General features: G+C 74.6%; 47 protein-coding genes and 5 tRNA genes (1 of these 52 running past the window's edge). 35 read left to right on the top strand and 17 right to left on the bottom strand.

The genetic code is table 11. From position 1 onward, the window contains the following. The 3 genes from treY to ACYVQV_RS04835 all read right to left on the bottom strand — a co-directional run. Nucleotides 1–2,146, bottom strand: partial view of a malto-oligosyltrehalose synthase gene (gene treY, locus ACYVQV_RS04845; RefSeq protein ID WP_461022131.1) — the 5' portion only. The gene continues 371 nt to the left of window position 1, outside the view; only the first 2,146 of its 2,517 coding nucleotides appear in the window; it begins with the start codon at nucleotides 2,144–2,146; its stop codon lies off the left edge, out of view. Continuing rightward, on the bottom strand, nucleotides 2,143–4,263 hold the full coding sequence (gene glgX, locus ACYVQV_RS04840) for a glycogen debranching protein GlgX (protein ID WP_461022130.1): 2,121 nt from the start codon (nucleotides 4,261–4,263) through the stop codon (nucleotides 2,143–2,145). The genes treY and glgX overlap by 4 nt, the downstream gene beginning before the upstream one ends. A 169-nt stretch (nucleotides 4,264–4,432) precedes the next feature. Beyond that, a complete protein-coding gene (locus ACYVQV_RS04835) occupies nucleotides 4,433–6,091 on the bottom strand; it encodes an acyl-CoA dehydrogenase family protein (protein WP_461022129.1) in 1,659 nt (552 codons plus the stop codon). Between the two features lie 141 nt (nucleotides 6,092–6,232). On the opposite strand from ACYVQV_RS04835, the gene ACYVQV_RS04830 reads away from it, so the two are divergent. From ACYVQV_RS04830 to ACYVQV_RS04820, 3 genes are all read left to right on the top strand, one after another. Continuing rightward, nucleotides 6,233–7,429 carry a YihY/virulence factor BrkB family protein gene (locus tag ACYVQV_RS04830; protein ID WP_461022128.1) on the top strand — a complete coding sequence of 399 codons (1,197 nt, stop codon included), beginning with the start codon at nucleotides 6,233–6,235 and terminating at the stop codon, nucleotides 7,427–7,429. A 295-nt stretch (nucleotides 7,430–7,724) separates the two neighbouring features. Next, complete coding sequence (rsgA, locus tag ACYVQV_RS04825) at nucleotides 7,725–8,828, top strand: ribosome small subunit-dependent GTPase A (protein ID WP_461022127.1); 1,104 nt, start codon at nucleotides 7,725–7,727, stop codon at nucleotides 8,826–8,828. A gap of 44 nt (nucleotides 8,829–8,872) precedes the next feature. Beyond that, on the top strand, nucleotides 8,873–10,132 hold the full coding sequence (locus ACYVQV_RS04820) for an amidohydrolase (RefSeq protein WP_461022126.1): 1,260 nt from the start codon (nucleotides 8,873–8,875) through the stop codon (nucleotides 10,130–10,132). A 46-nt stretch (nucleotides 10,133–10,178) separates the two neighbouring features. On the opposite strand, the gene ACYVQV_RS04815 is transcribed toward ACYVQV_RS04820, so the two are convergent. From ACYVQV_RS04815 to ACYVQV_RS04805, 3 genes are all read right to left on the bottom strand, one after another. Then, nucleotides 10,179–10,253: transfer RNA gene (locus ACYVQV_RS04815), tRNA-Val, on the bottom strand. Between the two features lie 24 nt (nucleotides 10,254–10,277). Then, nucleotides 10,278–10,348 (bottom strand) — tRNA-Cys (locus tag ACYVQV_RS04810). A 31-nt stretch (nucleotides 10,349–10,379) separates the two neighbouring features. Continuing rightward, nucleotides 10,380–10,452, bottom strand: a tRNA-Gly gene (locus ACYVQV_RS04805). A 107-nt stretch (nucleotides 10,453–10,559) separates the two neighbouring features. Between ACYVQV_RS04805 and ACYVQV_RS04800 the strand changes: the two genes are divergently transcribed. Both ACYVQV_RS04800 and ACYVQV_RS04795 read left to right on the top strand, forming a co-directional pair. Continuing rightward, nucleotides 10,560–11,597 (top strand): chorismate-binding protein, encoded by a 1,038-nt coding sequence (locus tag ACYVQV_RS04800; protein WP_461022125.1) that lies wholly within the window; start codon nucleotides 10,560–10,562, stop codon nucleotides 11,595–11,597. Continuing rightward, entirely contained in the window at nucleotides 11,594–12,463 is an 870-nt protein-coding gene (locus ACYVQV_RS04795; RefSeq protein WP_461022124.1) for an aminotransferase class IV, read from the top strand. The genes ACYVQV_RS04800 and ACYVQV_RS04795 overlap by 4 nt, the downstream gene beginning before the upstream one ends. Before the next feature lie 54 nt (nucleotides 12,464–12,517). On the opposite strand, the gene ACYVQV_RS04790 is transcribed toward ACYVQV_RS04795, so the two are convergent. After that, complete coding sequence (locus ACYVQV_RS04790) at nucleotides 12,518–12,934, bottom strand: SsgA family sporulation/cell division regulator (protein WP_461022123.1); 417 nt, start codon at nucleotides 12,932–12,934, stop codon at nucleotides 12,518–12,520. Between the two features lie 296 nt (nucleotides 12,935–13,230). Between ACYVQV_RS04790 and ACYVQV_RS04785 the strand changes: the two genes are divergently transcribed. The 5 genes from ACYVQV_RS04785 (at nucleotide 13,231) to ACYVQV_RS04765 (ending at nucleotide 17,318) form a co-directional block, all read left to right on the top strand. Next, the gene (locus tag ACYVQV_RS04785; RefSeq protein WP_461022122.1) at nucleotides 13,231–13,713 is read left to right on the top strand and encodes a PGPGW domain-containing protein; all 483 of its coding nucleotides are present in this window, start codon (nucleotides 13,231–13,233) and stop codon (nucleotides 13,711–13,713) included. Nucleotides 13,714–13,797: 84 nt separating this feature from the next. Continuing rightward, nucleotides 13,798–13,869: transfer RNA gene (locus ACYVQV_RS04780), tRNA-Val, on the top strand. A 104-nt stretch (nucleotides 13,870–13,973) separates the two neighbouring features. Then, nucleotides 13,974–14,567 carry an MOSC N-terminal beta barrel domain-containing protein gene (locus tag ACYVQV_RS04775; protein ID WP_461022121.1) on the top strand — a complete coding sequence of 198 codons (594 nt, stop codon included), beginning with the start codon at nucleotides 13,974–13,976 and terminating at the stop codon, nucleotides 14,565–14,567. Nucleotides 14,568–14,664: 97 nt separating this feature from the next. Beyond that, nucleotides 14,665–16,716 (top strand): threonine--tRNA ligase, encoded by a 2,052-nt coding sequence (gene thrS, locus ACYVQV_RS04770; RefSeq protein WP_461022120.1) that lies wholly within the window; start codon nucleotides 14,665–14,667, stop codon nucleotides 16,714–16,716. Nucleotides 16,717–16,844: 128 nt separating this feature from the next. Then, a complete protein-coding gene (locus ACYVQV_RS04765; RefSeq protein ID WP_461022232.1) occupies nucleotides 16,845–17,318 on the top strand; it encodes an HIT family protein in 474 nt (157 codons plus the stop codon). Nucleotides 17,319–17,327: 9 nt separating this feature from the next. On the opposite strand, the gene ACYVQV_RS04760 is transcribed toward ACYVQV_RS04765, so the two are convergent. Further along, complete coding sequence (locus tag ACYVQV_RS04760; protein ID WP_461022119.1) at nucleotides 17,328–19,505, bottom strand: elongation factor G-like protein EF-G2; 2,178 nt, start codon at nucleotides 19,503–19,505, stop codon at nucleotides 17,328–17,330. 207 nt (nucleotides 19,506–19,712) lie between these two features. Between ACYVQV_RS04760 and pgsA the strand changes: the two genes are divergently transcribed. The 19 genes from pgsA (at nucleotide 19,713) to ACYVQV_RS04665 (ending at nucleotide 39,186) form a co-directional block, all read left to right on the top strand. Further along, entirely contained in the window at nucleotides 19,713–20,363 is a 651-nt protein-coding gene (gene pgsA, locus ACYVQV_RS04755; RefSeq protein WP_461022118.1) for a phosphatidylinositol phosphate synthase, read from the top strand. Nucleotides 20,364–20,372: 9 nt separating this feature from the next. Further along, the gene (locus ACYVQV_RS04750; protein ID WP_461022117.1) at nucleotides 20,373–21,380 is read left to right on the top strand and encodes a phosphatidylinositol mannoside acyltransferase; all 1,008 of its coding nucleotides are present in this window, start codon (nucleotides 20,373–20,375) and stop codon (nucleotides 21,378–21,380) included. Continuing rightward, nucleotides 21,377–22,537 (top strand): glycosyltransferase family 4 protein, encoded by a 1,161-nt coding sequence (locus ACYVQV_RS04745; protein ID WP_461022116.1) that lies wholly within the window; start codon nucleotides 21,377–21,379, stop codon nucleotides 22,535–22,537. The genes ACYVQV_RS04750 and ACYVQV_RS04745 overlap by 4 nt, the downstream gene beginning before the upstream one ends. Before the next feature lie 2 nt (nucleotides 22,538–22,539). Continuing rightward, complete coding sequence (locus ACYVQV_RS04740) at nucleotides 22,540–23,196, top strand: hypothetical protein (RefSeq protein WP_461022115.1); 657 nt, start codon at nucleotides 22,540–22,542, stop codon at nucleotides 23,194–23,196. Nucleotides 23,197–23,336: 140 nt separating this feature from the next. Beyond that, entirely contained in the window at nucleotides 23,337–24,275 is a 939-nt protein-coding gene (gene pdxS, locus ACYVQV_RS04735) for a pyridoxal 5'-phosphate synthase lyase subunit PdxS (RefSeq protein ID WP_461022114.1), read from the top strand. A 216-nt stretch (nucleotides 24,276–24,491) separates the two neighbouring features. Continuing rightward, nucleotides 24,492–25,178, top strand: a complete 687-nt coding sequence (locus ACYVQV_RS04730) for a hypothetical protein (protein WP_461022113.1) — start codon at nucleotides 24,492–24,494, stop codon at nucleotides 25,176–25,178. Nucleotides 25,179–25,183: 5 nt separating this feature from the next. Then, nucleotides 25,184–25,510, top strand: a complete 327-nt coding sequence (locus tag ACYVQV_RS04725) for a transcriptional regulator (RefSeq protein ID WP_461022231.1) — start codon at nucleotides 25,184–25,186, stop codon at nucleotides 25,508–25,510. Further along, nucleotides 25,503–26,516, top strand: a complete 1,014-nt coding sequence (locus ACYVQV_RS04720) for an ABC transporter ATP-binding protein (RefSeq protein WP_461022112.1) — start codon at nucleotides 25,503–25,505, stop codon at nucleotides 26,514–26,516. Before ACYVQV_RS04725 ends, ACYVQV_RS04720 begins: the two co-directional genes overlap by 8 nt. Further along, nucleotides 26,513–27,322 carry an ABC transporter permease gene (locus ACYVQV_RS04715; RefSeq protein WP_461022111.1) on the top strand — a complete coding sequence of 270 codons (810 nt, stop codon included), beginning with the start codon at nucleotides 26,513–26,515 and terminating at the stop codon, nucleotides 27,320–27,322. The genes ACYVQV_RS04720 and ACYVQV_RS04715 overlap by 4 nt, the downstream gene beginning before the upstream one ends. A 25-nt stretch (nucleotides 27,323–27,347) precedes the next feature. After that, a complete protein-coding gene (gene pdxT, locus ACYVQV_RS04710) occupies nucleotides 27,348–27,953 on the top strand; it encodes a pyridoxal 5'-phosphate synthase glutaminase subunit PdxT (RefSeq protein WP_461022110.1) in 606 nt (201 codons plus the stop codon). A gap of 93 nt (nucleotides 27,954–28,046) precedes the next feature. After that, nucleotides 28,047–28,796 carry a YebC/PmpR family DNA-binding transcriptional regulator gene (locus ACYVQV_RS04705; RefSeq protein WP_461022109.1) on the top strand — a complete coding sequence of 250 codons (750 nt, stop codon included), beginning with the start codon at nucleotides 28,047–28,049 and terminating at the stop codon, nucleotides 28,794–28,796. 103 nt (nucleotides 28,797–28,899) lie between these two features. Beyond that, the gene (gene ruvC, locus ACYVQV_RS04700; RefSeq protein ID WP_461022108.1) at nucleotides 28,900–29,589 is read left to right on the top strand and encodes a crossover junction endodeoxyribonuclease RuvC; all 690 of its coding nucleotides are present in this window, start codon (nucleotides 28,900–28,902) and stop codon (nucleotides 29,587–29,589) included. 111 nt (nucleotides 29,590–29,700) lie between these two features. Next, nucleotides 29,701–30,312 carry a Holliday junction branch migration protein RuvA gene (gene ruvA, locus ACYVQV_RS04695; protein WP_461022107.1) on the top strand — a complete coding sequence of 204 codons (612 nt, stop codon included), beginning with the start codon at nucleotides 29,701–29,703 and terminating at the stop codon, nucleotides 30,310–30,312. A 166-nt stretch (nucleotides 30,313–30,478) separates the two neighbouring features. Further along, a complete protein-coding gene (gene ruvB, locus ACYVQV_RS04690) occupies nucleotides 30,479–31,528 on the top strand; it encodes a Holliday junction branch migration DNA helicase RuvB (RefSeq protein ID WP_461022230.1) in 1,050 nt (349 codons plus the stop codon). A 202-nt stretch (nucleotides 31,529–31,730) separates the two neighbouring features. Beyond that, complete coding sequence (yajC, locus tag ACYVQV_RS04685; protein WP_461022106.1) at nucleotides 31,731–32,123, top strand: preprotein translocase subunit YajC; 393 nt, start codon at nucleotides 31,731–31,733, stop codon at nucleotides 32,121–32,123. 63 nt (nucleotides 32,124–32,186) lie between these two features. Then, the gene (gene secD / locus ACYVQV_RS04680) at nucleotides 32,187–34,217 is read left to right on the top strand and encodes a protein translocase subunit SecD (protein WP_461022105.1); all 2,031 of its coding nucleotides are present in this window, start codon (nucleotides 32,187–32,189) and stop codon (nucleotides 34,215–34,217) included. 3 nt (nucleotides 34,218–34,220) lie between these two features. Then, on the top strand, nucleotides 34,221–35,390 hold the full coding sequence (secF, locus tag ACYVQV_RS04675) for a protein translocase subunit SecF (protein WP_461022104.1): 1,170 nt from the start codon (nucleotides 34,221–34,223) through the stop codon (nucleotides 35,388–35,390). Continuing rightward, on the top strand, nucleotides 35,387–35,938 hold the full coding sequence (locus tag ACYVQV_RS04670) for an adenine phosphoribosyltransferase (protein ID WP_461022103.1): 552 nt from the start codon (nucleotides 35,387–35,389) through the stop codon (nucleotides 35,936–35,938). The genes secF and ACYVQV_RS04670 overlap by 4 nt, the downstream gene beginning before the upstream one ends. A 989-nt stretch (nucleotides 35,939–36,927) precedes the next feature. After that, complete coding sequence (locus ACYVQV_RS04665) at nucleotides 36,928–39,186, top strand: RelA/SpoT family protein (protein WP_461022229.1); 2,259 nt, start codon at nucleotides 36,928–36,930, stop codon at nucleotides 39,184–39,186. Here the strand turns inward: ACYVQV_RS04665 and ACYVQV_RS04660 are convergent. The 3 genes from ACYVQV_RS04660 to ACYVQV_RS04650 form a co-directional block, all read right to left on the bottom strand. Beyond that, a complete protein-coding gene (locus ACYVQV_RS04660) occupies nucleotides 39,138–39,875 on the bottom strand; it encodes a hypothetical protein (RefSeq protein ID WP_461022102.1) in 738 nt (245 codons plus the stop codon). The two genes, ACYVQV_RS04665 and ACYVQV_RS04660, sit on opposite strands and share 49 nt — an antisense overlap. A gap of 82 nt (nucleotides 39,876–39,957) precedes the next feature. Beyond that, complete coding sequence (locus ACYVQV_RS04655) at nucleotides 39,958–41,517, bottom strand: DUF349 domain-containing protein (protein ID WP_461022101.1); 1,560 nt, start codon at nucleotides 41,515–41,517, stop codon at nucleotides 39,958–39,960. After that, on the bottom strand, nucleotides 41,514–42,302 hold the full coding sequence (locus ACYVQV_RS04650) for a peptidylprolyl isomerase (RefSeq protein WP_461022100.1): 789 nt from the start codon (nucleotides 42,300–42,302) through the stop codon (nucleotides 41,514–41,516). The genes ACYVQV_RS04655 and ACYVQV_RS04650 overlap by 4 nt, the downstream gene beginning before the upstream one ends. Before the next feature lie 163 nt (nucleotides 42,303–42,465). Between ACYVQV_RS04650 and ACYVQV_RS04645 the strand changes: the two genes are divergently transcribed. Both ACYVQV_RS04645 and hisS read left to right on the top strand, forming a co-directional pair. Continuing rightward, the gene (locus ACYVQV_RS04645) at nucleotides 42,466–43,176 is read left to right on the top strand and encodes an MBL fold metallo-hydrolase (RefSeq protein ID WP_461022099.1); all 711 of its coding nucleotides are present in this window, start codon (nucleotides 42,466–42,468) and stop codon (nucleotides 43,174–43,176) included. After that, the gene (gene hisS, locus ACYVQV_RS04640) at nucleotides 43,176–44,525 is read left to right on the top strand and encodes a histidine--tRNA ligase (protein WP_461022098.1); all 1,350 of its coding nucleotides are present in this window, start codon (nucleotides 43,176–43,178) and stop codon (nucleotides 44,523–44,525) included. The genes ACYVQV_RS04645 and hisS overlap by 1 nt, the downstream gene beginning before the upstream one ends. Nucleotides 44,526–44,532: 7 nt before the next feature. On the opposite strand, the gene ACYVQV_RS04635 is transcribed toward hisS, so the two are convergent. Next, nucleotides 44,533–45,126, bottom strand: coding sequence for a DinB family protein (locus tag ACYVQV_RS04635; protein WP_461022097.1), 594 nt, complete (start codon nucleotides 45,124–45,126; stop codon nucleotides 44,533–44,535). 162 nt (nucleotides 45,127–45,288) lie between these two features. On the opposite strand from ACYVQV_RS04635, the gene aspS reads away from it, so the two are divergent. The 4 genes from aspS to selB all read left to right on the top strand — a co-directional run bounded on the left by aspS (nucleotide 45,289) and on the right by selB (nucleotide 49,799). Further along, nucleotides 45,289–47,097 (top strand): aspartate--tRNA ligase, encoded by a 1,809-nt coding sequence (gene aspS / locus ACYVQV_RS04630; RefSeq protein WP_461022096.1) that lies wholly within the window; start codon nucleotides 45,289–45,291, stop codon nucleotides 47,095–47,097. A 2-nt stretch (nucleotides 47,098–47,099) separates the two neighbouring features. After that, the gene (locus tag ACYVQV_RS04625; protein ID WP_461022095.1) at nucleotides 47,100–47,609 is read left to right on the top strand and encodes a GNAT family N-acetyltransferase; all 510 of its coding nucleotides are present in this window, start codon (nucleotides 47,100–47,102) and stop codon (nucleotides 47,607–47,609) included. A 250-nt stretch (nucleotides 47,610–47,859) separates the two neighbouring features. Next, nucleotides 47,860–47,956: transfer RNA gene (locus tag ACYVQV_RS04620), tRNA-Sec, on the top strand. Nucleotides 47,957–47,969: 13 nt separating this feature from the next. Further along, nucleotides 47,970–49,799, top strand: a complete 1,830-nt coding sequence (gene selB, locus ACYVQV_RS04615; protein WP_461022094.1) for a selenocysteine-specific translation elongation factor — start codon at nucleotides 47,970–47,972, stop codon at nucleotides 49,797–49,799. On the opposite strand, the gene ACYVQV_RS04610 is transcribed toward selB, so the two are convergent. From ACYVQV_RS04610 to selD, 5 genes are all read right to left on the bottom strand, one after another. Then, complete coding sequence (locus ACYVQV_RS04610; RefSeq protein WP_461022228.1) at nucleotides 49,750–50,970, bottom strand: L-lactate MFS transporter; 1,221 nt, start codon at nucleotides 50,968–50,970, stop codon at nucleotides 49,750–49,752. The genes selB and ACYVQV_RS04610 overlap by 50 nt on opposite strands. Before the next feature lie 122 nt (nucleotides 50,971–51,092). Beyond that, nucleotides 51,093–52,037: an NrfD/PsrC family molybdoenzyme membrane anchor subunit gene (gene nrfD / locus ACYVQV_RS04605; RefSeq protein ID WP_461022093.1), complete on the bottom strand. Its 945-nt coding sequence runs from the start codon at nucleotides 52,035–52,037 to the stop codon at nucleotides 51,093–51,095. 98 nt (nucleotides 52,038–52,135) lie between these two features. Then, nucleotides 52,136–53,107, bottom strand: a complete 972-nt coding sequence (locus tag ACYVQV_RS04600; protein ID WP_461022092.1) for a 4Fe-4S dicluster domain-containing protein — start codon at nucleotides 53,105–53,107, stop codon at nucleotides 52,136–52,138. Next, the gene (fdh, locus tag ACYVQV_RS04595) at nucleotides 53,104–56,505 is read right to left on the bottom strand and encodes a formate dehydrogenase (RefSeq protein ID WP_461022091.1); all 3,402 of its coding nucleotides are present in this window, start codon (nucleotides 56,503–56,505) and stop codon (nucleotides 53,104–53,106) included. Before fdh ends, ACYVQV_RS04600 begins: the two co-directional genes overlap by 4 nt. Before the next feature lie 73 nt (nucleotides 56,506–56,578). Beyond that, nucleotides 56,579–57,577 (bottom strand): selenide, water dikinase SelD, encoded by a 999-nt coding sequence (selD, locus tag ACYVQV_RS04590; protein WP_461022090.1) that lies wholly within the window; start codon nucleotides 57,575–57,577, stop codon nucleotides 56,579–56,581. Nucleotides 57,578–57,671 lie beyond the last annotated feature (94 nt).

The raw sequence follows: 57,671 nt of genomic DNA, 5'->3' as shown, positions 1-57,671 counted from the left end.
GCCGGTCGAGGCGCGCGGCCCGCAGCGCGTAGTCGACCGGGCGACGGTTGTCGGGGTCCACGAGGGTGGTCTCGACGAGCTCGGTGCCCTGGTACACGTCCGGGACGCCCGGCATCGTCAGCTGGACGAGCTTCTGGCCCAGCAGCGCCACGCGCGTCGGCTCGCGGAAGCGGCGCACCAGCTCCTCGACGGACGCGAGCAGGTCGTCGTCGTCGAGGACACCCCGGGCGAAGCGCGCGACGGCCTGCTCGTAGTCGGCGTCCGGGGACGTCCACGTCGTGTGGGACTTCGCCTCGCGGGTGGCCTTCTCCAGGTACGCCAGCAGCCGGTCCACGGCCAGCGGGCCGTCCGGCGTCCAGGTCGCGACGAGCGTCTGCCAGACGAGGTACTCGGTGCTGCCGTCCAGCAGGGGGGAGCGGTGCTCCGCGGCGCGCTCCCTCCAGTCGCGGACGGCCTCGGCCCACACCGACGGCACCTCGGACAGCACGGCCAGGGCGGCGCGGGTGTCCTCGGAGCGCTTCGTGTCGTGGGTGGACAGCGTCGTCATGGTGGTGGGCCAGTCGCGGACCAACCCGGCGGAGAACGCGTGGAACTCCTCGGCGGAGATGCCGAACCGCGTCGGGTCGCCGCCCACCTCGTTGAGGGAGGCGAGCCGGAACCAGCGGTAGAACGCCGTGTCCTCCACGCCCTTGGCCATCACCGGCCCGCATGTCTGCTGGAAGCGGACGACGAGCTCGGCGCGGGCGCGCTCGTCGATGCGTCCCGCGCTGCCGGCCTCCCGCCCCAGCAGCAGGTCCCGGACCAGGTCGAGGGTCTCGTGCCGCTCCTCCTCGAGCCTCCCGCGGGCCACGCCCACCGCGGCGTCGAGCGCGGACACCGCCTCGGAGGGCGGCGTCTCGCCGGGCACCACGTACGCGCGGTACCGGTCGAACGCCACGAGCAGCTCGACGACGACGTCGTGCAGCGCCCGCCGGGTGTGGTCGCGCAGGCGGACGTCCTGGTGGCAGATCTGGACGAGCAGGTCGACCAGGCGGGCCACCTCGGCGTACAGGCCGTGCTCGACGGTCTCGCGCTTGGCCTGCTCGACGACGGCGTGGAAGTCCGGTCCCTGTCCCGTCACCTCGGTGAGCAGGGCAGACAGCTCGCCGCCCCCGGAGGGGTCGAGGAACAACCCACCCACCCGCAGCAGGGCGTCGTAGCCGGTGGTGCCCGCGCACGGCCAGTCCGAGGGCAGGGTCTCGTGACCCTCGAGGATCTTCTCGACGACGACCCAGGAGCCGTCGGTCGCGTCGGCCAGCCGCCGCAGGTAGCCCCGCGGGTCCGCGAGGCCGTCGGGGTGGTCGATCCGCAGGCCGTCCAGGCGCCGCTGCGCGACGAGCTCGAGCAGCAGCCGGTGGGTCGCGTCGAAGACGTCGGGGTCCTCCACGCGGACCGCGGCCAGGGTGTCGACGTCGAAGAAGCGCCGGTAGTTCAGCTCCTCGTCGGCGACGCGCCAGTGCGCCAGCCGGTACCACTGCCGGTCGACGAGCTCGGCCAGGGGGAGGGACTCGGTGCCCGGGCGGACCGGGAAGACGTGCTCGAAGTACCGCAGCAGCGGCTCGTCACCACCGGTGTCCAGCGCGAGCTCGCCGTCGCCGAGCACCTGCCCGATCCGGCGCCCGAGCACCGGCATCAGCAGGGCGTGGTCGTCGGTGTCCCAGTCGACGTCGAACCAGTGGGCGAACGGGGAGCGGGGGCCGTCGCGCAGCACGGACCACAGGGCCGCGTTCAGGTGGGCGGGCGTCGGCACCGCCATGTGGTTCGGCACCACGTCGGCGACCGCGCCCATGCCGACGTCGTGCAGGGTCGCGACCAGCGCCTCGAAGGCCTCGCGGCCCCCGGCGTCCTCGGACAGCCGGGAGTGGTCGACGACGTCGTAGCCGTGCGTCGAGCCCGGGGTGGGCTGCAGCACCGGCGACAGGTAGACGTGGCTGACCCCCAGCGCGTGCAGGTAGCCGACCTGCTCCGCGGCGTCCCCGAAGCCGAACTCGGGCCGGATCTGCAACCGGTAGGTGGACACCGGGACCGGCCGGCCGGGCGCGGGACGCCGCGCCCCGCCCGCACGGGCCGTGCCCGAGGTCGCCGGGCCGGTGGTCCGGTCGGTCACAGGGTGTCCGTGACGGGCCGGGTGAGCAGCACGACGCTGCGCGGCTGGGCGCACAGCGCCGTGGCGGCCCCGAGCATCGTGCCCTCCTCGAGCTGGCCGGCGGTGTCGACCACGACCTCCCACTCGGCGCCGTAGTCCGGCGTCGGCAGGGTGAAGTCGAGCCGTTCGTGGTGGGCGTTGAACATGATGAGGAACGAGGCGTCGACGACCCGCTCGCCGCGCGGGTCCGGTTCGGGGATGGCCTCGCCGTTGAGGAAGACGGTCAGGGACCGCGCGTAGCCGTTGCTCCAGTCCTCGTCCGCCATGTGCTCACCGGACGGCGTCAGCCAGGCGATGTCACCCAGCTCGCTCTCGCCGCCGTGCCCGGCGTCACCGCGGAAGAACCGGCGGCGGCGGAAGACCGGGTGGTCCCGGCGCAGCTGCACGAGCCGCCGGGTGAACTCCAGCAGCTCCGTCTGCTCCGGCGTCAGGTCCCAGTCGACCCAGGCGATCTCGTTGTCCTGGCAGTAGACGTTGTTGTTGCCGCCCTGGCTGCGGCCCAGCTCGTCACCGTGGGCGATCATCGGCACGCCCTGCGAGAGCAGCAGGGTGGTGAGGAAGTTGCGCTGCTGGCGCGCCCGCAGCGCCAGGACCTCCGCGTCGTCCGTCTCGCCCTCGGCGCCGCAGTTCCAGGAGCGGTTGTGGCTCTCGCCGTCGTTGCCGCCCTCGCCGTTCGCCTCGTTGTGCTTCTCGTTGTAGGACACCAGGTCGCGCAGCGTGAACCCGTCGTGCGCGGTGATGAAGTTGATGCTGGCGATGGGCCGGCGGCCGTCGTCCTGGTACAGGTCGGACGAGCCGGTGATGCGGGAGGCGAACTCGCCGAGCGTCGCCGCCTCACCGCGCCAGAAGTCGCGCACGGTGTCGCGGTACTTGCCGTTCCACTCCGTCCACAGCGGCGGGAACCCGCCGACCTGGTAGCCGCCGTCGCCGAGGTCCCACGGCTCCGCGATGAGCTTGGTCTGGCTGACGACGGGGTCCTGCTGGACGAGGTCGAAGAACGCGCTGAGCCGGTCGACCTCGTGGAACTGCCGGGCCAGTGTCGCCGCGAGGTCGAAGCGGAACCCGTCGACGTGCATCTCCAGGACCCAGTAGCGCAGCGAGTCCATGATCAGCTGCAGGACGTGCGGGTTGCGCATGAGCAGGCTGTTGCCCGTGCCGGTGGTGTCGTAGTAGTGCTCCGGTGCGTCGTCGACGAGCCGGTAGTACGCCGCGTTGTCGATGCCGCGGAAGCACAGGGTGGGGCCCTTCTCGTTGCCCTCGGCCGTGTGGTTGTAGACGACGTCGAGGATGACCTCGATACCCGCCTCGTGCAGGGCCTTGACCATCGCCTTGAACTCCTGCACCTGCTGCCCGCGCGAGCCGGTCGAGGAGTACGCGTTGTGCGGCGCGAAGAAGCCGATGGTGTTGTAGCCCCAGTAGTTCGTCAGCCCCTTCTCGGTGAGGTGGGTGTCCTGGACGAACTGGTGCACCGGCATGAGCTCCAGGGCGGTGACGCCCAGCGACACGAGGTGCTCGACCATCGCGGGGTGGCCGATGCCCGCGTAGGTGCCGCGGATCTCCTCCGGCAGCGACGGGTGGGTCTGGGTGAGGCCCTTGACGTGGGCCTCGTAGATCACCGACTCGTGGTACTCGTGGCCGGGGTAGCGGTCGTTGCCCCAGTCGAAGAAGGGGTTCACCACCACCGACAGCATCGTGTGGCCGAGGCTGTCCGCGTCGTTGCGCCGGGTGGGCGCCTTGAACCGGTACGAGAACAGCGACTCGTCCCCGTCGACCTGGCCGTCGATCGCCTTCGCGTACGGGTCGAGGAGCAGCTTGCTGGGGTTGCACCGGTGGCCCGAGGACGGGGCGTACGGCCCGTGCACCCGGTACCCGTAGCGCTGCCCCGGCTGCACGCCGGGCAGGTAGGCGTGCCAGACGAAGCCGTCGACCTCGGTGAGCTCGACCCGCTGCTCCCCGCCGTCGTCGTCGATCAGGCAGAGCTCCACGCGGTCGGCGACGCCGGAGAAGAGCGCGAAGTTCGTGCCCGTCCCGTCGAACGTGGCGCCGAGCGGGTAGGGGCGTCCTGGCCAGGTCTGCATGTGTCTCTCTCGTCCGGTGGGTAGTGCGGCGGGCCGCTCATCATGGCGGAGGGGTGGCGCCGTCGGCACCCGGTGCTGACGGTACGCGCAGCCGGTGACCCCTGCCCGCCGCGCGGCCGTCGGCGGGACGGGGTGCGCGGACGCGGCCCCGGTGGGAGGACGGCGCGCTTCAGTCGCCGACGCTGCGCTCCACCACGCGGCCCGCCGCCTCGGGGGAGATCTCCATCGTGCCGAACGTCATCCCGCCGCCGCCGCGCACGCGGGTGGCGACGAAGGCGTCCGAGACCTCGGCGGGGGAGTACCGCACCAGCAGGGAGGCCTGCAGGAGGACCGCAGCGCGCTCGACGAGCCACCGGGCGCTCGGGGCCAGCGCGTCGGCGTTCTCCGCCGCCTCGCCGGCGGCGGCCCGCAGCGTCCGGGTGAACGACGTGATCTCGCCGTCGAGGCGACGGTGCGCCCCGCGGGCGAGCTCGACCTCGGCGAGCAGGGCGTCGACGGCCTCGGGGGCGGTGCGCAGCGCCCGGACGACGTCGAGCGCGTTGACGTTGCCCGACCCCTCCCAGATCGAGTTCAGCGGGGACTCCCGGTACAGCCGCGCCACGCCGTTCTCCTCGACGTACCCGTTGCCGCCGAGGCACTCGAGGGCCTCCGCGACGGCCGCCGGCGTGCGCTTGCAGACCCAGTACTTGCCGACCGCGACCGCCAGGCGCAGCAGGTCGCGCTCCTCGGAGTCCTGGGCGGCCGCCAGCCTCATCGCCAGCACCGTGGCGGCCTCGGACTCCACCGCGAGGTCCGCCAGCACCACGCGCATCAGCGGGGCGTCGACCAGGAGGGTGCCGAACGCCCGGCGGTGCCGGGCGTGGTGGACCGCGGCGCGCAGCGCGGCGCGGGTGGTGGCGGCCGACCCGACCACGCAGTCGAGCCGGGTGGCCGCGACCATCGACAGGATGGTGCGGACGCCCTGGCCCTCCTCGCCCAGCCGCACCGCCCAGGTGCCGTCCAGCTCCACCTCGGAGGAGGCGTTCGACCGGTTGCCCAGCTTGTCCTTGAGGCGCTGCAGGCGCCAGGTGTTGCGCGTGCCGTCCTCGAGCCCCCTCGGGACGACGAAGCAGGTGAGCCCGGCGGGCGCCTGGGCCAGGACGAGGAAGAGGTCGCTCATGGGCGCCGAGCAGAACCACTTGTGGCCGGTCAGCCGGTAGGTCTGGCCGCCCTCGACCGGGCCGCCCGCCTCGGGGACGGCGCGGGTGGTGTTGGCCCGCACGTCCGACCCGCCCTGCTTCTCCGTCATCCCCATCCCGGCCAGCACGCCGGCCTTGGTGCCGGGGCGGCGCAGGCCGACCTCGTAGTCGGTGCTGGTCAGCCGCGGCTGCCACACCGCGGCGAGGTCGGGGTCGGTGCGCAGCGCCGGGACCGCCGCGTAGGTCATGGACAGCGGGCAGCCGTGGCCCGCGTCGTTCTGGGTCCACAGGTAGAAGCCGGCGGCCCGGGCCGCGTGGGCGCCGCTGCCGGGTGCCTGCGCCCACGGCGTCCCGCCCAGCCCGTGCTCGACGCCCGTGCGCAGCAGCTGGTGCCAGGCCGGGTGGTACTCGACCTCGTCCACCCGCTCGCCGCGCGGGTCGTGCGTGCGCAGCACCGGGGGGTGGGCCTCGGCCTGCTGACCCCACGAGCGGGCCTTCGTGCCTCCCGCCAGCACGGACAGCTCGGCCAGCGCGGACCGGTGGCCCTGCGCGTACCGGTCGACGGCCTCCGAGAGGGCCGCGTCCTGGGCCAGGAGGTCGACGTCGCCGAGAGCGGGCACCTGGTTGGTGACCTCGTGGGTGTCGAGCATGTCCACACCGTAACGGGCCGCGGGTGGGCCGGGCCCTCGCCGACAGCCGCCCGTGGCCGGCCGCCACCGGAGCGTGACCGGCGACACCGGCGCCGCGTGCCGTCGCGCCCGCAGGGCCCGCTGCCGGATACCGTGCAGCATGTGGCCGGCACCAGCGCGACGTCCCGGCGCGGGTCCGCCGCGGCGCCGGTGCGGCCCTCTCCCCGGCCGACGGTCCGGGCCGCCCGGTCCGCGTCCGCGGGCGCGGCCGCCGTCGCGGGCCGCGCGTGGGGCGGTGTCGTGAGCGCCGCACGCCGTCGTCCGGTCCGGGCGCTGTGGGACCTCGTCGTCGCGACCGTCGAGGTCTGCATGCGCTACCGGGTCACCGGGCTGGCCGCCGAGGCGGGGTTCTTCGCGCTGCTGTCCCTGCCGCCGCTCGTCCTCGGGCTCGCCGGCACCGCGGCCTGGGTCGGCTCGGAGCTCGGCACCGCCACGCGCGAGCAGCTGGTCAGCGGCATCGAGTCCGCCGTCGGGCAGTTCCTCACCACCGAGGCCGTCGAGTCGGTGATCACCCCGACGCTGGAGGAGGCGATCTCCGGCCCGCGGTTCGACCTCATCTCGATCGGCTTCGTCCTGTCGCTGTGGTCGGGTTCGCGCGCCCTGAACGTCTACATCGACACGATCTCGATCATGTACGGCCTGGGTGGCCACCGTGGCATCGTCCGCACCCGCGCGCTGTCCTTCACGCTCTACCTGCTGACCCTCGTGCTGGCGGCCTTCACGCTGCCCCTGGTGCTGATCGGCCCGTCGCTGCTCGGACGGGCCCTGCCCGACGAGCTGAGCTGGCTCCTCGGCGCCTACTGGCCCGTCGTGGGCCTCGCCGGGATCGCGCTGCTGACCACCCTGTACCACGTCGCGACGCCGATCCGCTCGCCCTGGCGACGCGACCTCGCCGGCGCGCTGCTGGCGCTGGTCATCTGGGTGCTCGCCAGCTGGGTGATGCGGCTCGTCATCGCCGAGTCCGTGGGTGGCGCCTCCATCTACGGACCGCTCGCGACCCCGATCATCGTGCTGATCTGGCTGTACCTCATCGCCATCGCCGTGCTCATCGGCGCGGGGCTGAACGCGGCGGTCGACCGGCTGTGGCCCGACCCGCGCCGCGCCGCCGCACGGCTCGGACCCGCCGCGCACGGGGACGAGATGCCCCTGACGCCGGTGGAGCCGGGCGTCCCCGCCGCGCACTGCGGCGAGGACGGCGAGCCGCCGTACCCGCCGGGTGCCGAGCCGGGTGGCGAGCAGGACGAGGAGGCGCGGGCCGGCGTCGGAAACCCGGGTGACCGCGGACGCCGGCAGGCGTAGCGTCGCGACCGTCTCGTCGACCCGTCACGCCGACCGGCGGGGACCGGGTGCCGTCCCCTCCACCACCCCCCCGTCGCGGCTGGACCGCCGAGCACCCGGCGCGCCGACCCGCTGGGACGCGCCGACCGCGCCACCATCGGCCACCATCGGCCACCATCGGCCACCATCGGCCACCATCGGCCGACGACCGGTCGCCCCCCGCGGTGCGCCCGCGGCCCGTTCGAAGGACCACCCGTTGACCTCGAAACCCCGACCCCCCGGCCCCGGACGGGACCGGCCCCCCTCCGCCGCGCGCGTGCTGGCCCGCGTCCTGCGCGCGGACCGCGGCGCCGCCGACGTGCTGGTCACGCCGCTCGTGGGCGCGCCCGCCGACGCCCCTCGTGACCCCGCCGCGGGCGTCACCGCCGAGCAGGCGGCGCCGTCGCCACCGGACGCCGTGGAGGCGGGGCCGGCACCGCGCAGGGTGCGCGTGCGCTGGGACCCGGCGCTGACCCGCCGGGTGGCCGGTGCGCCGTCCGCCGCCCCCGTCGCTGGCGACTGGGTCGTCCTGAGCACGGGCGACCCCGCCCCGGACGCCGGGACCCTGCTGCGCGAGGTGCTGCCCCGCCGCACGGTCCTGGCCCGGGCCCAGGTGGCCCGCGGCTCGTCGCAGGACCAGGTCCTCGCGGCCAACGTCGACGTCGTCGCCGTCGTCGAGGGCATGCACCCCGACCTCGACCTCGGCCGGCTGGAGCGCCTGCTCGCGCTCGCCTGGGCGTCCGGTGCCGAGCCCCTCGTCGTCCTCACGAAGGCGGACCTCGTCGCCGTACCGGACGACCTCGTCGCGGACGCCGCCGCGATCGCCCCCGGGGTCGAGGTGCTCGCCGTCTCCTCCACCACCGGTGCCGGGCTGCGACCCCTGCACGCCCGGCTGGCGGCCGGGGCCACGCTCGCCCTGGTCGGCGCGTCCGGCGTCGGCAAGTCCTCGCTGGTCAACGCCCTGACCGGGTCCGACCGCGCGGCGACCAGCGTCCTGCGCCGCGACGGCAAGGGCCGGCACACCACCGTCGCCCGCGAGCTGCACCTCCTCGCCTCGGGCGGAGGGGTGCTGGACACGCCGGGTCTGCGGTCCGTGGGGCTGTCCGGGAGCGAGCCGCTCGACGAGGTGTTCGCCGACATCGAGGACCTCGCCACGGGCTGCCGCTACCGCGACTGCAGCCACGAGCACGAGCCCGGGTGCGCCGTCCTGGCCGCGGTGGACGCCGGCACGCTGCCCGAGCGCCGCCTGACCAGCCACCGGCGTCTGCAGCGGGAGCTGGCCTACCGCGCCGCCCGCGTCGACGCCCGGCTGCGGGCCCAGCGGGAGGGGCGCTGGAAGGCCGTGCACCGGGAGGTCCGGCGCCGCGGGCACCGGCCGTGACGACGCCACCGCCCTCGACGCGGGGACCGGGACAGCGTCTCGGGATGACCGACCCGCGACCCGCCCCCGACGACGCCGACGGTGGCGGCGACCTGCTCCTGCGCGGCGTCCGCCCCTGGGCGCGCGAACCCGACGACGAGGCGGTCGACGTGCTCGTCCGCGCCGGTCGGGTGGCGCGGGTCGCCTCGCCGGTCCCGCCCCCTGCCGGGGTCCCGGTCGTGGACTGCGGCGGCGGGGTGCTGGTCCCCGCGCTCGCCGACGTGCACGCCCACCTGGACTCCACCCGGCTCGGCCTGCCCTTCCGGCCCCACACCGCCGAGCCGGGTCTGGCCGGTCTGGTGGAGAACGACCGGCGGCACTGGCGCTCCGCCGAGCGTCCGGTCACCGACCGCGCCACCTACACGCTCGGGCGCACCATCGCCTCCGGCGCCACCCGGGTGCGCAGCCACGCGCAGGTCGACACCGACAGCGGGCTCGAGCGGCTCGAGGGGGTGCTCGCGGCCCGCGAGGCGCACCGGGAGCGCGCCGCGGTCGAGGTCGTCGCCTTCCCCCAGCGCGGCATCCTGCGCGACCGCGGGACGGCCGAGCTGCTGGAGGAGGCGCTGCGAGCCGGTGCCGACCTGGTCGGCGGGATCGACCCGTGCGCCCTCGACCGGGACCCGGTCCGCCACCTGGACGTGGTCTTCGGTGTGGCCGAGCGGCACGGCTGCGGGGTCGACCTGCACCTGCACGAGACCGGGGAGCTCGGGGCGTTCACCCTCGAGCTGGTCTGCGAGCGCGTCGCGGCGCTGTCGATGCAGGGGAGGGTGACGGTCAGCCACGCGTTCGCCCTCTCGAGCGTGGACCGCGACCGCCGGACAGCGCTGGTCGACCTGCTCGGCGCCCACGACGTCGCGGTGACCACCGTCGCCCCCGGCGTCCGGGAGCCCCTGCCGCTCGACGCGTTGCGTCGCGCCGGCGTCCGCGTCGGGCTCGGCCAGGACGGGATCCGCGACTACTGGTCTCCCTACGGTGACGGGGACGTCCTCGGTCGGGCGTGGCAGCTCGCCTACCGCTCGGGGTCGCGGCGCGACGAGGACGTCGAGACGTGCGTCGAGGTGGCCTCGCTCGGCGGGGCGGCGGTGCTGGGGGAGCAGCTGCCGGGGCGGGGTGTCGAGGTCGGCGCGCCGGCGGACCTGCTCGTCCTCGCCGCGGACAGCGTCACGGCCGCGGTGATGGACCGGCCCGACGCGCGGGTCGTCGTGCGCGCCGGTCGCGTCGTCGCCCGTGACGGGGAGCTCGTCGGCGAGGTCGGGCCGGGGTGACGGGCCGCACGACGAAGGCCCCAGGTCGCTGACCTGGGGCCTTGCGTGGTGGGCGATACTGGGTTCGAACCAGTGACCTCTTCCGTGTCAAGGAAGCGCGCTACCGCTGCGCCAATCGCCCGAACGAGACTCCGAACGGTGTCCGAGGTGGAGACGGGATTTGAACCCGTGTAGACGGCTTTGCAGGCCGTTGCCTCGCCTCTCGGCCACTCCACCGCGAGGCGTTGCCCTCAGGGCGGTGCCTCCGAGCGGACGACGGGATTCGAACCCGCGACCCTCACCTTGGCAAGGTGATGCTCTACCAACTGAGCCACGTCCGCACGCTGCCTCGGGCTGGTGCCCTCGGCGTGCGTCGGAGACTCTAACCGGTCGGGTTCGTCGGAGTCCAACCGGGGGTTCCGGCGCGTCACCCGGTACCTTCCGCGCCGTGGTGAGCGCCTGGTTCGACGGCCTGCTCGCCCGCGACCTCGCCGAGGCCGTCGACCTGGCCGACGACCCCGACGCCCTGGACCGCGGCGGGTGGTGGGCCGTCGTCGCCGACTTCGAGGGGCGGGTCCGGGCCTGGCGCTTCGCCGACGTCCGGCCCTCGCCGCTGCCGCCGGCACCCGGGCCGTGGCGGGGGCCGCGCGCCGCCGACTGGACGACGTCCCTGGACGAGCCGGCGTACGTCGCGGGCGTGCACGCGGTGCGCGAGCTGGTGCGCGCGGGGGAGGTGTACCAGGTCAACCTGTGCCGGGTGCTGTCCGCCGCCCTGCCCCCCCGCGCCGGCGGCCCGTGGGCGCTGGCCACCCGGCTGGCCCGGGGCAACCCCGCCCCGTACGCGGGGGTGCTCGACCTCGGCGCCGAGTGGGTCGTGTCGGCGTCCCCCGAGCTCTTCCTGCGGCGTGAGGGGGACGCCCTGACCTCGGCGCCGATCAAGGGCACCGCGGCCACGGCCGGCGGCCTGCTCGGCAAGGACCGGGCCGAGAACCTCATGATCACCGACCTGGTCCGCAACGACCTGCACCGCGTCTGCCGGCCGGGCACGGTCGCGGTGCCGTCCCTGCTCGCCCTCGAGCAGCACCCCGGGCTGGTCCACCTGGTCTCGAGCGTCACCGGCCGCCTGCGCGAAGGGGTCGGCTGGCGGGAGGTCCTGGCAGCCACCCTCCCGCCCGGGTCGGTCTCCGGCGCCCCGAAGTGGACCGCCCTGCAGGCGATCCGCCGGCTCGAGCCGGTGCCCCGGGGCCCGTACTGCGGCGCGGTCGGCTACGTCGACGCGGACCGGGGGACCGCGCGGCTGGCCGTGGGCATCCGGACCTTCTGGGGCGAGCCCGGCCCGACGGGGACGGTCCTGCGCTTCGGCACCGGTGCGGGGATCACGTGGGGCTCGGACCCGCTGGGGGAGTGGCGGGAGACCGAGCTGAAGGCCGCACGCCTCGTGCGGCTCGCGTCGACCGTCGACGGGCCTGGCACCATCAGCCCATGACCGAGGCGAGGGCGGCGGACGCGTCCGCGGGCGTGGTGGTGTGGGTCGACGGTCGGGTGCGGGACGCGCGGACCGCCAGCGTGCCCGCGCTCGACCACGGGATGACCGTCGGCGACGGGGTCTTCGAGACCTGCAAGGTCGTGCACGGTGCGCCGTTCGCCCTGACGCTGCACCTGCGGCGCCTGGACCGCTCCGCCGCCGGCCTCGGGCTGCCCCGACCCGACCACGACCGGGTGCGCGAGGCGACGGAGGCGGTGCTGTCGCGGGTCGACGCGCCGCTGGCCAGGTTGCGGATCACCTGGACCGCGGGAGCCGGACCGCTCGGCTCGGACCGCGCGGGCGCCGAGCCGACCCTCGTGGTCGCCGCCTCGGCCAGCAGGCCGTGGCCGGCCGGGGCCGGTGCCGTGCGCGTGCCGTGGGTGCGCAACGAGCGGTCCGCGACGGCGGGGCTGAAGACGACGTCCTACGCCGAGAACGTCGTCGCGCTCGCGTACGCGCACGAGCGAGGCGGCAGCGAGGCGCTCCTGGCCAACACCCGGGGCGAGCTGTGCGAGGGGACCGGTTCCAACGTGGTGGTGCGCGTGGCGGACGAGCTCGTCACGCCCCCGCTGGACGGCGGCGCGCTCGCCGGGGTCACGAGGGCCCTGCTGCTGCGGTGGGCGGCCGAGGAGGGTCTGCCCGTCGTGGAGCGGGTCCTGCCCTTCGACGTCCTGGAGGACGCACCCGAGGTGCTGCTCACCTCGTCCACCCGCGACGTGCAGCCGCTCGCCCACCTCGACGGCCGTCCCCTGGAGACGTCCGAGCTGGGCCGGGCGGCCGTCGACCTGTTCGCTCGTCGCGCGGCCGAGGACCCCGACCCGAGCTGAGCCGACCCGACTGAGGCGACCCGCCGGGTCCGGGGAATCAGGGGGTCCGGGGACTCAGGACAGCAGCGAGGCGATCTCCGCGTCCAGGTCCACGAAGTGCGCCTCCTGGCCGGGCGGCACGATGCGCGTGGTGCGGGCGAGGAAGTCCGCGACGTCCGACCGGTCGGCCTCGAGCACCGCCTGGCCGTCCGGCGACGACAGGGAGATCAGCAGCAGGTCGCTGCCGGCGCGCTGGCCGGGCCAGATGTGCACGTCCCCCTGGCCGCCCGGCCCGGTCATGCCCTCGATGAGCAGGTCGCGGCCGAAGACCCACTCGACGCTGACGTCCTCGCCGCGGAAGGCGACGGTGACGGCGTAGGGGTCCCGGGCGGAGTACCGCAGCGAGACGGGCAGGGACACGGCGTCCGAGTCCGGGACGACGAGTCGGAGGTCGATCGCGACGTCGACGTCGACGTGGGGTGTCGAGGACACGGGGGCCTCCGTGGGACTCGTGCGGACGGGTACCGGACCCGGCCGGGGACGGGTGCTGCTGAGGTGAGGGTTCCCACCCCGGACCCGGACCAAACCCGGATCCGAGGACGAGTTCTGCCGTACGGGGGACCTGCGCGCCACCGTTGCGGGCGGTCCCGGCGTCCGCTGCCCCCGGGTCGGAGCAACGCGCACCGCCCGAGTGACCCGTCGTCGCAGCCGGTGACGGTCGCGGCCGCGCGTCACCCGCCTGCTGCGACGCACCCCCTCCCGTCGCGCAGCGCTACTAGGCTGCCGCCGTGAGCGACCGCGCCCCCAGTCCGCCCCTGCGTGACACCCGTGAGGACGCCAACTGGGTGGTCGACGCGGACGAGGACCGCTGGGAGTGGCGTCGGCGAATCCGCTCCGACCCCCGCAAGCACCGCGTCTACCGGGTGTGCGTGGGTGTGCTGGGCGCGGTGCTGATCCTGCTCGGCGCCGCCACCGGCTGGCTGCCGGGCCCGGGGGGCATCCCCCTGGTGCTGGCCGGGCTCGCCGTCCTGGCCAGCGAGTTCGAGTGGGCCCAGCGGATCCTCGAGCGCGCCCGTCGTGCGCTGCACCGGGGCGGCCTCTGGCTGCGGCGCCAGCCGCGCTGGGTGTCCTGGCTGGGTGGCGCCGGGACGGCCGCCGGAGTGGCCGTGGGGGTGTGGGTCGCGCTCGCGGTCTTCGGCTACCCGGCGTTCACGCCGGAGGCCGTGGCCGGGTACCTCGGTGGACTGCCCGGGGTCGACGCCGCCGACTGACCGCGCGGCCGCCCGCCGGTCCCTCGTGCACCGCGTGGGGGTGTGCTGGGCGTGCTGCCGGATCGGGTATGGTTTCCCCGCGCCGGGCGATTGGCTCAGTGGTAGAGCGCCTCGTTCACACCGAGGAGGTCACTGGTTCGAACCCAGTATCGCCCACCGGATCGAGGGCCCCGTGGTCAGCTGACCACGGGGCCCTCGTCGTCTGCTCGCCGCCGGCCGGCCCGGCGCCCGCCGGTGGGGCGGCGCGTTACGGTCGTGGGATGAGCACCGGTCAGGACGGCGACGTCGTCGGGACGGTCACCGCGCTGCGCCGCTACCCGCTGAAGTCCGCGGGCGGTCAGGACCTCGATGCGGTGGACGTCGGCGCCGACGGCCTGCGCGACGACCGCCGCTGGGCGCTGGTCGACCCGCACGGCGCCCCGCTGACCGCCAAGGAGCGGCCGCGCCTTCGCGAGGTGAGCGCGCGGGTCGTCGAGGGCGCGCTGCTCACCGAACCCGCGCTCCAGCAGGTGGTGGGGGACCACGAGGTGGTGGACGAGCCGGGCGGTCACCAGCGGGTCGCCGCGGTCCACCTCGTCAGCGAGGACGCGCACGCCGCCGCGGACGCCCCCGGGGGCTGCGACCCCTTCCCGCGCGCCAACCTCGTGCTGCGCCTCGACCGGCCCGGCGACGAGCGCCACTGGGTGGGTCGCGAGCTGCAGGTCGGCGCCGTCCGGCTCGGCGTCACCCGCGAGCCGCGCAGCTGCCTCGGTGTGTACGCCGAGGTGCTGCGGCCCGGTCGGGTCGCCGTCGGCGACGAGGTCCGGGTGCGGCCGCAGCCGCCGGGGACGACGTCCGACCCCGCCGCGGGCTGACGGCGGGCGCGGGCTGGCTGCAGGCGCGGCTTGCCGACGACGACGCGCGCGGACGCGGCGACGCCGCCGGGCGGTCACACCGCCCGCCGTCGATACGATGCCCGGACGCGGGGCCCGCCGGTCCCGACCACCGACTCGAGGAGCCTTCGTGCCTGCCCAGCTGACCGTGTCCGTCGCCGGTGACGAGCGAGCGGTCGAGCCGGGCACCACGGCGGCGGCCCTGTTCGAGGACCGGGCCGTGGTCGTCGTCCGCGTCAACGGCGAGCTGCGCGACCTCGACCACGCGGTCGCCGACGGCGACGTGGTCGAGCCCGTGCGCATCGACGAGCCGGACGGGCTCGCGGTCCTGCGGCACTCGACCGCGCACGTCCTCGCCCAGGCGGTGCAGGAGGTGTTCCCCGACGCCCGCCTCGGGATCGGGCCGCCGGTCACCGACGGCTTCTACTACGACTTCGACGTCGAGACGCCGTTCACCCCCGAGGACACCAAGCGCCTCGAGAAGGTCATGCAGCGGATCGTCAAGGAGGGCCAGACGTTCGCCCGCCGCGTCGTCACCGACGAGGAGGCGCGCGCCGAGCTGGCCGACGAGCCCTACAAGCTCGAGCTGATCGGGCTGAAGGGCTCGGCCGGCGAGGCGGCCGAGGGCGCGTCCGCCGAGGTCGGCGCCGGCGAGCTGACGATCTACGACAACCTCAAGCGCGACGGCTCCCTCGCCTGGAAGGACCTGTGCCGCGGGCCCCACCTGCCCTCCACCCGGCTGATCGGCAACGGCTTCGCGCTGACGCGTACCGCGGCCGCCTACTGGCGGGGCAGCGAGAAGAACCCCCAGCTGCAGCGCGTCTACGGCACGGCGTGGCCGAGCAAGGACGAGCTCAAGGCCTACCAGGAGCGGGTCGCCGAGGCGGAGCGGCGCGACCACCGGCGCCTGGGCGCCGAGCTGGACCTGTTCTCCTTCCCCGACGAGATCGGTTCCGGCCTGCCGGTGTTCCACCCCAGGGGCGGCATCATCCGGATGGAGATGGAGGACTACTCGCGGCGGCGCCACGTCGCCGCCGGGTACGACTTCGTCAACACGCCGCACATCACCAAGGCCCACCTGTTCGAGACGTCCCGCCACCTCGAGTGGTACGCGGACGGCATGTACCCGCCGATGCACGTCGACGAGGAGCGGGACGCCGAGGGGCAGGTCACTCGCAAGGGGCAGGACTACTACCTCAAGCCGATGAACTGCCCGATGCACAACCTGGTGTACCGCTCGCGCGGCCGCTCCTACCGCGAGCTGCCGCTGCGCCTCTTCGAGTTCGGCGGGGTCTACCGGTACGAGAAGTCCGGGGTCGTGCACGGCCTGACCCGCGCCCGCGGCTTCACCCAGGACGACGCGCACATCTACTGCACCCGCGAGCAGATGAAGGACGAGCTGGGCTCGTTGCTGACGTTCGTCCTGGACCTGCTGAAGGACTACGGCCTCGACGACTTCTACCTCGAGCTGTCCACCCGCGACCCCGACAAGTCCGTCGGCGACGACGCCACCTGGGAGCAGGCGACGCGCACCCTCGAGGAGGTCGCCGTGGCCTCCGGGCTCGACCTCGTGCCGGACCCGGGCGGCGCCGCCTTCTACGGCCCGAAGATCTCCGTCCAGGCCAAGGACGCGATCGGGCGGACCTGGCAGCTGTCCACCATCCAGCTCGACTTCTTCGAGCCCGAGCTGTTCGAGCTGGAGTACACCGCGCCGGACGGCACCCGGCAGCGGCCGGTGATGATCCACCGCGCCCTCTTCGGGTCCATCGAGCGGTTCTTCGGCGTCCTGCTGGAGCACTACGCCGGAGCCTTCCCCCCGTGGCTGGCGCCCGTGCAGGTCGTCGGCATCCCCGTCGCGTCCGACTTCGCCCCGTACCTGGACGACGTCGCGGCCCGGCTGCGCGAGCAGGGCGTGCGCGTGGAGGTCGACGACTCCGACGACCGGATGCAGAAGAAGATCCGCACCCACACCAAGGCCAAGGTGCCGTTCCTGCTCATCGCCGGTGGCGAGGACGCCGCGGCCGGCGCGGTGAGCTTCCGCTTCCGCGACGGTCGCCAGGACAACGGCGTCCCGGTCGACGAGGCGGTGCGCCGGATCGTCGCCGCCGTCCGCTCCCGCGAGCAGGTCTGAGCGTGCCGGCCGGACCTCCCCCCGCGGACGAGGCGGGACCGGACCACCGCTCGGACCACCCCTCCGACCACCCTGGCGACCACCCGGGCGAACCGGACGGGTTCGAGCGCCTGTGGACCCCGCACCGGATGGTCTACCTCGAGGGCGAGGACAAGCCCGCGGACACCGACGCCGGCCCCCAGTGCCCGTTCTGCCGGGTGCGGCAGGTGGACGACGAGACCGGGCTCGTCGTCCACCGGGGGCAGACCGCGTTCGTCGTGCTCAACCTCTACCCGTACAACCCCGGCCACCTCATGGTCTGCCCGTACCGGCACGTGGCCGACTACACCGACCTGACCGACGACGAGGTGGCCGAGGTGGCCGCGCACACCCGCACCGCCATGCGCGTCGTCCGGCAGGTGTCCGCCCCGCACGGCTTCAACCTCGGCATGAACCAGGGAGCGGTCGCCGGTGCGGGCATCGCCGGCCACCTGCACCAGCACGTCGTGCCGCGCTGGGGTGGCGACGCGAACTTCCTGCCCATCATCGGCCGGACGAAGGCCCTGCCGGTGCTGCTGGGCGAGACGCGGGAGCGGCTCGCGGCCGCCTGGCCGCGGAGCTGACCCCGGCGGCTACGCCGTCCCCTCGGTGCCCGCCGTCAGCCGGTCCGTCACGTGACCGGGCGCCGGGGAGTGGCGCAGGTACTCCCGGCTGAACGTCCCCGTGCCGTGGGCGATGGCCCGCAGGTCCGACGCGTACCGGGTCAGCTCGAAGGCCGGCACCTCGGCCTGGACCTGCGAGCGGCCGGACCCGACGGGTTCCGTGCCGCGCACCCGCCCCCGCCGCGTCGCCAGGTCGGACAGGACGGCGCCGACGAACTCGTCGTCGCACACCACGGTGACGACGTCCACCGGCTCGAGCAGCTGGACACCCGCCGCTGCCGCCGCCTCGCGCAGCGCCAGCGCCCCCGCGGTCTGGAAGGCAGCGTCGGAGGAGTCGACGCTGTGGGCCTTGCCGCCGACCAGGGTCACCCTGACGTCGGTCATCGGGTAGCCCGTCACCCCGCGCTCGAGCTGGGCGCGCACGCCCTTCTCCACGCTCGGGATGAACTGGCGGGGCACGGCGCCGCCGACGACCTTGTCGACGAACTCGAAGCCCGCCCCCTCCGGCAGCGGCTCCACCTCGACGTCGGCGACGGCGTACTGGCCGTGCCCGCCGGACTGCTTGACGTGCCGGCCGGTGGCCGAGCCGCGACCGCGGACCGTCTCCCGCACGGCGACCCGCACCGGCGCCGTCTCGACGTCGACCCCGTGCCGCGTCCGCAGCCGGTCCAGCAGGACGTCGAGCTGCTGCTCGCCCATCGCCCACAGCACCATCTGGTGCGTGGCGGCGTCGACCTCCACGCGCACCGTCGGGTCCTCGGCCTGCAACCGGGCCAGACCCTGCAGCAGGCGGTCCTCCTCGCTGCTGGTGCGAGCGGAGATCGCCACCGGCAGCAGCGGCTGCGGCATCACCCACGGCTCCATCACCGCGGGGTCCGCCGGGTCCGACAGCGTGTCCCCCGTCTCGGCGTGGGCCAGGCGGGAGACGGCCACCAGGTCACCGGCGACGGCGCGGGTCACCGGCGTCAGCGTCGCACCCAGCGGCCGGGAGATCGTGCCCACCTTCTCGTCGAGGTCGTGCTCGGCGTGCCACGCCTCGTCCTGGGGGTGGCCGGAGAACCGCGCGAAGTGCCCGCTGACGTGCACCGGCGCGTCCGGCCGCAGCGTGCCGGAGAAGACCCGCACCAGGGACACCCGGCCGACGTAGGGGTCGGTGGTCGTCTTGACCACCTCGGCCACCAGCGGCTCGTCGGCGGTCCCCGACATCGGCTGCCGGGGCGCCCCCGCCGGTGTGTAGACCGGCGGCAGGACGTGCTCGCGCGGCTCGGGGAAGCCGCGGCAGACGACCTCGAGCAGCTCGCGCACCCCCAGCCCGCTGGTCGGCACGCACGGCAGCACCGGGTGGAACGAGGCGCGGGCGACCGCCGTCTCCAGGTCGCCGACGAGGGTGTCGAACGAGACCTGCTCACCGGCCAGGTAGCGGTCCAGCAGGGTGTCGTCCTCGGACTCGGTGATGACCCCCTCGATGAGGGCGTCCCGCCGCACCGCGACCGCCTCGAGGTGCTCGGGGTCCGCGGGACGCACCTCCCGCCCGGACCCGCTGGTGTCGAGCACCGTCGCCGAGAGCAGGGCCAGCAGCCCAGCGGGGGAGTCGTCGTCCGCGAGCAGCGGCAGGTACAGCGGCTGGACACCCTCGCCGAAGACCCGCTGGCAGATGTCGACGACGGTCTCGAAGTCCCCTCGGGGCTGGTCGACGTGCGTCACGACCACCGCGCGCGGCATGCCCACCCCGGCGCACTCCTCCCACACCATCCGGGTGGCGCCGTCGACGCCGTCCACGGCGGAGACCACGAACAGGGCGGCGTCCGCGGCGCGCAGCCCGGCGCGCAGCTCGCCGACGAAGTCGGCGTGCCCGGGGGTGTCGACGAGGTTCAGCCGGACCGGCCCGCCGGGGCCGGTCACCTCCGGGTCGTCGACCACGGTGCTGGCCACGGCCAGGGAGACCGAACGGCCGAGCCGCTTCTCGACGTCCTCGCTGTCGCAGACGGTGCTGCCGTCGGCGACGGAGCCGGCCCGGGGGACGGCGCCGGTGGCCGCGAGCACCGCCTCGACCAGGGTGGTCTTGCCCGCACCCCCGTGGCCCACCAGCACGACGTTGCGGACCCGTCCCGGCGGTCCGCCGTCCTCCGCTCGCGCTCCCGCCGTCACTCTGACCACCCGGTGCGGACCATGGGTGTATGAGACCGCACCTGCCGGGCGCTGCCAACCCCTGGTCGGACGTGGCGCGGCCGGTCGCGGCGATCGGCGCCGCGGGTCACGCGGTGCTCCCGGGACCGCGACGGCCCGACCCGGCTCGCGGCGGCGCCGCGGTCGGTAGGCTGCCCGCGGCCCCAGCCCCGCGACCGACCGGACACCATGCTCAACCGTTACGCCCGTGCCCTCTTCACGCGCCTGCTCACACCGGTCGCCGCGCTCCTGCTGCGGCTCGGGGTGGGCCCGGACGCGGTGACGCTGGTCGGCACGGCCGGGGTGTGCGCCGGCGCGCTGGCCTTCTACCCGCGCGGCGAGCTGCTCGTCGGCACGCTGGTCATCACGGCGTTCGTCTTCTCCGACACGCTCGACGGGATCATGGCGCGTCGGCTGGGCCGCTCCGGGCCCTGGGGCGCCTACCTGGACTCCACGCTCGACCGGGTGGCCGACGCCGCGGTGTTCGGGGCCCTGGTCGCGTGGTTCAGCGGAGCGGGCGACCACCGGCCCACCGCCCTGCTGGCGCTGCTGTGCCTCGTGCTGGGCTCCGTGGTGTCGTACGCCAAGGCGCGCGCCGAGGGCCTGGGCATGACGGCGGACGTCGGTATCGCCGAGCGGGCGGACCGGCTGGTGGCCGTGCTCGTCGCGACGGGGCTGGTCGGCCTGGGGCTGCCCCGCGAGCTGCTGACCGTCGTCCTGGCCGTGCTCGCGGTCGCCAGCCTGGTGACGGTCGTGCAGCGCGTCGTCGTCGTGCGGCGCCAGGCGCTCGCCCGCGCCGGCGCCGCCAACGCGTCCGCCGAGACGTCCGACGGCGCCTGAGGTCTCCCGGTGGCCACCTTGACGGCGCGCGTGCGACGACGGCTGGCGGTCGCCGTCTACCTCGGCGGCTGGCGCGTCGTGCGCCTGCTGCCGGAGCGGCTGGCGTACGCGCTGTTCGCGCTCGTCGCGGACGTCGCCTGGTGGCGGCGCGGCGTCGGTGTGCGTCGGCTGGAGGCCAACCTCGCCCGGGCCCTCGGCACGACCGAGGAGGGCCGGCTGCGCGCTGCCAGCAGGGCGGGGATGCGCTCCTACCTGCGCTACTGGTGCGACGCCTTCCGGCTGCCGGCCTGGTCGCGGGAACGGATCGAGGCCACCTGCCGGATCGAGGGCGACGCGCCGGTGCGCGCCCACCTGGCAGCCGGCCGCGGCGTCGTGCTGGCGCTGTCGCACACGGGCAACTGGGACCACGCCGGGGCGTGGTCGAACCTGCGGCTGGCGCCCGTGACCACGGTCGCGGAGCGCCTGGAGCCCGCTGAGGTCTCCCAGGCGTTCCTGGACTTCCGCCGTCGGCTCGGCATGGAGATCCTCAACCTCGGCGACCCCGACGTCTTCGGCACCCTCGTCCGCCGGCTGCGCGACGGCGGGTTCGTCCCGCTGCTGTCCGACCGGGACCTCACGTCACGGGGCGTCGAGGTCACCCTGCTCGGCGAGCCGGCGCGGATGGCAGCCGGACCGGCCACCCTCGCCGACCTCACCGGCGCCGCCCTGTTCGCCGTCACCATCACCTACGAGCGGCTCGACCCCGCGTCCGCGCGGGCGGCGGGCACCCGCTGGGGCATCGTCGTCCGGATCAGCCCCGAGGTCCCCCCCTCGACCGCCGCCACCCGGCCGGAGCGGGTCGCCGAGATGGTGCAGGCCTGCGCCGACCACCTCAGCGAGGGCATCCGGGCCGCACCGCAGGACTGGCACATGCTGCAGCCGGTGTTCACCGCGGACCTCGACCCGGCGCGGCGCGCGCGGCCGGGCGCCGTGCCACCCGCTCCCCGCGCGGACGCGGGCCCGGGGAGGACCGCGTGAGGGTCGGCATCGTCTGCCCGTACTCGTTCGACGTGCCCGGCGGGGTGCAGTTCCACGTCCGCGACCTCGCCGAGCACCTCATCGCCCATGGCCACGAGGTCAGCGTCCTGGCCCCGGCGGACGACGACACCCCGGTGCCCGGCTACCTGGAGCCGGCCGGGCGCGCCGTCCCCGTGCCCTACAACGGGTCCGTCGCCAGGGTGAACTTCGGCCCGGTCACCAACGCCCGGGTCCGCCGCTGGCTGACCGACGGCGACTTCGACGTCGTCCACATCCACGAGCCCATCACCCCCAGCCTGGCGATCCTCGCGCTGTGGAACGCGACCTGCCCGATCGTCGCGACCTTCCACACCTCGAACCTGCGCTCCCGGGTGATGCAGACCGTCTACCCGGTGGTGCGACCCTCCCTGGAGAAGATCTCGGCCCGGATCGCCGTCAGCGAGGACGCCCGCCGCACCCTGGTCGAGCACCTCGGCGGCGACGCCGTCGTGATCCCCAACGGCGTGTACGTCGACGTGTTCGCCGAGGCCTCGGCCGAACCCCGCTGGCAGGGCACGGAGCAGGCGCCGACCGTGGCGTTCCTGGGTCGCATCGACGAACCCCGCAAGGGCCTGGTGGTGCTCTGCCGGGCCGTGCCCCGGCTGCTCGGGCGCTGGCCCGGGCTGCGGGTCCTCGTCGCCGGCCGCGGGGACGACGCGGACGCGCGCGAGGCGCTCGGTCCCGCCGCGTCGGCGGTGACGTTCCTCGGCGGCGTGCGCGACAGCGAGAAGGCGGCCCTGCTGCGGTCGGTGGACGTCTACGTCGCACCGCAGACCGGCGGCGAGAGCTTCGGCATCGTGCTGGTCGAGGCGATGAGCGCCGGGACCGCCGTCGTCGCCAGCGACCTCGGTGCCTTCCGGCGGGTGCTGGACGACGGCCGGCTCGGCGTGCTGTTCGCCACCGGGGACCACGACGCCCTCGCCGAGGCCGTCGAGGGTCTGCTGGCGGACCCGGGGCGGCGGCGGGCCCTCGCCGCCGCCGGCCACGCCGGGGTGCGGCGGTACGACTGGTCCGTCGTCGCCGAGCAGGTCCTCGCCGTGTACGAGACGGTCGTCTCGCCCCCGGCGCAGGGCACCCAGGCCGGACTGCGCGGCCTCATCTCGCGCTGGAGGTCCTGACCGTGCCGACGACCGTGCCGACGACCGTGGCGACGACCGTGCCCCTGGCCGTGCTCCTGGGCGTGCCCTCCGGAGCGGAGTCGACGCTGACCGTCGTCCTCGTCGTGCTCCTCGTGCTGGGGCTCCTGGCCTGGTACCTGGTGTCGTGCGCCACCCGGCTGGACCGGCTGCACCACCGGGTGGAGACCGCCACCGCGGCGCTGGACAACCAGCTGCTGCGCCGCGCCTCGGCCGCGGGGGCGCTGGCCACGTCGGGCCTGCTCGACCCGGCGAGCGCCCTCCTGGTCGCCGGCGCGGCGGCCGAGGCGGCCGAGGCCGGGCAGGTCCCCGCGCAGGGCGGGGCGGGGGACGCCCCCGGGCCGGGGGACCCGGCGCGGGAGGGGGCCGAGAGCGACCTGAGCCGGGCGCTGCGGGCCACGCTGACCCCGGAGGCGGTGGTCCTCATCAGCCAGGACCCGGTCGGCCGCGACCTGCTCGAGGACCTGCGCGCCGCCTCGGAGCGCGCGGCGCTGGCCCGCAGGTTCCGCAACGACGCCGTCTCCCAGGCCCAGCGCGTCCGGCGCAAGCGCTTCGTGCGCTGGACGCGCCTGGCGGGCCGGGCGCGGATGCCCCGCACGGTCGAGCTGGACGACGAGCTGCCCGAGGCGCTGCGCCGCTGACCGTCGTGGTCGGGAGCGGCCCGGGCCGGGCCTACGATGGGAGGGCGGCCGCGGTGACGCGGCCGGCGGGCGTCCGCCGAGCGAGCCGCCGACGTCCCGGTGCACGAAGTCCAGTCCGACCCTGACGAGCGAGGTCCCCGGTGTCCACCCCCGACCAGTCCGCGACGAGCAGCACGCCGTCGAGCCAGCAGCCCGAGAACGTCGTCGGGACCGCCCGCGTCAAGCGCGGCATGGCGGAGATGCTCAAGGGCGGCGTGATCATGGACGTCGTCACCCCCGAGCAGGCGAAGATCGCCGAGGACGCCGGCGCCGTGGCCGTGATGGCCCTGGAGCGGGTGCCCGCCGACATCCGGGCCCAGGGTGGCGTGTCCCGGATGAGCGACCCCGACATGATCGACGGGATCATCGAGGCCGTGTCCATCCCCGTGATGGCCAAGGCCCGGATCGGTCACTTCGTCGAGGCGCAGGTGCTGCAGTCCCTCGGTGTCGACTACGTGGACGAGTCCGAGGTGCTGACCCCCGCGGACTACGCGAACCACATCGACAAGTGGCAGTTCACCGTTCCGTTCGTCTGCGGCGCCACGAACCTCGGCGAGGCCCTGCGCCGGATCACCGAGGGCGCGGCGATGATCCGCTCCAAGGGCGAGGCCGGTACCGGCGACGTCTCCAACGCCGTCACCCACATGCGCACGATCCGGGCCGAGGTCAACCGCCTGCGCTCGCTCGCGCCCGACGAGCTGTTCGTGGCCGCCAAGGAGCTGCAGGCGCCATACGAGCTGGTCAAGGAGGTGGCCGAGGCAGGCAAGCTGCCCGTCGTCCTGTTCACCGCCGGGGGCATCGCCACGCCGGCCGACGCGGCGATGATGATGCAGCTCGGCGCCGAGGGCGTCTTCGTCGGCTCCGGCATCTTCAAGTCGGGCAACCCGGCCGAGCGCGCCGCCGCGATCGTCAAGGCCACGACCTTCCACGACGACCCCGACGTGCTCGCCAAGGTCTCCCGCGGCCTGGGCGAGGCGATGGTCGGCATCAACGTCGACGACATCCCGGTGCCGCACCGCCTCGCTGAGCGCGGCTGGTAGCACTCCACACGAACGGGAACCCCGTGACCGCGCGACGGTCGCGGGGTTCCGTCGTGCTGACGCCGCGCCGCCGCCGAGTCGGACGAACACGCCGTCGCGCCGCGTCGTCGCACGGCGCGTCCGTCCGGCTCGCGGCGGGGGTTGATCTGGTGAAGTGGTTTGCGGTACAAAGTCAGAGCACTTTGCAGAACAAACCACTGGGGTGAGGGAGACGCCGTGGACGACGCAGCACGGTCGGGGCCGGCGGGGGAGCGCGGCCGTCCGGACGGCGAGGACCCGCAGGAGCTGCCGCTCGACCCCGAGCAGATGCTGGCTCTCCTGCAGGCCGAGCGGGAGCGGACGGCCGTGGCCCTCAACCCCGACCCGCGGATCCTCTTCGGCGCCTGGGGGATCGCCTGGGCGGTGGGCTTCCTGGCGATGTGGAGCAGCGCCTCGGACGCCGCGCCCGTGCGGTTGGGCGAGGGGGTCGCCGGCAGCGTCTTCGGGGCCCTGCTCGCCTCGGCCGCCGTCGTGACGGGCGTGCACATCAGCCGCCGGGCCGCCGGGGTCCGCGGCGTCTCCAGCCGGGTCGGCGCCATGTACGGCTGGACGTGGTTCGTCGCCTTCGGCGCCCTCTTCGCCGTCATGACCGGCGCCTACGCCCAGGGCCTGGACGCGCCCACCGCGGCCCTGCTCTGGTCCGGGATCTCCGCGCTCGTCGTCGGTGCGCTGTACATGGCCGGCGGCGCCGTCTGGCAGGACCCCGTCCAGTTCGGGCTCGGGCTGTGGATCGTCCTGAGCGGCGCCGCCGGGGCCCTCGCCGGCTTCCCGAGCGTGCACCTGGTGATGGCGGTCGCCGGCGGTGGCGGCTTCCTCGCCGCGGCCGCGTGGTTCGCCGTCCGCGGCTCGGGAGGGCGAGGGTGAGCCCGCTGCCCGAGCTCGACCCGGTCATCCACGCCGCGGCCCGGCTCAAGGTGATGGCGAGCCTGGCCGCCCTGCCCCGGGGGGACCGCATCTCCTTCCCCCGCCTGCAGCGCCTGCTGGAGATGACGGCCGGGAACCTGTCCACCCACCTGCGCCGGCTCGAGGACGCCGGCTACGTGGACGTGGACAAGACGCACGAGGGCCGGACCCCCGCGACCTACGTCTCGCTGACCGCGACCGGTCGGACCGCCCTCGACCAGTACACCGACTCGCTGCGCCGGCTGCTGCAACCCGCAGGCGAGCACACGCCCCCAGGAGACCGACGTGCCTGACACCACCTCCCCGGACGGGACGGCGCCGCTCGCCCGTGCCGTCGACGCCACCCGCCGGTTCGGACCGGTCACCGCCCTGGACGGCGTGACCCTCGACGTCCCACCGGGCCAGCTGCTCGGCCTGCTCGGCCCCAACGGCGCCGGCAAGAGCACGCTGCTGTCGCTGCTGACCGGGGTCCGCACGCCGACGACGGGCCGTGTCGAGCTGTTCGGCGGCGACCCGCGCGACCCCGCCAGCCGGCGCTGGCTGGGCAGCACACCCCAGGAGACCGGGCTGCCCCCGACCCTGCGGGTGCGCGAGGTCGTCGACCTCGTCGCCGGCCACTTCGCCGACCCGGTCCCGGTCCCCGAGCTGCTCGAGCAGTTCGGTCTCACCGGGCTGGAGCGACGGCAGACCGGGGGCCTGTCCGGCGGGCAGAAGCGCCGGCTGGTCGTGGCCCTGGCCTTCGTCGGCCGCCCCCGGCTCGTCCTGCTCGACGAGCCCACCACGGGGCTGGACGTCGACGCCCGGCACGCGCTGTGGGGCGCCGTCCGGGACTACCACCAGCGCGGCGGGACCGTCGTCCTGACCAGCCACTACCTCGAGGAGGTGGAGGCGCTGGCGCAGCGCGTGGTCGTCGTCGACCGCGGCCGGGTGCGCGCCGACGGGAGCCTGGACGACGTCAGGTCGGTCGTCGCCACGCGGCGCGTCCGCGTCCGCTGCGCCGGCCTGCCCGAGCTGGCCGGCGTCGAGCGCTCCCTGCGCGAGGGGGACCGGCACGAGCTGTGGACTTCGGACGCCGACCAGCTCGTGCGCGACCTCGTCGCCGCGGGCGTCCCCTTCCGCGACCTGCAGGTCGCCGACGCCTCCCTGGAGGAGGCGTTCCTCGCCCTCACTGCGCAGGGCGCCGACGAGCCGTCGGCAGCGCCGGCCGCACCGCTGCCGTCGTCGTCGCAGCTGCCGCCAGGGGCGACCGACCGACCGCCCCGACCCTCGCGGACCCCGGACCTGGAGACCCAGCGATGAGCACCGCGCCCGCGACCACGACCACGACCACGACCACGCCGCGTCCCGCCGCCGCGCCCAGCCCGCTGCACCTGGCGGCGCTGCACGCGCGCTACCAGTTCCTCGAGACCGTCCGGGTGCCCATCGCCGTCATCGGGACGACGGTGTTCCCCGCGGTGTCGCTGCTCTTCTTCGTCGTCCCGCAGCCCTTCGCCGACGACCCCGTCGCCGCCACCGCCGCCGCCGGCCAGCTCTCCCTGTTCGCGGTGATGAGCGTGTGCCTGTTCACCTACGGCGTGGGCGTGGCCGAGGACCGGGCCCTGCCCTGGGACGCGTACCTGCGGACCATGCCCGTCGGGCCCGTCCCGCGGCTGGTCGGCCGGCTCGTGAACGGCCTGGCGTTCGTCGTCATCGGCCTGGTCCCGCTCGTGCTGATCGCCGCGACGCTCACGGCGGCCACCCTCCCGGTGAGCCGGTTGGCGCTGACCCTCGGCGCGCTCCTGCTCGCCGGCCTGCCGCTGTTCTGCACCGGCATCGCCATCGGGTACTCGCTGTCCACGAAGGCGGCGCTCGCCGTCGCGCAGTCCCTGCTGCTGCCGCTGGCGTTCGGGGGCGGTCTGTTCCTGCCGCCCGAGCTGTTCCCGGGGTGGCTCGACGCCGTCTCCACCACCCTGCCCACCCGGGCCGGTCGCGACCTCGTCGTCGTGGCGACCACCGGGACCGACCTGCCCGGCACCGCGCTGCCCGTGCTGGCCGCGTGGGTCGCGCTCACCGCGTTCCTGGCGGTGTGGGCGTACCGCCGTGACGAGGGCCGGCGGTTCCGCTGACCGCCCGCTGCCTAGAGTGGGCCGGGTGAGTCGTCCCACCATCGGAGTGCTGGCGCTGCAGGGGGACGTGCGCGAGCACGTCGCGGCCATCGAGGGCCTGGGGGCGCGGGCGCTGCCCGTGCGCCGTCCCGAGGAGGTCGAGCGGATCGACGCGATCGTGCTGCCCGGCGGGGAGTCCACCACCATCGACAAGCTGCTGCGGATCTTCGAGGTGCGCGACCCGCTGCGGGAGCGCATCGACGCCGGGATGCCCGCGTACGGGTCGTGCGCGGGCATGATCCTGCTCGCCGAGCGCGTCCTGGACGGCCGGGCGGACCAGCAGACCCTCGGCGGGATCGACGTGACCGTGCGCCGCAACGCCTTCGGCCGCCAGGTCGACTCCTTCGAGGAGGACGTCGACTTCGCCGGCCTGGACGACGCCCCGGTGCGCGCGGTGTACATCCGCGCGCCCTGGGTGGAGGAGCACGCGGACGGCGTGGAGGTGCTCGCGCGCGTCGGCCACGGCCCGGCGACCGGTCGGGTCGTGGCCGTCCGCCAGGGCAACGCGATGGCGACGTCCTTCCACCCGGAGATCACCGGGGACCACCGGGTGCACCGGCTGTTCGTCGATCTCGTCCGGTCGGTCGGCTGACCCGGCCGGTCCGACGGCCCGTGCGTGGGCGGCGGTTGACGCGGCGTTAGGATCGGCAGCCGTCCGCCGTCGACGCAGCGCCGAGGAGCCCCCATGTCCGGCCACTCCAAGTGGGCCACCACGAAGCACAAGAAGGCCGCGATCGACGCCAAGCGCGGCAAGATGTTCGCCAAGCTGATCAAGAACATCGAGGTGGCGGCGCGCACGGGCGGCGGCGACCCGGCGGGCAACCCGACGCTCTACGACGCCATCCAGAAGGCCAAGAAGTCCTCCGTCCCCAACGACAACATCGACCGCGCGGTCAAGCGCGGGGCGGGGCTGGAGACGGGCGGTGCCGACTACCAGACGATCATGTACGAGGGGTACGGCCCGAACGGTGTCGCCGTCCTGGTGGAGTGCCTCACCGACAACCGCAACCGCGCCGCGTCCGACGTGCGCGTCGCCTTCACCCGCAACGGCGGCAGCCTCGCCGACCCGGGCAGCGTCGCGTACCTGTTCAACCGCAAGGGCGTCGTCATCGTGCCGTCCGCCGGCCTGACGGAGGACGACGTCCTCGCGGCCGTGCTGGACGCCGGAGCCGAGGAGGTCAACGACCTCGGCGAGGCGTTCGAGGTGGTCAGCGAGGCGACCGACCTGGTCGCCGTCCGGACCGCCCTGCAGGACGCGGGGATCGACTACGACTCCGCCGACGTGCAGTTCATCCCGAGCACCCAGGTCGAGCTCGACGCCGACGGGGCCACGAGGATCTTCAAGCTCGTCGACGCGCTGGAGGACAGCGACGACGTGCAGAACGTCTACGCCAACTTCGACGTGTCCGACGAGGTGATGGCGCAGGTCGGCTGACCACCCGACCCCGACCGGCCCGCCCCGACCGTCCCACCCCGACCGGCCGTCCCCGACGGCGCGCCGCGGGGGAGCCGGGGCCGACGGCTGGCACGCTGGTCCGGTGCGCGTGCTCGGAGTGGACCCCGGCCTGACCCGCTGCGGTCTCGGCGTGGTCGACGGCCGCCCCGGCCGGACGGCGGCGATGGTCGCGGTCGGCGTCGCCCGCAGCCCCGCCGGGCAGGAGCTGGGCCAGCGCCTGCTCGCGATCGCCACGGCGCTCGACGCCTGGCTCGACGAGCACCGCCCCGACGTGGTCGCGGTCGAGAGGGTCTTCAGCCAGAGCAACGTCAGCACGGTCATGGGCACCGCGCAGGTCTCCGGCGTCGCCGTCCTCGCGGCGGCGCGTCGAGGGCTGCCCGTGGCCCTGCACACCCCCAGCGAGGTGAAGGCGGCGGTGACCGGCGACGGACGCGCCGGCAAGGAGCAGGTGGCGACGATGGTCACCCGGATCCTGCGGCTGCCGCAGGCGCCCACGCCCGCCGACGCCTCCGACGCGCTCGCGCTCGCGGTCTGCCACCTGTGGCGCGGCCACGGTCTGCAGACGGCGGGGGCCGGCCGCGACGCACGGGGTGCGGCGGCGGCCGGGACGGCGCCCACCGCGGCCCAGCGCGCGTGGGCTCAGGCGGCGCGCGAGGCCAGGACGAGGAGCGCGCGAGGGTTCGCCGTCCCCGACGGTGCCGTCGCCCAGCCGGGGGCCGCCCGCGGGCCGGGGGCGGCGCGTCGTCCCGGCTCCGTCCGACCTCCAGGGTAACCTCCGCGTCGAACACGTGTTCGTCGCCGGGTGCGCTGTGCGGGGACGAGGCAGGGCTGCCGGATGTGCTGCCGGACGTGTTGCTGGACGGGCTGCTGGAAGGGGAAGTCGTTGATCGCGTCGCTGCGCGGGCGGGTGCTGTCCGTCCGCCTGGACTCCGTCGTCGTCGAGGTCGGCGGGGTCGGGCTGCTGGTGCAGGCCACGCCGGGCACGCTCGCCGCCCTGAGGGTGGGTGCCGAGGCCGAGCTGTCGACCAGCCTGGTGGTCCGGGAGGACTCCCTGACGCTCTTCGGCTTCGCCGACGCCGACGAGCGCGACGTCTTCGAGACGCTGCAGACCGTCAGCGGCGTCGGACCCCGGCTGGCCCTGGCGATGCTCGCGGTGCACAGCCCCGAGGGCCTGCGGCGCGCGGTGGCGACCGAGGACCTGGCCGCGCTGACCACGGTGCCCGGCATCGGGCGCAAGGGCGCGCAGCGCATCGTCCTGGAGCTCACGGACCGCCTGGGTGCCCCCGTCGGCGAGGTCGTCGCCGCGGGGCCGGCGGGAGCCGCCGGGGTCACCGCCGACCCGCGGCTGGACGAGGTCGTCCAGGCCCTCGTCGGTCTCGGCTGGAACGCCAAGCAGGCCCAGCAGGCGGTCGACGCGGTGACGGCCGGGTCCGCCGAGCCCGTCGACGTCGCCTCCACCCTGCGCCAGGCGCTGCGTCACCTCGGGAGGGCCTGAGGTGGACGAGGCCACCCGCTCCCAGCGCTACGCCGACGGGTCGGCCGAGCTCGAGGTGCCCGGCACCGAGCCGGACGCCGGGCTCGGCGCACCGGGAGACGAGGACCTCGGCACCCGGGTCGTCGGCACCGGCGCGGACGACGTCGAACGGGCCGCCGAGTCGGCTCTGCGACCGCGCAGGCTCGACGAGTTCGTCGGCCAGAAGGTCGTGCGCGAGCAGCTGTCGCTGGTGCTCGAGGCCGCCCGGGGTCGGGGGAAGGCCCCCGACCACGTGCTGCTGTCCGGCCCACCGGGGTTGGGCAAGACGACCCTGTCGATGATCATCGCCGCCGAGCTGGGGTCGTCGCTGCGGGTGACCAGCGGGCCGGCGATCCAGCACGCCGGCGACCTGGCCGCGGTGCTCTCCTCCCTGGAGGAGGGCGAGGTCCTCTTCCTGGACGAGATCCACCGGATGGCACGCCCCGCCGAGGAGATGCTGTACGTCGCGATGGAGGACTTCCGGGTCGACGTCATCGTCGGCAAGGGCGCCGGCGCGACCGCCATCCCCCTGGACCTGCCCGCCTTCACCCTCGTCGGTGCCACCACCCGCGCCGGGCTGCTCCCGGCCCCGCTGCGGGACCGGTTCGGCTTCACCGGGCACCTCGACTTCTACGCGGTCGACGAGCTGGAGCGCGTCCTGCACCGCTCGGCGCTGCTGCTCGGGGTCGAGCTCACCGGCGACGGGGCCGCGGAGATCGCCTCCCGGTCGCGCGGGACCCCCCGGGTGGCCAACCGCCTGCTGCGGCGCGTGCGCGACTGGTCGCAGGTGCGCGGGGACGGGCGGGTCGACCTCGCGGCGGCGCGGGCGGCGCTCGCCGTGTACGAGGTGGACGCGCTGGGCCTCGACCGCCTGGACCGGTCCGTGCTGGAGGCGCTGTGCCGCCGGTTCGGGGGCGGACCCGTGGGGCTGTCCACCCTGGCGGTCACCGTGGGTGAGGAGCCGGAGACGGTGGAGACGGTCGCGGAGCCGTTCCTCGTCCGGGAGGGACTCATCGGACGCACCCCGCGCGGGCGCATCGCGACCGCGGCGGGCTGGCGCCACGTCGGGCTGCAGCCGCCGCGGGGCAGCGCAGCCGCGCAGCTCGGGCTCGACCTGGGGCTGGAGACGGGTCCAGGTGCCGCCGGGGGAGCGGCGGACCACGACGCGGACCACGACGCGGACGACGACACCGAGTGACCGGTCGCCCACGACCGGCCGCCGTGACGGGGCGTCATTGTCCCGCGCAAGGTGCTCGCCTACACTCCGCGGGGGCCGTGGAACCCCGGGCCGGGACCGGCCGTTCACCCTGGGCCGACCAGCGACGACCGGGTGACCACGCACACGCAGGACGACCGAGGTGCCTTCGCGGGTGCCCGCGAAGGGACGTGACGAGGTACCGATGGAGCTGCTCTTCCCGCTCATCCTGCTGATCCCGCTGCTCCTCATCACGTTCCGGGCCCGCAAGCAGCAACGCGCCTTCTCCGAGCTCCAGGCCTCCCTCCAGCCCGGTCAGACGGTGATGACCACCGCGGGCCTGCACGGCCGGGTCGTCGCTCTCGAGGACGACGTGGCGGTGCTCGAGGTCGCCGACGGCGTGCGACTGCGCTGGGCGCGGGCCGCGATCGGTCAGGTCACCTCGCCGCAACCGGCCGACGCCGGTTCCGAGCCGTCAGGGCCGACCGGGCCGACCGGGCCGACAGGGCCGACAGGGCCGACCACCGCGGCCGGAGAGCCGGGAGCGGCCGGCGGCCCCGCACCCCGCGACGAGGGCGAGCCGCCCCGCACCGTCTGACCGTCCGCCAGACCACCGCGCCCGCCGCCAGCGTCGGGCGCACCAGCACGAGATGAGAACCCCGTGGCACGTACCCCCGGCTCCCGCCCGGTCCGCACCCTCGTGTGGCTGGCCGTCGCCGTCTCGATCATCTTCGGCACCGTCGCCGCCGGCGCGCAGTGGTCCACCGCCTCCTGGACGCCGAAGCTGGCGCTCGACCTCGCCGGAGGGACCCAGATCGTCCTGACGCCGAACGTCGCGCCCGGCGAGGGCGAGATCACCGACGAGGCGATCAACGAGGCCATCGCGATCATGCGCCAGCGCGTCGACGCCAGCGGCGTCTCGGAGGCGACGGTCAGCAGCCAGGGCGGCCGCAACATCGTCATCGAGCTGCCCGGCGACCCCGAGGAGCAGCGCGAGACCGCCGAGCTCGTCCGTCGCTCGGCGCAGATGGTGTTCCGGCCCGTCCTCGCCGTCTCCGCGGGGGCGCCGCTGCCCGCGGAGGGGGTCTCTCCCACCGAGGGCGCGCCGACCGGCGAGCCGACGGACGGGGCGACCGACGGGGCGACCGGCGGGGCGACCGAGGCTCCCGCCGGTGAGGAGACCGCCGTCCCGGCGCCGACCGCGACGACCGACGGGCGCGCCGTCCCCCGGGTCCAGGCCCTGACGGCAGGCAGCACGCCGGCGGCGACCACGCCGGCCCCCGAGGCCACCGCACCCGAGGGTGCGCCGGCACCGACGCCGGCACCGACGCCGACGAGCGCCAGCGACCTGGCCTGGATCACCGAGGACGTCGCCCAGCGGTTCGCCGAGCTCGACTGCACCGACCCCGCCAACCTCACCGGCGGCGTCGAGGGCACCGACCCCGACGCCCCGCTCGTCACCTGCAGCCAGGACGGCGCCGTCAAGTACGTGCTCGGTCCGGTCGAGGTCGACGGCAGCGACCTGGAAACCGCGAGCTCAGGGCTTGGCACTAACTCGCAGGGCTTCTCCACCGGTGAGTGGACGGTGAACCTCGAGTTCGACGGCGAGGGCACGCGCAAGTTCCGCGAGGTCACCGAGCGGATCACCGGTGCCCAGCCGCCCACGAACCAGTTCGCGATCGTCCTGGACGGCCTCGTCATCTCTGCACCGCAGAGCCTGAGTCCGATCTCGGATGGGCGCGCGCAGATCACCGGCAGCTTCACCCAGGACAGCGCGGCCGAGCTCGCCAACCAGCTGAAGTTCGGTGCGCTGCCGATCTCGTTCGAGGTCCAGACGGAGGACCAGATCTCCGCGGTCCTCGGTGAGGAGCAGCTGCGCAACGGCCTGCTCGCCGGTCTCATCGGCCTCGGGTTGATCGTCGTCTACGCGCTCATCCAGTACCGCCTGCTCGGGCTGCTGATCACGGGGTCCCTGCTGGTGGCCGGAGTGATCGTCTACGGGCTGATCCTGCTGATGGGCTGGTACCAGGGCTACCGGCTGAGCCTGCCCGGCGTCACCGGCCTGATCATCGCCATCGGCATCACCGCCGACTCGTTCATCGTGTACTTCGAGCGGATCAAGGACGAGCTGCGCGAGGGCCGGTCGCTCACGGCCGCCGTCGAGACCGGCTGGAAGCGCGCCAAGCGGACGATCGTCATCTCCGACGTCATCAGCCTGCTGGCCGCGGTGGTGCTCTACACCCTCGCCGTCGGCGGGGTGCGGGGCTTCGCGTTCACCCTCGGCCTGACGACGCTGGTCGACCTCGCGCTGGTGTTCCTGTTCACGCACCCGGTGATGGTGCTGCTGTCCCGCACGCGGTTCTTCGCCTCCGGTCACCCGTCGACGGGGATGTCCGCCAAGGCGTACGGCCGGGAGTCGTTCTACGCCGGCCGCGGCCGGGTGCGCACCGCGCCGCCCGCGGCCAAGCGCACCCGCTCGGCGTCCCGCGACGACGCCGAGGGCGTCGAGGAGGGCCTGCTGGTCGGTGCCGGGCCGGCGCGCGACCGCTCGGGCCGGATGACGATCGCCGAGCGCAAGGCCGCATCGCGGCGCGCCGGTGAGGCGCCGGACGACGACGGACCGGACCGGCCAGGTGGCGGACCCGCCGACGCGGGCACCGACAGCGCCGACCCGACGACCAAGGAGGACTGAGCGGTGTTCAGCTTCGCGCAGTTCGGCAACGACCTCTACACGGGCCGCCGGTCGTTCGACTTCGTCCGCCGGTGGAAGGTGTACACCGGGATCGGGGCCGCCCTGATCGCCGTCTCCATCGGCCTCATCCTCACCCTCGGCCTCAACCCCGGGATCGAGTTCCGCGGCGGGTCGGAGTTCCGGGTCACCGACACCGAGAACCCGGACGTCGGCCTCGGCGAGGAGGTCGTGCGCTCCGCCTACCCGGACGCCGAGCCGCCCCGCGCGTCGGTGATCGGCGGTTCCAGCGTCCGGATCCAGACCGAGCGGCTCGACGACGAGCAGACCGACGAGCTGCGGTCGCAGCTGGCCGAGGCGTACGACGTGCCCGAGTCGTCGGTGACGTCCTCGTTCGTCGGCCCGAGCTGGGGGCAGGACGTCACCCGCCAGGCCGTCACCGGGCTGGTGATCTTCCTCGCGCTGGTCGCCGCCGTGATCACCCTGTACTTCCGGACGTGGGCGATGGCCGTCGCGGCGCTGTACGCGCTGGCGCACGACCTGGTCATCAGCGCAGGCATCTACGCCCTCACCGGGTTCGAGGTGACACCGGGCACGGTCATCGGGTTCCTGACGATCCTCGGGTACTCGCTGTACGACACCGTCGTCGTGTTCGACAAGGTGCGCGAGAACACCGAGCACGTGATGGCGTCGACGAAGCGGACCTTCGCCGAGGCCGTGAACCTGGCCGTGAACCAGACCCTGGTGCGGTCGATCAACACCTCCGTGGTGGCCGTGCTGCCGGTGGCGTCCGTCCTGTTCATCGGGGCCTTCCTGCTCGGCGCGGGCACGCTGCGCGACATCTCGCTGTCGCTCTTCGTCGGCACCCTCGTCGGGACGCTGTCGTCGATCTTCATCGCCCCGGCGGTGTACGTGCTGCTGCGCGGCCGCCAGCCGGAGGTGCGGCAGCAGGCCGAGCGCGTCGAGCAGGCACGGCGCAAGAGCCCGGTACCGGCCGGCGCCGTCGGCGCCTCCGGCCCGGTCGGATCGGTCCTCACGGCCGAGCGCGACGAGGACGTCGCCGAGGACGACACCGAGGACGGTGAGGCGGCGCGCGTGGGGTCCCGGCGACCAGTGTCCGGCGGGGCCCGCGGTCAGCGCCAGCAGCCGCGTCGGAACCGGTCTCGGCGCCGGTGAGCGCCACGTCGCCCGCGGCCGGCGCCCGCAGCGTCGAGCAGGTGCTGCTCAGCCACCTGCGGGACGTCCCCGACCACCCCTCGCCCGGTGTGGTCTTCAAGGACATCACCCCGCTGCTCGCCGACGGTCCGGCCCTCGCGTCGGCGGTCGAGGCGCTCAGCGGACTGGTCCCCGACGACACCGAGCTCGTCGCCGGGGTCGAGGCCCGTGGCTTCATCCTCGGGACGCCGGTGGCGCTCGCGCACGGCACGGGCTTCGTGCCGGTCCGCAAGGTGGGCAAGCTCCCCGGGCAGACCATCCGCGGCGCCTACGACCTGGAGTACGGGTCGGCGGAGATCGAGGTGCACGCCGACGCCTTCGTCGCGGGGCAGCGGGTCGTCGTGGTCGATGACGTGCTCGCGACCGGTGGCACGGCCGCGGCGGCGTGCGAGCTCGTCGAACGGGCCGGTGGCGAGGTCGTCGCCGTGGTCTTCCTGCTTGAGCTCGTTTCGCTCGAAGGGCGCAAGCGCCTACACGGGCGCCGAGTCGATGCAGTGATTTCCGTTTAAAGGATCATTGACTCGCGCCATTACCTCTGTCAATTTGGCCCTACGGTCACTACACGGAGGTGCTCATGCGTAGGTTGCGACTGGTCGGTGGCGGAGTGGGTTTGGCGCTTGTGATGGCGATGACCTCACTCTCGCCGGCAGCCTCAGATGCGGTAGGACCCGAGTCGGGTCCGCAGACAGCCGTCGAAACCTGGTCCTCCGAAGTCACGGATCCCATTGCGGCGGGTGCCGGCCAAGTGGAGATTCTGGGTGGCGTCGGAACGGCATATGCTCCGCCCGGAAACTCGTGGGGGCGTGCGAGTCAGGCTGACAGGGCCTTGATCGCCGGACCAGGTGGCAGCGTCGCGTACAGGTGGTCTGTGCAACCGGGATCCATGACGCGCGTATGTGTCGAGGTGCTCGGCTATGTGAGTGGTCAGCCCGGTCGTTGGTATCGAGCGAGTTGCGGTCGCTCGGGTGGCGGCGTCGCTCCGTGGGACAACGCCTCGGGGTACCCCAAGTTGCGAGCCCGCTCGATAACGGGGACAGGCGGCTTCGTGGGGTGGAGCTTTAACTAGCCGTGTATTGATAGGGGCCGGCGCCAGGGGCGGCTCCTATCAATACCCCGACTTGGCGGCGAGCGGGAGATCGCGGCACCGTAGACTCCAGATGACGGGGCCCCCCGTCATCTGGGGAGGTGACCAGTGGCCGACGAGGTGATCACGCCGACGTCCGCAGCGGCCTCCGCGCGCCCCAAGCCGGGTGGTGCCGCCCGTGCGGCCGTGCCCTCCGCGCCGGCCGACGCGCCGCCGACCACGGGGGCCGCGCCCCCAGGCCCCGGTCAGCCGGGTCAGCCGGCCGGCGGCTCCGCCACGACCACCTCCGCGACGACGAGCAAGGCCCCGAACTCCTCCGCTTCGACCACGACGGCCGGCGCTCGCACCGCCCCGAGCGGGCAGGTCCCGGGCGCACCGGCTCGGCCGGTGCGCAGCGACGCGCCGGGCTCGGGTCTGCGCCGCCGCCTCTCCCGCCTCGGTCAGCGGTCCACGCCGAGCTCGCCGGTGCTCGAGCCGTTGCTGCGCAGCGTCCGCGCCAACCACCCCAAGTCCGACCTGACGGTCCTCGAGCGCGCCTACGCGGTCGCGGAGGAGGCGCACCGGGGTCAGCGCCGCAAGAGCGGTGACGCGTACATCACGCACCCGGTGGCCGTCGCGACGATCCTCGCCGAGCTGGGCATGACGACGCCGACCCTCGCGGCCGCGCTGCTGCACGACACGGTCGAGGACACCCCGTACACGCTGGAGCGCCTGCGCAAGGACTTCGGTGACGAGATCGCGATGCTCGTCGACGGCGTCACCAAGCTCGACAAGGTCACCTACGGCGACGCGGCGCAGGCCGAGACCGTCCGCAAGATGGTCGTCGCGATGGCCCGCGACATCCGCGTGCTCGTCATCAAGCTCGCCGACCGGCTGCACAACGCCCGGACCTGGCGGTACGTCTCGGCCCAGTCCGCCCAGCGCAAGGCCCGCGAGACCCTCGAGATCTACGCCCCGCTGGCCCACCGGCTCGGCATGAACACGATCAAGTGGGAGCTGGAGGACCTGTCGTTCGCCGTCCTCTACCCCGGTGTCTACGACGAGATCGTCCGGCTGGTCGCGGACCGCGCGCCCGCCCGCGAGGAGTACCTCGCCCAGGTCCGCGAGACGGTGTCGGCGGACCTGAGGTCGGCGAAGATCAAGGCCGTCGTCACGGGCCGGCCGAAGCACTACTACTCCGTCTACCAGAAGATGATCGTGCGTGGCCGCGACTTCGCGGACATCTACGACCTGGTGGGCGTGCGGGTGCTCGTCGACACGGTCCGCGACTGCTACGCCGTCCTGGGTGCGCTGCACGCGCGCTGGAACCCGGTGCCCGGCCGGTTCAAGGACTACATCGCGATGCCCAAGTTCAACATGTACCAGTCGCTGCACACGACGGTCATCGGGCCCGAGGGCAAGCCGGTCGAGATCCAGATCCGCACCCACCTGATGCACCGCCGCGCCGAGCTCGGTGTCGCCGCGCACTGGAAGTACAAGGACGTCGCCAACGGCCGCGGCGAGTCGGCGGGCGAGACCGGCTCGGTCAACGACATGGCCTGGCTGCGCCAGCTCCTGGACTGGCAGCGCGAGACGTCCGACCCGGGCGAGTTCCTCGACTCCCTGCGGTTCGAGATCAACGCCCGCGAGGTGTACGTCTTCACCCCGAAGGGGGACGTCGTCGCCCTGCCGGCCGGGTCCACGCCCGTGGACTTCGCGTACGCCGTCCACACCGAGGTCGGCCACCGCACGATGGGCGCCCGGGTGAACGGACGGCTCGTCCCGCTGGAGTCCCAGCTCGACAACGGCGACGTCGTCGAGGTCTTCACCTCCAAGGTCGAGGGCGCCGGCCCGAGCCGTGACTGGCTGACGTTCGTCAAGAGCCCCCGAGCCCGCAACAAGATCCGCCAGTGGTTCTCCAAGGAGCGCCGCGAGGAGGCGATCGAGCAGGGCAAGGACGCGCTCGCGAAGGCGATGCGCAAGCAGGGTCTGCCGATCCAGCGGCTGATGTCGCACGAGTCGCTCGTGGCGCTCGCCTCCGAGCTGCGGCACCCGGACGTGTCCTCGTTGTACGCGGCGATCGGTGAGGGGCACGTCTCAGCCGCCTCGGTCGTCAGCAAGCTCGTCGCCGCGCTCGGCGGTGCCGACGGGGCCGAGGAGGACCTCGCCGAGGCCACCATCCCCTCGCAGGCGCCGACCCGCCGCCCCCGCTCCGGTGACCCGGGCGTCGTCGTCAAGGACGTCGACGACGTCTGGGTCAAGCTCGCACGCTGCTGCACGCCCGTCCCCGGCGACCCGATCCTCGGGTTCGTCACCCGCGGCCACGGCGTCTCGGTGCACCGGCGCGACTGCGGCAACGCGTCCGGGCTCCTCAGCCAGCCCGACCGGATCGTCGACGTCGAGTGGTCCGTGGGGTCCGGGAGCGTCTTCCTCGTCCAGATCCAGGTCGAGGCGCTGGACCGGTCCCGGCTCCTGGCGGACGTCACGAAGGTGCTGTCCGACCACCACGTGAACATCCTCTCCGCGTCCGTGTCGACGAGCCGGGACAGGGTCGCCATCTCGAAGTTCGCGTTCGAGATGGGCGACCCCACCCACCTCGGGCACGTGCTGGCGGCGGTGCGTCGGATCGACGGCGTCTTCGACGTCTACCGGCTGACGGGCAAGCGGACGGAGCCGGCGGCGACCTCCGGCTGACCCCCGTCCGGGCCGGGGCGACCCCTTCCGGCCTCGTCGGGCGTCGCTGCCTCGTCGGACGGCGCTGCCTCGTCGGACGGTCGGCTGGTGAGACGGTCCCCTCGCAGCGCACGCAGCCGACGCAGCGCCTCGCGCCGGTGCCGTGTGCCGTCGCGTCCGGCCAGCACCCGGTGGGCGCCCCGTGCGGTGGTGGGGCACGCCAGCAGCCAGCGCAACGCCGCCAGGTCCGCCGCGCCGAGCGCCCCGCGCGCCAGGTCCGCGGCCGTGCGGGCCCTCGTCGTCAGCGGGACCCCGTGCACGACGGTGACGTCATCCGCGCGGGGCACGGACTCGACCACCCGCAGGTCCCGGCCGGGACGTCGCGCGCGGGTGGGCCGGGCCGTGAGCAGCAGGAACGGCGGCTCGGGGCGGGGGCCGCCGTGCAGCCACGCCGCCGCCCCGCCGGCGAGGACCGCCCACGTCGGGAGCAGCGGTCGCAGCACGTGCGCTCGGTCCCGTGTGCTCAGCTCGCAGTCGGCGGGCAGGTACACGTCCTCGCACAGGCGGTGCAGGTGACCCGCCCGGGCCATCAGGTGCAGGACGGGGCCGGGAAGGCCGGGGCCGGGTCGCAGCGCGACCTCCGCCACCGGCCTCGGTGCGAGCAGCCAGCGGACGTCGGAGCCGACGGACGCGGTCGGGTTCGGGTGCACGCGCACAGCCAAGCAGGAGCGCGCTGCCCGCCGGGGCCGGCCGGCGGGCGCTGTGGACGGCCGCCGCCCGGCTGCCGCAGGGTCAGCCGGAGAAGTCGTCCGCCGCGCGACGCACCTGCTCCAACCAGGCGCGTCGCGCTGCCAGCGCCTCCTCGGCCTCCCTGACCCGCCGCTGGTCGCCTGCCTGCTGGGCTGCCGCCAGGTCGGCCTCCAGGCCGGCGATCGCGTCCTCGAGCTGGCCCAGCGCGCCCTCGGCGCGGGCACGCGCCTCGGGGTTGGTGCGGCGCCACTGGTCCTCCTCGGCGTCCCGGACGGCCTGCTCGACGGCCCGGAGCCTGCGCTCCACGCGCCCGAGGTCGGCGCGCGGCACCTTGCCGGCCGCCTCCCAGCGCTCCTGGAGGTCCCGCAGCGCGCGCTTGGCCGCGTCGAGGTCGGTGACCGGGAGCAGCGCCTCGGCCTCGGTGAGCAGCTTCTCCTTGACCTCGAGGTTCCCGCGGAACTCGTCGTCCTGACGGGACTGCTCGGCGTTGCGGGCACCGAAGAAGCGGTCCTGCGCCGCGCGGAAGCGCGCCCACAGCGCGTCGTCGTCCTTGCGGGCGGCGCGACCCGCGGCCTTCCAGCGGTCCATCAGCGTCCGGTAGGCGGCGCTGGTGGGCCCCCAGTCCGTGGAGTCGGCGAGCGACTCCGCCTCGACGACGATCCGCTCCTTGACCGCCTTGGCCTCGGAGTGCCGCTTCTCCAGGTCGGCGAAGTGGTGCCGCCGAGCGCGGTCGAACGCGGTGCGCGCGTGGCTGAACCGCCGCCACAGCTCCTCCTCGACGGGCTTGTCGAGGCGCTGACCGGTGCGCTGCGCGGACTTCCACTCGTCGAAGAGGACCCGCAGCCGGTCCCCGGACGGCTTCCACTGCATACGCGCCGGGTCGGTGCCGGCGATCCGCTCGGCCTCCTCGACCAGCGCGAGCCGCGCGACGCGCGCCTGCTCCTTGGCCTCGGCACGGCGCGCCTCGGCCTCCCTGCGCCGCAGGGCGACCAGCTCGTCGAGGGCGGCCAGCCGCTGCACGAGGGCGTCGACGTCGCCCACCGCGTGCGCCTCCTCCACCGCCGGCCGCAGGTTCTCCACGGCGCGGGCGACGTCCTTGACCGGTGCGTCCGGCACGGACAGGCGCTGCTCGGCCAGGGCGACCTGGGCCTCGAGGTCGGCGTACTTGCGGGCGAAGTAGACGAGGGCCTCGTCGTCCGAGGCACCCGGGTAGGAGCCGACCGGGTGCTCGCCGTCGGCGCGGCGGACGTACACCGTGCCCTCGGCGTCGACCCGCCCCCACCGGCGGGCGCGCTCGAGCAGGTCGGCGTCGCTCAGCGCGGGTGCCGTCGGCACCGCCGGTGCGGTCCGTGCCGGCCTGGGACCCTTGCTGCCCGGACGAGGCCTGGCGGCCCGGGCAACGGCTGCCGGTGAGGCGGGACGGGGGGCGGGCCGCGGCGTCGTCCGGTCCGTCGCCTCGGGGTCGGTGGGCTGCTCGGGGTCGGTGGGCTGCTCGGGGTCGGTGGGCTGCTCGGGGTCGGTGGGCTGCTCGGGCTCGGTCGGCGCCGCGGTGGCGGCCTGCTCGTCGGTGGAGTCCTGCTCCGCGTTCGGCTGGTCGGTCACTGCACCGTCACCCCTTCGATGCTGATGGGCAGCCGCGGGGCCACCCCGTCGTCGGCCAGACCGCCCGCGGCGATCCGCTGCACGATGTCCAGACCCCCGGTCACCCGTCCGAAGACGGAGTACCCGCCGGCGCTGTCGGAGGGGATGGTGGAGTCCTCGTACACGATGAAGAACTGGCTGCCCTGGCTGTCGGCGCGGTTGCCCTGACGAGCCATCGCCAGGGTCCCGGCCGGGTACAGGTCGTCCGCCGGGGCGTTCTCGACCGGGCCCCACTCGTAGCCGGGGCCGCCGGTGCCCGTGCCCGTCGGGTCGCCGCACTGGAGCACGAAGATGCCCTCGGTGGTCAGTCGGTGGCAGCTCGTCCCGGCGAAGAAGTCCTCCCGGGCCAGGTGGACGAACGAGGCCACCGACTGCGGTGCCAGGTCGCCGAACAGCTCGAGCGTGATGTCGCCCTCGCTGGTGGACAGGGTCGACGTCCAGGTGCGGTCCTCGGCCAGCGCGGGGTCGGGGACGGGCTCGGAGCCCGGTGTCGCGCCGTCCGTCGCCTCCGCGCCGTCCGAACCGTCCTGGACGTCGCCCGCGGTCGTCGCGCCGTCGTCGCCACCGTCGTCGTCGCGCACCACCCAGAAGACGGCGGCCACGAGGGCGACCACCGCGGCGGCGGCACCGACGGCCATCGCCGTCTGCTGGCGCCGGCGTCGCCGCTCGGCCTTGGTCTCCCGGCGCTGCTGCCACTTGGCGTAGCGCTGGCGGGCGTACTCACGCTCCCGCTTGCTCGGTGACACCGACGCTCCCGTCCACCAGGGTCCGACGGGCGACCCTCGCCCGTCCGCTGTGCTCGACCGCGGTGTCGCGACACCGCGGGGGCCGGCGGGGACCGGCCGGGTCGCAGTCTAAGCAGCGGGACGACCTCGGAGGGGGACGACGCCCCGCGGGTAGGCTCGGCCGGTGATCGTCACCGGCTTCCCCGCGCAGGCCTTCGGCACCAACTGCTACGTGCTCGCACCCGCCGACGGCGAGGAGTGCGTCGTCGTCGACCCGGGCATCGGGGTGCTCGACCAGCTGTCGGAGGTGCTCCGTGAGCGACGGCTGCGACCGGCCGCGGTGCTGCTCACCCACGGCCACGTGGACCACGTCTACTCGGTGACGCCCGTGTGCGGCGGCGCCGGCGTCCCGGCGCTGGTGCACGGCGACGACGCCTACCGGCTGGAGGACCCCCTGGCGTCGCTGGCCCCGGACCTGCTCGCGATGTTCGCGGCGCAGTTCGGCCAGCCGGCGAGCTGGAAGGCGCCGGACGACGTCCGCACCGTCACCGACGGCGAGCGGCTCGACGTGGCCGGGCTGGGGCTGACGGTGCGGCACGCACCGGGCCACACCGAGGGCTCGGTGCTGTTCGCCCTCGACGACGTCCCCGACGGTCTGCGCGTCGGCGAGGGCCCCTCGCCCACCTCCACGGTGCTGTCGGGGGACGTGCTGTTCGCGGGCAGCATCGGCCGCACCGACCTGCCCGGCGGGTCACCGGAGGCGATGACCCGCTCGCTGCGCGACGTCGTCCTGCCGCTGCCGGACGACGCCCTGGTGCTGCCGGGGCACGGTCCGGCCACCACGATGGCGCGGGAGAAGGCGACGAACCCCTTCCTGCTGGAGGTGGTGGGCTGATGGCGCGACCCGCGTCGATCTCGGGCTTCCCGGAGTGGACGCCGGCGCAGCGCATCGTGGAGCAGCAGGTGCTGGACGTCGTCCGGCGCGTGTTCGAGCTGCACGGGTTCGGCTCGCTGGAGACGCGGGCCGTCGAGACCGTCGAGCAGCTGCTGCGCAAGGGCGAGATCGACAAGGAGGTCTACGGCGTGCGCCGGCTCGCGGCGCCGGACGAGGACGACGCGGCGCGCGAGAGCGACCTGGCGCTGCACTTCGACCTGACGGTGCCGTTCGCGCGGTACGTCCTGGAGAACGCCGGCCACCTGACCTTCCCGTTCCGCCGCTACCAGGTGCAGAAGGTCTGGCGCGGTGAGCGCCCGCAGGAGGGCCGGTACCGCGAGTTCACCCAGGCCGACATCGACGTGGTGGACCGCGACGAGCTGCCGTTCCACTACGAGGTGGAGCTGCCGCTGGTCATGGCGGAGGTGTTCCGGCGGCTGCGCGAGCTCGGGCTGCCGCCGGTGACCATCCAGGTCAGCAACCGCAAGCTGGCCGAGGGCTTCTACCGCGGGCTGGGCCTGGCCGACCCGGCCGCCGTCCTGCGGTGCGTGGACAAGCTCGACAAGGTCGGTCCGGACGGCGTCGCCGCGGCGCTGGCTGCCGAGGCGGGGGCGGACGAGGCGCAGGCGCGGGCGTGCCTGGGGCTGGCCGGGATCCGCACCGCCGACACCTCCTTCGTCGACCGCGTGCGCGCGCTCGGGGTGGAGCACCCCCTGCTGGCCGAGGGGTTGGACGAGCTCGGGCAGGTCGTGGAGGTCGCCGCCACCCGTGCGCCGGGGGCGATGGTCGCCGACCTGCGGATCGCGCGGGGGCTCGACTACTACACCGGCACCGTCTACGAGACCCAGATGGAGGGTTTCGAGCGGTACGGGTCGGTGGCCTCCGGCGGCCGCTACGACGCGCTGGCCTCCGACGGCCGGACGACGTACCCCGGAGTGGGCATCTCGTTCGGGGTCACCCGGGCCCTGGGCCTGCTCTTCGCCCGTGGGCTGACGGCGTCGCGCTCGGTGCCGACGTGCGTCCTCGTGGCCCTGATGGCGGAGGAGGACCGCGTGGCGGCCGAGCAGGTCGCCGACCGGCTGCGGGCGCGGGGGATCGCCACCCAGGTGTCACCGACGGCCGCCAAGCTCGGCAAGCAGATCCGCTTCGCCGACCGCCGGGGCGTCCCGTTCGTGTGGTTCCCCGGGCAGGACGGCGGTCCCGACCAGGTCAAGGACATCCGGTCCGGTGACCAGGTCGACGCGGACCCCGGCACCTGGGAGCCGCCCGCGGAGGACCTGCACCCCCGGGTGGTGCTGCCCTCCTCCTGACGCGGCGTCAGGTAGCGGCCGAGCGCACGCGGTACAGGTCGCGCAGGACCATGATCTCGGCGCCGTGGTGGATGAGCTCGCGGTTCAGGTGCAGGACGAGGTGGCCGAACGGCGCAGCGGCGTCGATCTCGGTGGCCCGGCTCAGGCCGACCGTGAGCGCCTGCTCCTCGGTGAGTGCGTCGACCCGGTCCCTCCACCGGGTGACCGCCTCCCGCAGGCCGGCGACCGCGGGGGCGGCCTCGGTGTGGAAGGTCAGGTCGTCCACGCGGAGGCGGTGCTCGCCGAACGTCCAGTCCCACCGCTCGGTGAAGACCTCGGTCAGGTGGGCGACAAGCCAGCCGATCGTGCGCAGCGGCGGCGGCCCCTCCACGGAGTCGTAGCCGTAGTCGAGCTGGTGGGTGCCCTGGCCCGCGGGTCGAGGCGACGGTGACTGCCCGCGCGGTCGCACGCCGCACGCGCCCGGGGCCGGCTCCCACCGCAGCTCGTCGTCCGTCAGCCCGTCGAGTCGCCGGTCGAGGTCCCACCAGGAGAAGCCGAGCTGGCCGCGCAGCATCGCGACGAGCGACCGCTGCTCGAGGATGCTCCAGTCGAAGTCAGCCACACCGGCCTCCAGGGTCGTCGCATCGAACGCGTGTTCGATCCTGGCGTGACCGCCGGCGTCCCGTCAAGGGCCGCGGTCGGGGTGCCGGCGCGCGACGTCCGTAAGATCGAGGGTGGCCCGAGCGAGCGGCCCGTACCCGAGGACGACCCGAGAGGACCCCCTGTGCTCCGCACCCACGAGGCAGGCGCGCTGCGCGCGTCCGACGCCGGCACCACCGTCACCCTGACCGGCTGGGTGGCGCGGCGCCGCGACCACGGCGGGGTGGCGTTCCTCGACCTGCGGGACGCCTCGGGGGTGATGCAGGTCGTCGTCCGCGACGAGGAGGTCGCGCACGGCCTGCGCAACGAGTACTGCCTGCGGGTGACGGGCGAGGTGGGGCGCCGTCCCGAGGGCAACGAGAACCCGGCCCTGCCGACCGGCGAGGTCGAGCTGCTGGCCCACTCGGTCGAGGTGCTCAACGCCTCCGCGCCGTTGCCGTTCCAGGTGGACGAGCACGTCGAGGTGGGGGAGGAGGCGCGGCTGCGCCACCGCTACCTGGACCTGCGCCGTCCGGGCCCGGCCGCCGCGCTGCGGCTGCGCAGCAAGGTCAACGCGGCGGCGCGCGAGGTGCTGGCCCGGCACGACTTCGTCGAGGTGGAGACGCCGACCCTGACCCGGTCCACCCCCGAGGGCGCCCGCGACTTCCTCGTCCCGGCCCGCCTGCAGCCCGGCTCCTGGTACGCGCTGCCGCAGAGCCCCCAGCTGTTCAAGCAGCTGCTCATGGTCGCCGGCCTCGAGCGGTACTACCAGATCGCCCGCTGCTACCGCGACGAGGACTTCCGCGCCGACCGGCAGCCCGAGTTCACCCAGCTCGACGTCGAGATGAGCTTCGTCGACCAGGACGACGTCATCACCCTGACCGAGGAGATCCTCGTGGCGCTGTGGCGCCTCGTCGGCGTCGAGCTGCCCACGCCGTTCCCGCGGATGACGTACGCCGACGCGATGGACCGGTACGGCACCGACAAGCCGGACCTGCGCTTCGGTCTCGAGCTCGTCGAGTGCACGGGCTACTTCGCCGACACCCCGTTCCGGGTCTTCCAGGCGCCGTACGTCGGCGCCGTCGTCATGCCGGGCGGGGCCTCCCAGCCGCGGCGCCAGTTCGACGCCTGGCAGGACTGGGCGAAGCAGCGCGGCGCGAAGGGCCTGGCCTACGTCACGGTCGCGGAGGACGGCACGCTGGGCGGGCCGGTCGCCAAGAACCTCACCGACGCCGAGCGCGACGGCCTCGCGGCGCACGTCGGTGCCTCGCCGGGCGACGCGGTCTTCTTCGCCGCCGGTGCGCCGAAGGCCTCGCGCGCGCTGCTCGGCGCCGCGCGCCTGGAGATCGGGCACCGCGTCGGGCTCGTCGACGAGTCGGCGTGGAAGCTCGTGTGGGTCGTCGACGCGCCGCTGTTCGAGCCGGCCGCCGAGACCGACGACGTCGCCGTCGGGTCCGGGGCCTGGACGGCCGTGCACCACGCGTTCACCTCGCCCAAGCCGGAGTGGCTCGACCGGTTCGAGGAGGACCCGGGCAACGCGCTGGCCTACGCCTACGACATCGTCTGCAACGGCAACGAGATCGGCGGCGGGTCGATCCGTATCCACCGCCGCGACGTCCAGGAGCGCGTCTTCGAGGTGATGGGGCTGAGCCGCGAGGAGGCCGACGAGAAGTTCGGCTTCCTGCTCGAGGCCTTCTCCTACGGGGCGCCCCCGCACGGCGGCATCGCGTTCGGGTGGGACCGGATCGTCGCCCTGCTGGCCGGCGCCGACTCCATCCGGGAGGTCATCGCCTTCCCGAAGTCCGGTGGCGGGTACGACCCGCTGACGGCCGCACCCGCCCCGATCACCGCCCAGCAGCGCAAGGAGGCGGGGGTGGACGCGGCCCCGCGGGCACGCACCGGCGAGACCGCCGCTGAGACGACCGGCGGGACGGCCGGCGGGAGGGCCGGCTGACCGTGGCGGTCGTCGTCCGGGCCGAGCAGCCCGGCGACCGCACCGCGGTCGCCGGGGTCGTCGACCTGGCGTTCGCCAGCGGCGAGGAGGGCGCGGAGGCGGAGACCCTCCTCGTGGAGGCGCTGCGGGCGGACGGCGACGCCTGGCTGCCGCGCCTGGGCCTCGTGGCCCTCGACGGGGGCGAGGTGGTCGGGTACGCCCTCGGCAGCCGCATGCACGTCGGCGGGTCCCCGGCGGTCGCGCTGGCACCTGTCGCCGTGCACCCCGAGCACCAGCGGCGCGGCGTCGGCCAGGCGCTGGTGCGACGGCTCCTCGGCGAGGCGCGGTCGGCGGGGGAGACCCTCGTGGTCGTGCTCGGCGACCCCGGCTACTACGGGCGCTTCGGTTTCGGGCCCGCCGAGGACCTCGGGATCGTCGGCCCGTACGGCGGACCGGCCTTCCAGGCGCTGCAGCTGGCCGCCGACGCCCCCGTCGGCCTCGCGGCGTACCCCGTCGCCTTCCAGTCCGTCTGACCGTCGGGTCCTCCGCTCCTCGCCGGACCTCCGCGCTGCCTCGAAGCGCAGGTTGTTGGAAAGGTGCGGTCAGGACGGGGGACTGGACCGCAGGTTGTTGGAAAGGTGCGGTCAGGACGGGGGACTGGACCGCAGGGTGTTGGAAAGGTGCGATCTGGAGGGGGCGCGGGGGCGCAGGTCGGTGGAAAGGTGCGGTCGGAGGGACGGGGATAGGGTCGCGGCGGGGGCGCCGGTCGGCCGGCGCACCCAGGGAGGCGTCTTCGGCCTGGTGGCCGGCGCGGTCTTCAACACCGACGAGGCCCGTGACGAACGGGCCTGGCGGGTTCGATTCCCGTCCGCCTCCGCCACGGCCCTCGCACGGTGGGACGACAGGGGGTGGCGCCGGTGCACGTGCTCGCCACGGCCGGTCACGTCGACCACGGCAAGTCCACCCTGGTGCGCGCGCTCACGGGCACGGAGCCCGACCGGTGGGCGGAGGAGCGCCGTCGCGGCCTGACCCTCGACCTCGGCTTCGTCTGGACGACGCTCCCGGGCGGTGAGCGCGTCGCGTTCGTCGACGTCCCCGGGCACGAGCGCTTCGTCCCCACCATGCTCGCCGGGGTGGGGCCCGTCCCCGCGGTGCTGCTCGTGGTGGCCGCCGACGGCGGGTGGATGCCGCAGACGTCCGAGCACGTGGCCGCCCTGGACGCGCTCGGGGTGACCCGTGGCGTCGTGGCGCTGACCCGCTGCGACCTGGCCGACCCGCGGGACACCGCCGCCGTCGTCCGCGAGCGGCTCGGCGCCACCGGGCTGCGGGACGCGACCGTCGTCCCCGTCAGCGCCGTCACCGGCGCCGGGCTCGACGCGCTGCGAGCGGCGCTGCGGACGACGGTGCGCGCGCTGCCCTCGCCGGACCCGCACGCACCCGTCCGGATGTGGGTCGACCGGGTCTTCACCGTCCGGGGGGCGGGGACCGTCGTCACGGGCACCCTGCAGGCGGGGACCGTGCGCCGCGGCGACACGCTGCGGGTGGCCCGGGACGACCGCCAGGTCACCGTCCGCTCGCTGCAGGTCACCGGGGAGGACGTCGAGGGGGCCGGCGGCGTGGCCCGGGTCGCGCTCAACCTGCGGGGTGTCGACCGGCACGACCTCACCCGGGGGGACGCGCTGCTCGGGCCCGGGCGGCGCGCCGACCGGACACCGGTGGCGCCCCCGTGGCGAGCCACCGATGCGCTCGACGTCGTCCTCGACCGCCCCGTCGACGACCCGCCGAGCCACCTCGTCCTGCACACCGGCTCGGCGGCCGTCCCCGCCCGGCTGCGCCCCCTGGCGGCGGACGTCGTGCGGCTGCGGCTCGACCGGCCGCTGCCCCTCGCAGCGGGCGACCGGGCCCTGCTGCGCGCCCCCGACCGGCACGAGGTCGTCGCCGGCCTGCGGGTCGCCGACGTCGACCCGCCACCCGCCCGGGGGCGCCGCGGAGCCGCCGAGCGCGCCGCCCAGCTGACCCGCGCGGACGGCGCGCACGCACGGTGGCGGCGCGAGCTCACCCGGCGCGAAGTGCTGTCCGCCGCGGACGCCGCCGGCCTCGGGCTGGTCCCCGACACCGACCCGGTCGTGCCCGGCTGGTACGTCGACCCGCAGGTGTGGGCCGGGCTGCCGGGACGCGCCGCCACCGTGGTCGCGGCCTGGGAGGTCGAGCGCCCGCTGGAACCCGGCGCGCCGCGCCACGTCGTCCGGGAGCGGCTCGGGCTGCCGGACGGCGCCCTGCTGGACGCCGTCGTCGCGCGCACGTCGCTGCGGTCCCGCGACGGCCGCCTCACCGGGCGCGAGCGGACCGCCCTGCCCGCCCCCGTCGAGGCGGCGCTGGCGGACCTGTCGCGCACGTGGCGGGACGCGCCGTTCGCCGCCCCGGAGGCGCACCGCCTGCGCGACCTGGGCCTGGGACGCCGCGAGCTGGCGGCCGCCGAGCGGGCCGGCCGGGTCGTCGTCCTCGCGGACCAGGTGGTCCTGCCGGCCGGGGCCCACGACCGCGCGGCGCGGGCGCTGCGGGCGCTCGCCGAGCCGTTCACCGTGTCCGCGGCCCGCGAGCTGCTCGGCACGACCCGCCGGGTCGCCGTCCCCCTGCTCGAGCACCTGGACCGGACCGGGGTGACCGAGCAGGTCAGCCCCGGGCTGCGGCGCCTGACCGCTGCCGGCGCGGCGGCCTCGTGACCAGCGTGAGGGCCACCGACGCGAGGGCGACGATCCCGAGGGTCGTGTACGCGAGCGTGTAGGACGCGTCGTCCCCGATCAGGAAGGACACGAGGACGGGTCCGAGGACGCCGCCGATGCTCCAGCCGACGAGCATCAGCCCGTACACGGCGCCGGCGTGGGTGACCCCGAAGAAGTCGCCCGCGGTCGCCGGCATCGTGCCGAAGGCGCCGCCGTAGCAGAGGTACACCACCGAGGCGAGGACGACGAACAGCGCCGCGTTCGACGCGTGCGGCAGGACGAGCAGCGAGACACCCGACAGCCCGAGCATCCCCGCGAACGCCGGCATCCGGCCGGTGCGGTCCGACGCGGCCGCCCACACGATCCGCCCCGCGCCGTTGAAGATCGCCAGGACCCCGACGAGGGTCGCGGCGCCCAGGGCGTCGAACCCGGCGATGTCCGTGGCGCTCGCGGCGGCCTGGGAGATCAGGGCGATGCCGGCGGTGACGTTGAGGGTCAGGATCGCCGTGAGCAGGTACCACTGGGGGGTGCGCAGCGCCTCCCCCTGCGTGAAGTCGGCGGCGTGGTCCTCGCGGTCCTCGCCCGACTCGGCGCCGGGCACCGTGTAGCCCGGGGGAGGGTTGCGGAACACCGACGCACCCACGAGGGACATGACGAGGTAGGCGACGCCGAGGGGCAGGAACGCCGCCGTGGGGACGTCGGGGTCGCGCTCGATCAGCCAGCGGGCGACGGGGGAGGTGAGCACCGCGCCGAAGCCGAAACCGCCGACCGCCAACCCGGTGATGAGCCCGCGCTTGTCGGGGAACCACTTCTGCAGCATGGCGATCGGCACGATGTACGCCACGCCGAGCCCGAAGCCGCTGACGACGCCGTACCCGAGGACCAGCAGCCACAGCTGGTCGCCGCTACGGGCGAAGGACGCCAGCACGATCCCGACGGCGTACACGACGCCGCCGAGGACGGCGACGACGCGCGGTCCGCGGCGGTCCTGCAGCCGCCCTCCCGTCCACGTCCCGATGAAGATCATGCCGATGGTCACGGTGAACGGCAGGGACGACGCGACGGCGGACAGCCGGAACTCCGACGCCTCCTGCAGCGCCTTCCCGAAGCCGCTCCACGCGTAGACGGCGCCGATCGAGAACTGCAGCAGCAGCGCGCCGGCGACGAGCAGCCAGCGGTTGGCCCCGGGCGTCGTCGCGTCCTGCGCCGTGGTCGCGGAGCCTCGCGTCGTGTCAGCCGTCGTCCCCTCCCGTACCGGCGTCCGCCGGTGTCACGCCGAGGTCTGGTCGGCGCTCAGCCGTCGGTGCGCGTGGGTCCCTCCCGATCGAGCCGCTCACGCTGCGGCACCACCGTGTAGCGCGGGTCCTCCGCCGAGGTGATGCCCGCCTCGAAGACGCCGAAGCGGGTGCACACGGAACCGGCGACCAGCGCGAGTCCCGACAGCGCCGAGACGACCCGGCTGCGGCCGCCGAGGGCGGCCCCGACGGCCCCGGCGGCGGTCAGGGCCTTGCTGGCCCGCATCAGCCGACCCGCCGTCCCCTGGTGCAGCGGCTCGGCGGTCATCCCCATCGACCGCTCCATCCGGTGCTCGGCGGCCAGCTCGAGCACGGCCCCGCCGACGGCGAGCCTGCGCGCCGGCCCGGTCTCGGCGAGTGGAGCGGTGACGAGCGCCAGACCACCGGACGCCGCGGCGGCCGAGCCGACGAACACCAGCGGCAGCTCGCGGTACGCCTCGTGCCAGGAGGGTGTGGCCGTGTCCGACAGCAGCACCGCCGTGTACGAGGCCACCGGGGGTGCGCCGAGCGCGGCGACCAGCCCGGCCGGCCTCCCGGCGGCCGACAGCAGCCGCAGCGGGCGCCACGTGCGCCCGGCCGGCAGCAGGTCGACGACCTCGGCGGCGGCGGCGAGCCCCGCGAAGGGCCCGTAGCCGGACAGGATCCAGGTGCCGACGGACATCGGGGAGGTCAGCTTGGCGACCCGGAGCATGTTGAGGAACCGGGACGGCTTGCCGAGGTCGCGGACCAGCGCGAGCAGGCTGGCCGCGAGAGCCGCGACGGCCGTCAGCCGGGCGCTGCGGCGCAGTCCCGGGCGCCCGGTGAGGTCGGCGCCGGCGGCCAGGAGGCTCGACCCGGCGGCCAGGCCCCCGGTGAACAGGTAGGCGGGGATGTCCGCCTCCCAGGGCACCGGCTTGACGACGGGCCGCCCGTAGTACGACGTGAACGTCGCCTCCGGAACCATCGAGGCCTCACCCTCGCGGTGCCGCCTGCCCCGGGGCGCGCGGTCCCGGCGTCCGTCCGGGGTGGGCGCGGCACCGGCGCCGGCCGGACGCGGGGCGCTCACCCGCGCCGTCCCAGGAACGACACGACGGCCCCGGCGAGCAGCGTCACCGCAGCCACGGTGGCCCGGTTGAACATCGCGGGCAGGTCCCGGGTGGTCACCACCGGGTCCGGTGGCAGGCCGTACACCTCGGGCTCGTCGAGCAACAGGAAGAACGCGCCCGCGCCACCGACCCCGTCCCGCGGGTCCTCGCCGTAGAGCCGGGCTCCGTCGGTGCCGGCGTCCTGCAGCGTCTGCAGGCGCGCGGCGGCCCGCTCGCGCAGCTCGTCGAGGTCCCCGTACTGGATGGACTCCGTCGGGCAGGCCTGCGCGCACGCGGGCGTCTGACCCGCGCCGATCCGGTCGTAGCAGAGGGTGCACTTCTGGGCGATGCCGACGTTGCGCGCGCCGTCCGGGCCGTGACGTCGCTCGATCACCCCGAACGGGCAGGCGCCGACGCAGTACCCGCAGCCGTTGCAGATGTCGTCCTGGACGACGACCGTGCCGAACTCGGTGCGGAACAACGACCCGGTGGGGCACACGTCCAGGCAGGCGGCGTGGGTGCAGTGCTTGCAGACGTCCGAGGACATCAGCCACCGGAAGTCGGGCTTCTCGCCACCGGACGCGTCGTCGGCCGGCCGGCCCTCGTCGACGTCACCGGGGTCACCGGGGTCACCGGGGTCATCAGGGGTACGGACCGTCGGCATCCCCAGGTCGACGGGTGGCCGCCTCGAACGTCCCGCCGGCTGCTCGACGAACGCGACGTGCCGCCAGGACGACGCCCCGAGCGCCCCGGTGTTGTCGTAGGAGGAGCCGAGCAGGTCGAAGCCGTCGTCCGGGACGGCGTTCCACTCCTTGCACGCCACCTCGCACGCCTTGCAGCCGATGCAGACGCTGGTGTCGGTGAAGAAGCCCTTGCGCGGCGGGGGGTCCTGGTAGCCGGCGTCGGGTGCCGGGTCCACCGGGCCGTACAGGCTGTTGCGGCCGATCACGCGTCCCGCCTCCCGTCGTCGTCCGGCGCCTGGTCACCGGTGGGGACGTCCTCCTCGGACATGGCCCGGCCCGAGGCGGTGACCGCCGCGTCGGACGCCGTCACCACCGGCGGGACGAGCCGGGCCGTGCCCCCGGCGCGGCGCACGTAGTCCTGCACGTAGTCCCGCAGCGCCGACCCGGTGGGACGGCGACCGGCCCGCACGTCGCACGTCCCCACCTTCGTCTCCTGGATGAGCACGTTCGGGTCGAGGGAGATCCCGAACAGGTCGTTCGCGGAGTCGCCTGTCACCAGCCCGCCGGATCCCCAGTGGTAGGGCAGCCACACCTGGTGCACGGTGCGGCCCTCCACCCGCAGCGGCCGGAGCCGGTGGGTCACCAGCACGCGGCCCTCGACGACCGCGCGGGCGGTGACGACGTGGCACCAGCCCATGTGCTCCAGCCCGCGCTCGGCGGCGAGCTGCGGCGAGACCTCCACGAACATCGCCGGCTGCAGCTCGGACAGGTACTCGAGGTAGCGGCTCATCCCGCCAGCGGTGTGGTGCTCGGTGAGGCGGCTGGTGGTGTACACGAACGGGAACACCGACGGGTCGGCGTCCGGAGGTCCCGGGTTCACCGGGTTGTCCGCGCGCGGGTACTCCACCCGCGTCGGGTTGCCCTGCTGGCCGTACAGCGGGTTCGCGAACGGGGACTCCACCGGCTCGTAGTGCGTCGGCAGCGGCCCGTCGATGAGGCCCTCGGGCACGTACAGGGCGCCCTTGCCGTCGCCCTGCATGATGAACGGGTCGTCGCCGGCGAGGCCCTCGACACCGCCCGTCCCCGGCTCCGGACGGTACGACGGCGGCTTGGTGACCTCGAAGTCGGGCACGTCGTGGCCGGTCCAGCGGCCGGCCTCCTCGTCCCACCAGACGTACGCCTTGCGCTCGGACCACGGCCTGCCCTGCGGGTCCGCCGACGCGCGGTTGTAGAGGATCCGCCGGTTCGCCGGCCACACCCAGCCCCACTCCGGCGCCACCCACGACTGCTCGCTGCCGGGCTTGCGACGCGCCGCCTGGTTCACGCCGTCCGCGAGGACACCGGTGTAGATCCAGCACCCGCCGACCGTGGACCCGTCGTCGTGCAGCTCGGTGAACGACGACAGCGGCCGGCCGGTCGCCACCTCGTACCCGTTGATCTCCTTCAGGACCGCCTCGGCGTCGGGCTCGCCGTGCTCCCCGTGCAGCGGGTAGTCCCAGGCCAGGTCCAGCAGCGGCCGGTCGCGCTCGTCGGTGGAGCCGGCCAGGCGCTCCCGGACGAGCCGGCCGAGGTGGTAGAAGAACCACAGCTCGGACCGGCAGTCGCCCTTGGGGTCCAGGGCCTTCTCCCGCCACTGGAGCATCCGCTGGGTCTGGGTGAAGGTGCCCTCCTTCTCCACGTGCGAGGCGGCGGGGACGAGGAAGACCTCGGTGCGGCACTCCTCGGGCACGATCTCGCCGGTCTCGACCTCGGGGGAGTCGCGCCAGAAGGTGGCGCTCTCGATCTCGAACAGGTCGCGGACGACGACCCAGTCGAGGTTGGCCATCCCGAGCCGCTGCGCGCGCCCGTGCGCGGAGCCCACCGCCGGGTTCTGGCCGAGCAGGAAGTAGCCGGAGACCTTCCCGTCGATCATGTCGAGGACGGTGCGGTAGGTGCCGTGGTCGCCGGTGAGGCGCGGCAGGTAGTCGAAGCAGTAGTCGTTGTCCGCCGTGGCCTTCTCGCCCCAGTACGCCTTCAGCAGGCTGACCCCGTACGAGCGGGCCCCGCTCCAGAAGCCCTTGGCCTCGGGGTCCCCGGTGCCGGCGATCCACTCGTCCAGGCTGCGGTGCTGCGAGGCGTCCGGCATGGGCAGGTAGCCGGGGAGCAGGTTGAACAGCGTGGGGATGTCCGTCGACCCCTGGATGCTCGCGTGCCCGCGCAGCGCCATGATCCCACCGCCGGGCCGGCCCATGTTGCCCAGCAGCAGCTGGAGGATCGCGCCGGTGCGGATGTACTGCACGCCGACGCTGTGCTGCGTCCAGCCGACGCTGTAGACGAGGGCCGTCGTCCGCTCGCGGCCGGAGTTGGTCACCCACGCGTCGCAGACCTCCTGGAACACCTCCCTCGACACCCCGCAGGCCCGCTCGACCATCTCGGGGGTGTAGCGGGAGAAGTGCCGCTTGAGGACCTGGTAGACGCAGCGCGGGTGCTGCAGCGTCTCGTCGCGCGGCGGGTCACCCTCCACGGTCATGCCGTGCGACTCGTGCTCCATGGGCCGGGCGGTCGCGCGCTGCTCGTCGTGGTCGGGCTCGCTGGCCCCCTCGTCCTCCTGCCCGGCGTACTGCCAGGACGTCGGGTCGTAGGTCCGGTCGGCGGGGTCGAAGCCCGAGAACAGGCCGTCGAGGTCCTCGGTGTCCTGGAAGCCGTCACTGAGGATCGTCGAGGCGTTCGTGTAGGCCAGCACGTACTCGCGGAAGTCCAGCTCGTTGCTCAGGACGTGGTTGATGATCGCGCCGAGGAAGACGATGTCCGACCCGACGCGCAGCGGCACGAACGTGTCGGCGTGGGCGCTGGTGCGGGTGAACCGCGGGTCGACGTGGATGACCCTCGCGCCGCGCCGCTTGGCCTCCATCACCCACTGGAACCCGACCGGGTGCGCCTCGGCCATGTTCGAGCCCTGGATGACGACGCAGTCGGCGTTGGCGAGGTCCTGCTGGAACCCGGTGGCGCCACCGCGACCGAAGCTGGTCCCCAGACCGGGGACGGTGGAGGAGTGTCAAATACGGGCCTGGTTCTCCACCTGGATCGCGCCCATGGCGGTGAACAGCTTCTTGATGAGGTAGTTCTCCTCGTTGTCCAGCGTCGCGCCACCCAGGCTCGCGATGCCCGTGGTGCGACGGACGACGCGACCGTCTGCGTCGGTGTCCTGCCACCACGTCCGCCGGGCCTCGACGACGCGGTCGGCGATCATCTCCATCGCCGTGTCGAGGTCGAGGTCCTGCCACTGCGTCGCGTACGGGGCGCGGTACCGGACCCTCATGACCCGCTGGGAGCTGGTGACGAGGTTCTTGCTGGCCGAGCCCTTGGGGCACAGGCGACCGCGGGAGATCGGGCTGTCCGGGTCGCCCTCGATCTGGACGACCTGCTCGTCCTTCACGAAGACCTTCTGACCGCAGCCGACGGCGCAGTACGGGCAGACGCTGCGGGCGACGCGGTCGGCGGTGGCCGTGCGCGGGGTCAGCTCCTCCGTGCGCCGGGAGCGGGCGGCCGTGCCCCGGCCGAGCACGTCGCCGCCGGTCAGCTGGCGGAGCACCGGCCAGCCGAGGAAGGCCCTGTCGCGGGCCGCCTGACGCGCGCCGGTGCGCTCGCCCGGCCGGTCCTGGGACCGGTCCCGCGTCGAGGTCATGGCACCCGCCTCCCTCCGTGCGGGCAACGTAGCACCGCAGCGACGACAGTGCGCTCGATGGCGTGACGGGATGTCAACGCACGGTCAGGAGGGCCTCCTGGCGGGGCACGAGCTCGCCGACGACCGGGTACCCGGGCACCTCGCCGGCCACGAGCAGGCCACCGGAGGTCTGCGCGTCGGCCAGCAGCAGCAGCTCGTCCTCCCCGACGCCCGGGCCCGCAGCCAGGTGCGGGCGCACCCAGTCGAGGTTGCGCCGGCTGCCACCCGGGACGAACCCCTCGGCCAGGGACTCGCGCGCGTCGTCCAGGTAGGGCACGGCGGCGGCGTCGACGACGGCGCAGACCCCGCTGGCGCGCGCCAGCTTGAGCAGGTGCCCGAGCAGCCCGAACCCCGTGACGTCGGTGGCGCACCGGGCACCGGCCGCCAGGGCGGCCCGGGAGGCCTCGCCGTTCGGGGTCACCATGGCCTCCACCGCGTGCGCGAACACCTCACCGGTGGCCTTGTGCCGGTTGTTGAGGACACCGAGCCCCAGCGGCTTGGTGAGCGTCAGCGGCGTGCCCGCGGTCCCCGCGTCGTTGCGCAGCAGGCGGTCCGGGTGCGCGACGCCGGTGACGGCCAGGCCGTACTTCGGCTCCCGGTCGTCGATGCTGTGCCCGCCCGCGAGGTACGTGCCCGCCGCGGTGCAGACATCTGCGCCACCACGCAGCACCTCGGCGGCCACGTCGAACGGTACGACGTCACGCGGCCAGGCGAGCAGGTTGACGGCGACGAGCGGCTCACCGCCCATCGCCCACACGTCCGAGAGCGCGTTCGTGGCGGCGATGCGACCCCAGTCGTACGGGTCGTCCACCACGGGTGTGAAGAAGTCGGCGGTGACCACGACCGCGCGCTCCCCGTCGATCCGGACGGCCGCCCCGTCGTCGCCGTGGTCCAGACCGACGAGCAGGTCCCCGCCGGCCCGGCCGGCGTCCAGGTGCCCGAGGACCCGCTCCAGCTCGCCCGGCGGCACCTTGCACGCGCAGCCGCCCCCGGCGGCGAGCTGGGTCAACCGGACCGGGGAGGTCGTCGTCATGCCCGCACGCTACGACCGGCGGCACGGCCGGGCCCGGGCAGGCGCCTAGATTGGGAGCGTGGACCCCCGGCGCGCGACACCCGCGACGGGCCGG

The sequence above is a fragment of the Thalassiella azotivora genome (genome assembly GCF_054781695.1).
This window is presented reverse-complemented; position numbering and strand designations above follow the sequence as displayed.

What these genes read in the sequence shown, in the direction of transcription:
- hisS (WP_461022098.1), top strand. Translation starts at nt 43,176, where the DNA reads ATGGCGCGACCCGCGTCGATCTCGGGCTTCCCGGAGTGGACGCCGGCG.
- selD (WP_461022090.1), bottom strand. Translation starts at nt 57,577, where the DNA reads ATGACGACGACCTCCCCGGTCCGGTTGACCCAGCTCGCCGCCGGGGGC.
- ACYVQV_RS04705 (WP_461022109.1), top strand. Translation starts at nt 28,047, where the DNA reads ATGTCCGGCCACTCCAAGTGGGCCACCACGAAGCACAAGAAGGCCGCG.
- glgX (WP_461022130.1), bottom strand. Translation starts at nt 4,263, where the DNA reads ATGCAGACCTGGCCAGGACGCCCCTACCCGCTCGGCGCCACGTTCGAC.
- ACYVQV_RS04715 (WP_461022111.1), top strand. Translation starts at nt 26,513, where the DNA reads ATGAGCACCGCGCCCGCGACCACGACCACGACCACGACCACGCCGCGT.
- ACYVQV_RS04795 (WP_461022124.1), top strand. Translation starts at nt 11,594, where the DNA reads ATGACCGAGGCGAGGGCGGCGGACGCGTCCGCGGGCGTGGTGGTGTGG.
- thrS (WP_461022120.1), top strand. Translation starts at nt 14,665, where the DNA reads ATGCCCGGACGCGGGGCCCGCCGGTCCCGACCACCGACTCGAGGAGCC.
- ACYVQV_RS04835 (WP_461022129.1), bottom strand. Translation starts at nt 6,091, where the DNA reads ATGCTCGACACCCACGAGGTCACCAACCAGGTGCCCGCTCTCGGCGAC.
- ACYVQV_RS04775 (WP_461022121.1), top strand. Translation starts at nt 13,974, where the DNA reads ATGAGCACCGGTCAGGACGGCGACGTCGTCGGGACGGTCACCGCGCTG.
- yajC (WP_461022106.1), top strand. Translation starts at nt 31,731, where the DNA reads ATGGAGCTGCTCTTCCCGCTCATCCTGCTGATCCCGCTGCTCCTCATC.
- ACYVQV_RS04820 (WP_461022126.1), top strand. Translation starts at nt 8,873, where the DNA reads ATGACCGACCCGCGACCCGCCCCCGACGACGCCGACGGTGGCGGCGAC.
- nrfD (WP_461022093.1), bottom strand. Translation starts at nt 52,037, where the DNA reads ATGGTTCCGGAGGCGACGTTCACGTCGTACTACGGGCGGCCCGTCGTC.
- pgsA (WP_461022118.1), top strand. Translation starts at nt 19,713, where the DNA reads ATGCTCAACCGTTACGCCCGTGCCCTCTTCACGCGCCTGCTCACACCG.
- ACYVQV_RS04765 (WP_461022232.1), top strand. Translation starts at nt 16,845, where the DNA reads ATGGTCTACCTCGAGGGCGAGGACAAGCCCGCGGACACCGACGCCGGC.